Genomic DNA, 40,647 nt, shown 5'->3' on the forward strand with positions numbered 1-40,647 from the left:
CCAACTCCGCATTGCAGACACCACCCACACAACCAATGGGTCCGCACCCAGGGTGTGCAAAACTCGGCAACACCACCACCCGCCCCACACACCGACCAGCACAAACACACCCCAACCGGACGACTTTTGCAAGCAAAGGCTTGAGAACGGATGCTCGGCGCCGGTGAGCTGTCCGTCCCTCCTGATAGCCCGTGGATGAGCTTCGGGTGCGTATAGTCCCGGAAGAGTGAACGGATAGGAAGGCGGACCTCAATGGCCAGGATGGTTGAGGCATTCAAGCGCGAGCCAGGCACCCGCGATGCGGCCGCCCGGGCGGTAGGCCTGGTCAAGACCTACGGTAGGGGCGGTACCGAGGTCAGGGCCCTGGACGGCATCAGCGTGGAATTCGGGCGCAATGAGTTCACCGCAATTATGGGGCCGTCCGGGTCGGGGAAGTCCACGCTCATGCACGTGATGGCAGGCCTGGACTCCGCAACGAGCGGCGAGACGTACATCGGGGAGACGGACTTATCCCAGCTCAACGACAAGGAGCTTACGGCTCTAAGGCGCGACCGCCTCGGGTTCATCTTCCAGTCCTTCAACCTGGTTCCTACTCTCACCGCCGCTGAGAACATCACGCTGCCCACGAGCATCGCAGGCGGCAAGGTTGACCAGGCGTGGTTCGATGAGGTTACAGCGCGCCTAGGCCTGGCGAAGCGCCTGGACCACCGCCCGGCGGAGTTGTCCGGCGGCCAGCAGCAGCGCGTCGCCTGCGCCCGCGCGTTGGTGAGCCGCCCTGAGCTGATTTTCGGCGACGAACCTACCGGCAACCTGGACTCCAACGCCTCCCGCGAAGTGCTCGACATTCTCCGCACGGCCGTGGATAAGGATGGGCAGACGGTGGTCATCGTCACGCATGACGCCCGCGCCGCGTCCTATGCCGACAGGGTGGTGTTCCTTCGCGACGGCAACATTGTCGACGAGATGCGCGACCCGGACATGGATTCCATCCTCCGCGTCATGGCCGGCATGGAGGACTAGATGGCGAACACGCTGACGAAGGTCTCGCTGCGCAACGTCGTGGCGCACAAGCTGCGCCTCGCGCTGACGGTGCTGGCGGTCGTGCTGGGCACGGCGTTCCTGTCGGGTGCGCTCATGTTCACGAACATGCTGTCCGCCACGTTCGATTCTGCGGTGGACACCGCGCTCGAGGACGTGGATGCGGTGGTGCGCCCGACCGAGGGCAGCATCGACATGGAGACGTTCGACGCCATCAGGGACACCGAGGGCGTCGATGGGGTGAATGTGTTCGTGGATGTGCCTGTGGTCGTCGCTAGGCAGGATGAAGTTGCGATTCAGACGCAGCTCGGCACCTCGCGCCTTATGCCCTTCTACAGCGAGGGCGAAGCAGTGGGGCGGGCGCCTTCGCTTATCGACGGCTCCGCTCCCACCGCCGCCGGCGACATCGCCGTCAACGCGAACGGCGCGCAGAAGTACGGCATCGAGATGGGCGAGAAGCTCATCGTGGTGGACAAGGACGGGCGCAACGAGTTCACCGTCACGGGGTTGTACGAGGACCCGCTGGCGCAGGAGACGTCGCTGGTGCTGCGGGTGGGGGAGCAGGCCTACCTTGACCTCTACCGGGACGGCGAGTCGGTGCCGGCGGTGACGGTGGATGGGGGACCGGGGGTCGTCGATAGGCTGAAGAGCGATTTTCCTGACTTGGAGGTGCGCGCGGGCGCGGATTTGGCTGAGGAGCTGTCCCAGCAGATCCGCGAGGGTTTGAGTTTTGTCAGCTACTTCCTGGTCGCGTTCGGTCTGGTGGGGCTTTTGGTGGGGACGTTCCTCATCGCGAACACGTTCTCCATGATCGTGGCGCAGCGCACCCGCGAGTTTGCCTTGCTCCGCGCGTTGGGGGCGTCGCGCGGGCAGATCACGCGTTCGGTGGCGTTCGAGTCGGCGCTGGTCGGTGTGATCGGTTCCGCGCTCGGCGTCGCCGGCGGCGTGGGGCTGGTGGCGCTGATCCGGGTGGCGATGGCGCGCTACGGCATGCCGCTGCCGGATGCGGGCACCGGGCTTTCTACGCGCGCGGTGGTGGTGCCGCTGGTGGTGGGCACGCTGGTGACGGTGCTGTCGGCGCTCGCGCCGGCGCGCAAAGCGGGGCAGGTCAAGCCGGTGGAGGCGATGCGCTCCAGCGAGGCCGCCACGCCGCAGCCGCTGCGTTGGCGCACGATCGCGGGCCTGGTCCTGGTAGCCGCGGGCGTGGCGACAGCGGTGTACGCGATGGGCTGGGACGACGGGGCCACCGGCCGCCGCGCAGCCCTGGTGGGCGTGGCGGCGCTGGCCGCGATCACCGGCCTGTTCCTGGCCGGCCCGGCGCTGAGCTTGCCGGTGGTGCCACCGCTGGGCCGGGTGATCGGGCTGCCGTTCGGGGCGGTGGGCACACTCGCGTCCACGAACACGCGCCGCAACCCGCGACGCACCGCCACCACGGCTTTTGCGCTGATGCTGGGTATCGCGCTGGTGACGGTGATTGGCATGCTGGGCGCGTCGATGAAGCGCTCGGTGGATGACGTCGCCACCAGCGAGGTGTCCGCGGACTTCGTGCTGTCCGGACCGCAGAACGGCGTCTTCCCGCTGCCGGAGGACCTGCCGGAGCGCCTGGGTGCGGCGGACGGTACCGGTGAGACGGCCGCTTACACCCAAGCGCCGATCACGGTGGACGGGCAGTTCGGCTACCAGCTCGGCGGCTTTGGTGTGACGGATGTGCTGCAGGGCGACCCGGCGGACCTGATTGTCCTGGACATGGTGGAGGGCAGCTCCAGCTTGGACGGCAACACCGTCATCGCACCGGCGTCGCTGGCGCAGGAGCACGGCTGGCACGTCGGCGACACGTTGACGGTTGCTGGCCCCACCGGCGAGTCGGTCGAGGCCACACTGGGCGGGCTGTTTGAAACGTCGAATATCTTGCAGTCCTTCGTGGTCTCCGACGAGGCGGCCGCGGCCACGGGTGCGCGCGGCACGGGCCGGATCCTCATGATCGGCGTCAACAACGACGGCACCGTCGGCGAGGACCAGCTGCGCGCCAACCTCGAGGAGCTGGTGCGCCACGACATCGTGGTGCAGGTCCGCTCCACGCAGGACATGGCGGGCGAGGTCTCCGCCATGATCGACCAGATGCTGTTCATCTTGTACGCGCTGTTGTCGCTGGCGGTGGTGATCGCGGTGCTGGGCATCGTGAACACGCTGACACTGTCGGTGATTGAGCGCCGCCAGGAGATCGGCATGCTGCGCGCGGTGGGCACGCAGCGCCGCCAGATTCGGACGATGATCACGCTGGAGTCGGTGCAGATGACGGTCTACGGCGCCATCCTCGGTGTGCTGCTGGGGCTCGGTTTGGGGTGGGCGTTCCTCACCGTCCTCGAGGCAAAAGGCTTGACGACGATCGTGGTTCCGTGGCCGCTCATCCTCACCGTCCTCGCAGGGTCGTTCCTGGTCGGCCTGCTGGCCGCGGTGTGGCCGGCGGGCAGGGCCGCCAAGACGCCGCCGCTGGACGCCATCGCGGAGTAGGGGCTCTACCCGAAGCCGTACACGCCGACCGCGGAGGCCGCGATGGCGGCGAGGGCGGTGCCCACCCCGTACTTCACGGCGAGGACGAATTCGCCGCTTTCGACCATCTCGCCGAGTTGGCGCGCGAGCATGGACAGGGTGGACAACGCCCCGGCGAAGCCGACGCCGATGCCGACGCGCCACACGCCCGGCGCCGCCGCCGCGAACCCGATCACTGCAGCGGCCGAGACATTCGCCGCAAACGTGGACGCAAGCGGGCTGTGAATTTGGCGCATGAGCAGCCAGCGGGCAAACCCGCCTAGCATTCCGCCGACGAACACGACCGCAACTCCGATGAGCAGAGGCAGCAGGTCAGGCATGCCGGTGCCTCCGGGTGGCGTCGCCAGCCATCCAGGCCAGGGTGGCGGTGGTGAGGCTGAGCACGATGATGAACCCGGCCCACACCGGCGAATCCGACACCGCGGTCAGGGACACCGCGGACAGGGTGGAAAACCCGCCGAGGAAGCCCACGCCCCAGAATGGGCCGGGTTGGAACAGGCCCATGGCGAAGCAGGCGACGAGGTTCACCGCAGAGATCACGGTCAGTGCGAGCGCTTCGGGCGTGGTGGGGTTGACCCAGATCAGCACGATGTAGCGCGCGACAGCTCCAAGCCCCGCGCCCAGCGCCACGGAAAGGCCGGTTGTTAGGTCATCGAACTGCACATTTGTCCACCTTAGCGCCCTATCCGGCGAAGGCGCGAAGGCCCCAGCGCATGCCGAACCAGGCGGCGACGATGCCCAGCACCGCGGTGCGCAGCGCGTAGCGCAGGGCCTGGCGGTGCTGCCCGGCGGTGATTAGGTCGCCGAGCTCGCGGGCGAAGGTGGACCAGGTGGACAGCGCGCCGGCGAAGCCTGCGCCGAGCGCGATCTGCCACGCCACCGGGTGGGTCGCGGCGAAGCCGGCGACGGTGCAGGCCACCGTGTTGGCGGCGAAGGTCGCGGCGCGGGCGTTGCTGATCAGCTTCGTCAGCGCGAACCGGGACATGCCGCCGAGGACGCCGCCGGCGAACACCACCGCGAGTGTGAGTGCCAATCCGAGCCAGCTAGCCATGGCGGCGCTCCCGGAGGGTGTGGCCGAAAAGGTAGGCAACTATAGACGTCGCAAAGCTGAGTGCGACGATGCCCAGCGCGACGATCGCATCCGACTGCATCGCCGCCACCGAAATCGCGGAGAAGGTGGTGAAGCCGCCGAGGAAGCCTGCGCCCCACAGCGGGCCCGGCTTGAACAGCCCCATGGCGAAGCAGCCGGCGATGTTGACGGCAAAGGTCAGCGCGAGCGCCGCCGTGGACCCGGGTGCGGCGGCAAGGAGCACACCATGCCTGACTACGGCCCCAAGGCCCGCCCCGAGCCCGACCGTCAGCGCTGTCCGGAAAGTGTCCACGGCTGGGAGTCTATCGCCAGTCCATCTGCTGGCGTTCCACGAACTCCGCGACCTCCTCCGGGGTCTTCTTCAAGTGCGGATCCCAGGCGAGGTACTCGCGGGTCTCGCGCACCACGATGCCGGACAGCAACAGCAGGCCGATCAGGTTCGGGATGGCCATCAGCCCGTTGGACAGGTCGGAGAACGTCCACGCCAGCTCCAGCGACGCCACCGCGCCCACAAAGGACAGGGCGGTGAAGAACATGCGGTAGGGGATGGACGCCCAGTCGCCGAACAGCGCCACGATGGCGCGCTCGCCGTAGTAGGACCAGCCCAGGATGGTGGAAAAGGCGAAGAAGATCAGGGCGACGGAGACAATCAGGCTGCCCCACTCGCCGGGCAGGGCCGTCTCGAAGGCGGTGGCGGTCATGATGGCGGCCTGGTCGCGGCCCATGTCCCAGGTGCCGGCGGTGACGATGACCAAGCCGGTGATGGTGACAACGAGGATGGTGTCGATGAACGTCTGGGTCATGGACACCAGCGCCTGGCGCGCCGGGTGCTGCGTCTTCGCGGCCGCGGCGGCGATCGCGGCGGAGCCCATGCCGGACTCGTTGGAGAAGATGCCGCGGGCCACACCGAACTGGATGGCCAGCATGATGCCGGAGCCGACGAAGCCGCCGGTGGCCGCGGTGCCGGTGAACGCGTCGGTGAAGATGGTGGCAATCGCCGCCGGCACCCGGTCCGCCATGAGCACCAGCGCGGTGATGCCGCCGCCGACGTAAATGACAATCATCAGCGGAACGAACGCCGCGGTGATCTTGCCGATGCCCTCGATGCCGCCGAGCACGGCCGCGCCGACGGCGAAGAAGATGATCACGCCGGCGACATTCGCGCTAATGCCGAAGGCGTCGTGCATGCCCGCCGCGATGGAGTTGCCCTGGGCGAGGTTGCCGATGCCGAAGGAGGCGAAGATGGTGAACAGGGTGAACGCCGCGGCGAGGAACTTGCCGAAGCCGCCGCCGACACCGGTTTTCAGGTACTCGTGCGGTCCACCCTGCTGCTTGCCTTTATTGTCGGTGGTGCGGAAGCGCACGCCCAGGTAGGCCTCGGAGTACTTCGACGCCATGCCGACGATGCCGGTGAGCCAGATCCAGAACAGCGCGCCGGGCCCGCCGATGGAAATCGCGGTGGCGACGCCGACGATGTTGCCGGTTCCCACCGTGGCGGCCAGGGCGGTGGTCAGCGCCTGGTAGTTGGAGATGTCGCCCGCGCCTTCCTCGGCCTTGTCCACGAACGCGTGGCGGGTGGCGCGGCCGAGGGTGCGGAACTGGATGCCGCGCAGGCGGATGGTCAGGAACAGGCCGGTGCCCAGCAGCAGGGGGATGAGCAGGAACGGTCCCCAGACGAAGGTGGAGATTGCACTGAGGATGTCGTTCAAGGTGTCAGCCATGCCGAGTAGTAAAACATACAGTGTGATGAATAATATATAGGTGGCAGGAAATACATTCACGGGCGATGATGGTGGGAAGGACTCTGCCTGAGACACAAGGAGCATTCCCATGGCACACGAACGCGCCGGACAGCCCGCCCGCGAGGACGACCTCATCGACATCGCCGAGGTGGTCACCGCCTACTACACCCGCGACATTGATCCGGACAACCCGGACCAGCAGGTCGCCTTCGGCACCTCCGGCCACCGCGGATCCTCCCTGGACAACGCGTTCAACGAGGCGCACATCCTGGCCACCACGCAGGCGATCGTGGACTACCGCCGCAGCGAGGGCATCGACGGGCCGGTCTACATCGGCCGCGATACCCACGCCCTGTCCGAGCCAGCGATGGTCTCCGCGCTCGAGGTGCTCATCGCCAACGAGGTGCAAGTGCTTGTCGACGCCTCTGGCCGCTACACGCCCACTCCGGCCGTCTCCCACGCCATCCTGACCCACCAAGGGGGCAAGGCCGACGGCATCGTGGTCACCCCGTCGCACAACCCGCCGCGCGACGGCGGCTTCAAATACAACCCGCCCACCGGCGGGCCCGCCCCGGCGGAAGCCACGGACTGGATTGCCAAGCGCGCCAACGAGTACATCGCCGCAGGCCTCGACGGTGTGAAGCGCACCCCCGTCAGCGGCGTGCTGGACCAGCGCGCCGGGAAGTTCGACTACCTCGACCACTACGTTGCCGACCTGGGCAACGTGGTGGACATGGACGCGATCAAGGCGTCCGGCCTGCACATCGGCGCTGACCCGATGGGCGGGGCGAGCGTGGATTACTGGGGTGCGATCGGTCAGCGCTACGGGCTGAACCTCGAGGTGGTCAACCCGCACGTGGACGCCACCTGGCGGTTCATGACCTTGGACACCGACGGCAAGATCCGCATGGACTGCTCCAGCCCGAATTCCATGGCCTCGCTGGTGCACAACCGCGACAAGCTCGACCTGGCCACCGGCAACGACGCGGACGCGGACCGCCACGGCATCGTCACCCCCGACGCGGGCTTGATGAACCCGAACCACTACCTGGCCGTGGCCATCGAGTACCTGTTTTCCCACCGCGACGGCTGGGACGCGGGCACCGCGGTGGGCAAAACCCTGGTCTCGTCCTCCATGATCGACCGCGTCGTCGCATCGCTGGGCCGCGAGCTGGTGGAGGTGCCCGTCGGCTTCAAATGGTTCGTGCCGGGGCTCATCGACGGCACCATCGGTTTCGGCGGCGAAGAATCCGCCGGTGCGTCGTTCTTGCGCAAGGACGGCACCGTCTGGTCCACCGACAAGGACGGGCTGATCATGGACCTGCTCGCCGCCGAGATCACCGCCGTGACCGGCAAGACCCCGTCTGCGCGCTACGCGGAGCTCGAGGCCGAGTACGGCGCCCCGGCCTATGCGCGCATCGACGCCCCGGCCGGCCGCGAGGAGAAAGCGAAGCTCAAGGCGCTGTCGGCTGACCAGGTTTCGGCGGATGCGTTGGCGGGCGAAGCTATCGTCGCAAAGCTGACTGAAGCCCCCGGCAACGGTGCCGCAATCGGCGGGCTGAAGGTGACCACCGAAAACGCGTGGTTCGCCGCGCGCCCGTCCGGCACCGAGGACAAGTACAAGATCTACGCCGAATCCTTCAAGGGCGAAGCACACTTGAAGCGGGTGCAGGAGGAAGCGCAGGCGCTGGTTACTCAAGTTTTGGGCGGCTAGTGGAGTAACGTACGACCTGTGAGCATAACGACAACCCCCGCGCCCGAGCGCAACACGAAAGCGCTGGTGCTGGACGTACTGTCCGCACTCGCGCGCTTTTTCATGGCGTACGTGTGGCTGGACGCCGGCATCGCGAAACTCGGCGTCCCCCTCGACGTGACCAAGACCATCGAGGCCTACGAGATCTTCACCCCCGACTGGTCCTACCTGCTGGCGCACATCATCGGCCCGCTCGAAGTGGCCGGCGGCCTGCTTCTGCTCCTGGGCATCAAGCTGCGCTGGTCTGGCAAGGTGTCCATCATCGTGCTGACGCTGTTCATCATCGGCCTCCTGTCCGCCTGGCAGCGCGGGCTGGTCATCGACTGCGGCTGCTTTGACCCCTCCCAGGCGGGCGAAGGCGAGAGCAACCTGCTTGTCACCGTGGCGCGAGACTTGGGCTACATCGCTATTACCGGGTTTATGATGTGGCGCCCGTTTAAGAAGTTCGCTATCTACCCCTAAACTTGAGCGGGTAGACAGTACCCGTCATGCCTCACGGCACGCACAACAGGAGATAACTGTGACCACACGCAAAGTGGAAAACCCGAACAAGAAGGGCAACGCCGCCTTCATCTGGGCAGTCCTCGCCGTACTCGCCATTGCCCTCGTGGTGATCGGCCTGATTGTCTTCAACGGCCGCGAAAACCGCAGCGCCGCGATCCAGGAAGAGATGATCGACCTCGAAGGCGTCAACGTTGCCTGGGACGGGGAAGAAAACACCATCCACCTCACCGGCGACAACCCTGACGCGAAGACCGCCGAGTTGTTCGAGGACTTCTCCTGCACCCACTGTGCGGACCTGCACATCGCCACCGACGAGGCGATGCTGGAGAAGCTCAAGGCTGGCGAGATTAACGTCGAGCTGCGCCCGATGACCGCCCTGGATCAAGGCCAGGAAGGCCACTCCACCCAGGCGCTGGCCGCCGAGCTGGCGCTGATCGCCAACGGCGACCTGGCCCAGGCCTTCACCATCCGCGACTACCTGTTCCAGAACCAGCAGTCCGCGTACAACAAGTACGACAACGACGGTTTCGCCGACCTGGCCAAGGACTACGAGGCTTCCGACGCCGCCATCCAGGACATCCGCGACGGCAAGTACATCGAGACTGCCAAGCGTATGGGTGCGGAGAACATGAAGTACCAGGAGGACGAGACTGAAGACGCATGGACCCCGCGCGTCCTCGTCGACGGGAAGGACATCGAGAAGCTCGTGAATATCGATGAGCTCCGAGAGATCACGGGTAACCCGAACCTCGATGAGAAAAAGGACTCCGCCCGTAACTACTGGCCGGAGGTTCTGGCCAGCCTGTAAGCGCCTTCTGGACAAGCGTTTCCGCCGCCTCACTCCGGGTTCGGGGTGGGGCGGTTTCGCTTTCCCGCTGGGGATTTGGAGGCCCGCGCGACCGGTTGTATATTTACGTGAGTTATCCAAGGGGCTATGGCGCAGTTGGTAGCGCACCACACTGGCAGTGTGGGGGTCACGGGTTCGAATCCCGTTAGCTCCACTCCACAACTACATATTCCAGCGGCGGCACAGCTGCCGCACGGGGCTATGGCGCAGTTGGTAGCGCACCACACTGGCAGTGTGGGGGTCACGGGTTCGAATCCCGTTAGCTCCACCAATTGAAAACTGCCCGGCTATTCGGCCGGGCAGTTTTTTCGTTTTTGGTGGGCTCCATGCACTACTGGGCGGACTGGCGCATGCCTTCGAAGTAGGCGTTGCCGTCCGTGTCGTCCGACGTGTCGAGCTTGTGGCTGAGCTGGTGCCGGCGATGGCGTCGGAGGAGCTGCCGCAGGCGAGGGCGGTTGGGAGTTTCCTGTGCATGGCCAGGAGCGTAGCGCAATCATTGTGGTTGCGAGCTACTCTGAGCTGCATGTTTGCGTCTCCAATTGGGCCGTTGCGTTTCGTCGCGGGCGGCGCTGGCCTCGCCCGCGTGTGCTTCGCGGGTGAGCCACTGCTTGACGACGAACCTTCGGACCATCCCCTCGCCGCCCAAGAACTCACCGAATACTTCGCTGGTACGCGCCGGAAGTTCACCGTGCCGCTAGACCTGAAAGGCGTGACTGACTTTCGCGCGTCGGTGCTGCGAGAGCTGGAAAAGATCCCATTCGGCGAGACCACCACGTATGCAGAGCTCGCCCGCGCAGTGGGCAACCCCAAGGCGGTGCGCGCCGTGGGTAGCGCCTGCGCGACTAACCCGCTGCCGCTGTTCATCCCGTGCCACCGGGTACTGCGCAGCGACGGCCAACTTGGCGGTTACCGTGGCGGGGTAGAGGCCAAACGTTTCCTACTGCGAATGGAGGACATCGATGTCTGACACGTTTGTGAAGCACGGCAGTGCGCCGGGAGCGGCCGCCGCGGAGGCCGCGTACCTGCGCTGGCTGCGCGAGGGCTCCGTCGCGGTGGTGGAGGTGCTCGACCTGGACGAGGACGCGAACACGCTCACCATCGAGAAAGTGGATCCGGTCCGCCCGACCGTGGATGCCGCCCGGCAGGCCGGCCGGGAGCTCGCCGCCATCCACGCCATGGGTGCGGCCGCATTCGGCGCGCCCGCGGACGGGTGGGACGGCCCCAACTTCATCGGCACCCGCCAGCAGGCGTGCGAGCCAACCGGACGCTGGGCCACGTTCTACGTGCAGCAGCGGGTGCTGCCATTCGCCGAGAAGGCGCTGAGGGCGGGGAATCTCGGGGGCGGCGGCATGGACGTCGTCAAGCAAGCATGCGATGCGCTACTTGAAGAGGACGAGGACGCCCCGCTGGCGCGCATCCACGGCGACCTGTGGGCGGGCAACCTGCTGTTTGGGTCGGGCGGGCCGCGGTTCATCGACCCGGCGGCGCACGGCGGGCACCCGCTGACCGACATCGCGATGCTCGAGCTGTTCGGCGCGCCGCACTTCAGCGCGATCGTGGACGGGTATGTGGACGCCGGCGGTGAGCTAGGCCGCGACTGGCAGCGGCGCATCGCGGTCCACCAGCTGCACCCGCTGGCGGTGCACGCGTGGACGCACGGGCCGTCCTACGGCTCCGCGCTCGTGCGCACGGCGGAAGAGACCTTGCGCGCGGTGGGCTAGCGCCACCAGGAGTCGTTCGGGCCCGGCGGCAGGTGGCGCTTGTGCTGGCCGATGCGCCACAGGTGCTCGAGGCGCTCCGCGGCCTCTGCGGGGATCTGCTTGCCCTCCAGGTAGTCGTCGATGTGGGCGTAGGTAATGCCGAGCGCGGCCTCGTCGGGAAGCGCGGGGCGTTCCTCCTCCAAGTCCGCGGTGGGCACCTTCTCCCACAGGCGGGGATCCGCGCCCAGGCGGTCCAGCAGCGCCGCGCCCTGGCGCTTATTCAGCCCGGCCAGCGGCACCAGGTCCGCGGCGCCGTCGCCGTGTTTAGTGAAAAACCCGGTGACGTTCTCCGCCGCGTGGTCCGTGCCCACCACCAGCAGGCCGCGCTCGCCGGCGATGGCGTACTGGGCGATCATGCGCATGCGTGCCTTGACGTTGCCCTTGTTGAAGTCGCCGAGACTGTCCGTTTTCAGCGAGTCCGTCACAGCACCCGCCATGGCGGTGGTGGCTGGTTCAATGTCCACGGTGACTGTTTCGTCGGGCTGGATAAACTGCAGCGCCAGCTGCGCGTCGTCCTCGTCGGCCTGCACGCCGTGGGGCAGCCGCACCGCCACAAACGCCGCTTCCTCGCCGTCCGCGCGGCGCTTCTCCACCGCCATCTGTGCCAGGCGGCCGGCGAGCGTGGAGTCCTGCCCGCCGGAAATGCCCAGCACGTAGCCCTTCGCGCCGGTGGCGTCCAGGTAGTCCACCAGGAACTGCACGCGCCGGGTGATCTCTTGGTCCGGGTCGATGGTCGGTGCCACGCCGAGGGCGGTGATGATGTCTGACTGCATGGCGCTCATGGTAGGAGGTTTTGATTCAGCGCGTCCGATGTGTAACATTTACCCCCGTGTTGCGACCCGGCATCCCGCCGGTGATCGCTAATTGCAGGTAATCCGAGCAGAAAGGAGCGCCCGATGAAGGTCCGCAAGTCGCTTCGGTCGCTGAAGAACAAGCCGGGCGCTCAGGTTGTGCGCCGCCACGGCAAGGTTTTTGTGATCAACAAGAAGGATCCTCGCTTCAAGGCTCGCCAGGGCTAAGCGGCAATCCTCTGCCCCGTCACCGTGTGGTGGCGGGGCTTTTTGCTGTAATTTTCCGCCGAATTACACGCTTGGGAGCAGATGGCTGCCCACGTTTTAACTACATGTAGGTGATTTGCCGGCTTTATCCTGGGAATACCACCCGTGTAACTACTACATGTAGTAGCAGTTGCCGAACTTTCCCCCAAGGTATAGTGTCTCTTGGTGTTGCCCCGGGGGAGCCGGGGAAGCGAGAAAAAGCGTCGAAACCCTGTCGAATCCCGGTCGAAGACCCGCACAGAAAGAGCCTGAGAAACTATGTCGATCACCGTTTACAGCAAGCCGGCCTGCATGCAGTGCAAGGCAACCGAGAAGGCCCTGACCAAGGCCGGCCTTGAGTTCACCACGGTTGACATCTCCATGGACGAGGAAGCCCGCGACTACGTCATGGCCCTCGGCTACGTGCAGGCCCCGGTCGTCGAGGCGAACGGTGAGCACTGGTCCGGCTTCCGCCCGGACCGCATCAAGGGCCTCGCCGCGGCTGCGTAACGTCGGCGGTCCCCGCACCCCTCGCGCACCGCGCCCCCTCACTCCGCGGATCCAGCTAGTAAGACCCCGCTAACGGCCCAAATATGGCAGATAGCTGGGCCCTAGTAGCTGGATTTGGCGAAAAGGGGACGGGGAACGGGCGGAGTGAGGGGAGGGGCGCCACACGCCGCGCACGCCACACAACAGAAAACTCAACACGAAGAAAGGCGGCTGCCATGCTGGTGGTCTACTTCTCTTCCGCGACGGAGAACACGAAGCGGTTTGTGGAGAAGCTCGGCCTCCCGTCCCGGCGCATCCCGTTGCGCAGGAACGACCCGGAACTGAACGTCGACGAGCCGTACGTGCTCATCTGCCCCACATACGGTGGCGGGGTGAGCGTCAGCGGCGGTAACTCGCGCCCGGTGCCTGGGCAGGTGATCCGCTTTCTCAACAACGAAAACAACCGGAATCTGATCCGAGGTGTGATCGCCGCCGGCAACTCCAACTTCGGCGCAGACTACTGCCTTGCCGGGAAGGTCATCGCCGACAAGTGTAAGGTCCCGTACTTGTACCGGTTCGAGCTCATGGGCTCGGCCGAGGACGTTGCGCACGTTCGCCGCCAACTGGTCCAGAACGCTGGAAGGTTGGGGCTGCGTGGGGGACCGGAGGTCGTCGATAGGCAGGATGCTCCGGACGAATCCGAGCGCCTAGCAAAGCTGCGCGCAAAATACGCCGGTAAATACTCAAGAACACGATGAAGGACGAGAAGTGAGTACCCAGACTGTCGGTAAGAATGTCCCGGAGCCGGTCAACGAAAGCGACCAGCTGGATTACCACGCGCTGAATGCGCTTTTGAACCTCTACGACGAAAACGGCCAGATCCAGTTTGACAAGGACCGCGAGGCCGCCAACCAGTTCTTCCTCCAGCACGTCAACCAGAACACCGTCTACTTCCACGACCTGGAAGAAAAGATCGACTACCTGGTCACCAACAAGTACTACGAGCCGGACACCATTGAGAAGTACGACTGGACCTTTATCAAGGACACGTTCAAGCGCGCGTACTCCTACAAGTTCCGCTTCAAGTCCTTCCTGGGCGCGTACAAGTACTACACGTCCTACACACTGAAGACTTTCGACGGGCGCCGCTACCTCGAGCGCTTCGAGGACCGCGTCGCCATGACTGCGCTCTTCCTCGCCGACGGCAACGAGGATCTCGCATTCGCGCTTGTGGACGAGATCATGACCGGCCGTTTCCAGCCAGCAACCCCGACGTTCTTGAACGCCGGCAAGGCGCAGCGCGGCGAGCTGGTGTCGTGCTTCCTGCTGCGCATCGAGGACAACATGGAGTCCATCGGGCGCGCGATCAACTCCTCACTGCAGCTGTCCAAGCGCGGCGGCGGCGTCGCGCTGCTGTTGAGCAACATCCGCGAATCCGGCGCGCCGATCAAGCACATCGAGAACCAGTCCTCCGGCGTCATCCCCGTGATGAAGCTTTTGGAAGACGCCTTCTCCTACGCCAACCAGCTCGGCGCACGCCAGGGCGCCGGCGCGGTGTACCTCAACGCCCACCACCCGGACATCATGCGCTTCTTGGACACCAAGCGCGAGAACGCGGACGAGAAGATCCGCATCAAGACCCTCTCGCTCGGTGTGGTCATCCCGGACATCACCTTCGAGCTGGCCAAGCGCAACGACGACATGTACCTGTTCTCCCCGTACGACGTCGAGCGCGTCTACGGCGTGCCGTTCGCGGACATCTCCGTGACCGAGAAGTACGAGGAGATGGTGGAAGACCCGCGCATCCGCAAGTCCAAGATCTCCGCGCGCTCGTTCTTCCAGACCATCGCCGAGATCCAGTTCGAGTCCGGCTACCCGTACATCATGTTCGAGGACACGGCTAACCGCGCGAACCCGGTGAAGACCGGCCGCATCAACATGTCCAACCTGTGCTCGGAGATCCTGCAGGTCAACTCCCCGTCCGTGCTGAACGAGGACCTGACCTACGCCGAGACCGGCCACGACATCTCCTGCAACCTGGGCTCGCTGAACATCGCGATGGCAATGGACTCCGACGACTTTGCCAAGACGGTGGAGTCCGCGATCCGCGCGCTGACCGCCGTCGCGGACAAGACCTCCATCGACTCCGTTCCGCCGGTGCGCGACGGCAACGACGCCTCCCACGCCATTGGCCTGGGCCAGATGAACCTGCACGGCTACCTCGGCCGCGAGCACATCGAGTACGGCTCCGAGGAAGGCCTGGACTTCACCAACGCCTACTTCGCTGCCGTGATGTACCAGTGCCTGCGCGCCTCCCACAAGATCGCAGTGGAGAAGGGCACTGCGTTCGCGGACTTTAACAAGTCCGAGTACGCCACCGGCGAGTTCTTCGACCGCTACGACCCGGCCGACTTCCAGCCCACAACCGACAAGGTCAAGGAGCTGTTCGCCAACTCCAACATCGCCGTGCCGACGGCCGAGGAGTGGGCGCAGCTGAAGGAAGACATCGCCCGCGACGGCATCTACAACCGCTACCTGCAGGCGGTGCCGCCGACCGGCTCGATTTCCTACATCAACAACTCCACGTCCTCGATCCACCCGATCGCCTCCAAGATTGAGATCCGCAAGGAAGGCAAGATCGGCCGCGTCTACTACCCGGCGCCGCACATGGACAACGAGAACATTGAGTACTTCAAGGACGCCTACGAGATCGGCTACGAGAAGATCATCGACACCTACGCGGTGGCCACGAAGTACGTCGACCAAGGCCTGTCTCTGACCTTGTTCTTCAAGGACACGGTGACCACTCGCGACATTAACCGCGCACAAATCTACGCGTGGAAGAAGGGTGTCAAGACCCTGTACTACATCCGTCTGCGTCAGATGGCGCTGGAGGGCACCGAGATCGAGGGCTGCGTCTCCTGCATGCTGTAGTGGAGCGCGCGCTTCGCGACGAGAAACCGCTGATCTGCTAGTTGCGTCTGAGGGCGCACTAGCAGGTCAGCGGTCTTCTTTTGCGCCTGCCCAGGTGATGTTGGAAATCAGTGCCAATACTGCGCGAATCTGCTAGTTCCGTTTTTGGGGAACTAGCAGATCAGCACTATGGCGGGCGCGGGCAAGGGGAGGGCCCGCCGGGGAGAGCTACATCTCCATGAAATCGTTGACGCCGCGAAGTAGACGTCGAGAAGCATCTTCTGCAGCATCCGCATCGCCGGAAGCAATCGCCTGCGCCAGGTCGATGTGAATCTGCATGGTGCCGACGTGGGGGTCATCCGGCATGATGCCGTAGAGGGCGCGGCCGGACATAATATCCATGATCGGCGAGGTCAGCGCCACAAACATCTCGTTGCCGGAGGCCTCCAACATGAGCGCGTGGAACTCCAGGTCCGCCTCCTGGAAGGCCTCGGAGTTGCCGCCTTCCTGGCCGGCTAGCTCCACAATCTGGTCGGCCAGCTCGCACAAGCGGCGCGCCTGCTCGCGCGATGCGTTGATGGCGGCGAGGCGGGCGGCGGTGGGCTCGATGGCGTCGCGAAGCTCACGCAGCGACGCGAGCTGCGCCGGGCGCTGCTCCTCACTGCGCAGGCGCCACGAAATGATCGAGTGGTCGAACACGTTCCACTCGCTTTGCGGCAGCACTTTCAAACCCACGCGGCGCGACGAGGAAACGAGCCCCAGCTGTTCCAGCGCGCGCATCGCCTCGCGGGCGACAGTGCGGGAGATGCCGAAGCGCTCCGACAAGTCGTGGAGCGTGAACGTGTGGCCCTCGGCCTGCTTGCCCGACACGATCTCTTCGCCGAGCGTGTCCAAGACTGATGAGAGCAGGGGTTGCGAGGACCGATGACCGCTTGTAGCCACGGAGCGACCTCCTTTAAGGGATGATGTTTGCAGCAATATGCGAGTAGTTTATGTCATGCCCCCGCCACGTTTGGACATTGCGTGCGCGCAGTTCGCAGGCGGGGAGCGGGACGTGGCGCGGGTGAATTGACTCCGAAGTAGGATGGTCGGCATGACTGACGATTACGCGCGTTACCTCGAGTCCCACGAGAAGCCGGTGAAGGCTATTAACTGGAATAGCGTCCCGGACGACAAGGACCTTGAAGTGTGGGATCGCCTGACCGGCAATTTCTGGCTCCCGGAGAAAATCCCGGTGTCCAACGACATCCCGAGCTGGAACACCCTCAACGATGAGGAAAAGCAAGCCACTATGCGCGTGTTCACCGGCTTGACGCTGCTGGACACCATCCAGGGCACCGTCGGTGCGGTTTCACTGCTGCCGGACGCGAACTCGCTGCACGAGGAGGCGGTGCTGACCAACATCGCGTTTATGGAGTCGGTGCACGCGAAGTCGTACTCCAACATCTTTATGACGCTTGCGGACACGCCCGCGATTAACGACGCGTTCCGCTGGTCCGAGGAAAACGAGTACCTCCAGCGCAAGGCGAAAATTATCCTGAGCTACTACGAGGGCGACGATCCGCTCAAGCGCAAGATCGCCTCCGTGATGCTCGAGTCTTTCCTGTTCTACTCCGGTTTCTACCTGCCGCTGAACTGGTCGGTGCACTCCAAGCTGACGAACACCGCCGACATTATCCGCCTTATTATCCGCGACGAGGCGGTGCACGGCTACTACATCGGCTACAAGTACCAGGTGGCGCTGCGGAACGAATCCGAAGAGCGCAAGGAGGAGCTGAAGGACTACGCCTTCGAGCTGCTCTACGACCTCTACGAGAACGAGAACCAGTACACCGAGGACATCTATGACGCGCTTGGCTGGACTGAGGATGTGAAGCGCTTCTTGCGCTACAACGCCAACAAGGCGCTGAACAACCTCGGCTACGAGGGCCTGTTCCCGGTGGATGAGACGAAGGTCTCGCCGGCCATCCTCGCGTCGCTGTCGCCGAACGCGGACGAGAACCACGACTTCTTCTCCGGATCCGGTTCCTCCTACGTCATCGGCCGCGCGGAGGATACTCAGGACGAGGACTGGGACTTCTAGGCAGAAGCTTTACGACGCACCTTCGGTGGCCCCGGTTCGCACCCGCGAGCCGGGGGTTTTTCTTGCCTGCTGTGCAGTACTCATGCGCCTCACCAGTAACAGCCCGGGATGGTTGGGCCAGGCGCTGACCCCGCTCGGGGGCAGCATTGCCGGAGGCTGGAAAATCAATGTGCAGAACGTTATGCTGATCCGGTATCACTCGTGGCATCTGTGCCTTGTTCGGCGTGAGCTGGGCGGGGTGCAGGAGCCGTAGTCAGGAGGATCAGATGACCGCTGTGGCACCGCGGCTGGATAATTACGTCCCGCCGACACGCCCCGAGCCGACGGGCAACGCTCGTAAGGGCTCGAAAATTTACAAGCAACTCACCACCACTGACCACAAAGAACTGGGCATCATGTACATCATCATGTCCTTCGTCTGGTTCTTCGTGGCCGGCCTGATGGCGCTGCTTATCCGCGCTGAGCTGTTCAGCCCCGGCCTGCAGTTCCTGTCCAACGAGCAGTTCAACCAGCTGTTTACCATGCACGGCACCGTGATGCTGCTGGCGTTCGGTACCCCGATCGTCTGGGGCTTCGCCAACTACGTGCTGCCGCTGCAGATCGGCGCTCCGGACGTGGCCTTCCCCCGTCTGAACGCGTTCGGCTTCTGGGTGACCAGCATCGGCGTCATCGCCATGCTCGCCGGCTTCCTCACCCCGGGCGGCGCAGCCGACTTCGGTTGGACCATGTACATGCCCCTGGCTGACGCTGTGCACACCCCGTCCGTCTCCGCCAACCTCTGGGTTGTCGGCGTGGGCGCTACCGGTGTGGGCACCATCGCCTCCGCGGTGAACATGCTCACCACTGTGCTGACCATGCGTGCGCCGGGCATGACCATGTTCCGTCTGCCGGCGTTCACCTGGACCATCTTTGTCACCTCCATCATCGCCCTGATGATCTTCCCGCTGCTGACCGCTGCGGCGATGGGTGTGCTCTACGACCGTCTGATCGGCGGCCACATCTACGACACCGCCAACGGCGGAACGATCCTGTGGCAGCACCTGTTCTGGTTCTTCGGCCACCCCGAGGTGTACGTCCTGGCGCTGCCGTTCTTCGGCGTGATCTCCGAGATCATCCCGGTGTTCTCCCGTAAGCCGGTCTTCGGCTACATCGGCCTGATCTTCGCAACCCTGGCAATCGCCGGCCTGTCCATGGCTGTGTGGGCGCACCACATGTTCGCCACCGGTGCAGTCCTGCTGCCGTTCTTCTCGTTCATGACCTTCCTCATCTCCGTCCCGACCGGTGTGAAGTTCTTCAACTGGCTGGGCACGATGTGGAACGGCCACCTCACGTTCGAGACCCCGATGCTGTGGGCCGTCGGCTTCCTGTTCACCTTCCTGTTCGGTGGTCTGACCGGCATCATGCTGGCGTCCCCGCCGCTGGACTTCCAGCTGCACGACTCCTACTTCGTGGTTGCGCACTTCCACTACACCCTGTTCGGCACCGTGGTGTTCGCTTCTACCGCAGGCGTGTACTTCTGGTTCCCGAAGATGACCGGCCGCATGCTGGATGAGAAGCTGGGCAAGATCCACTTCTGGTTCACCGTTGTCGGCTTCAACATGACCTTCTTGGTCCAGCACTGGCTGGGCAACATGGGCATGCCGCGCCGCTACGCCGACTACCTGGACACCGACGGCTTCACGCTGCTGAACCAGGTTTCCACGGTTGGCGCGTTCATCCTGGGCATTGGCTTCCTGCCGTTCATCTGGAACGTGTTCAAGTCTTGGCGCTACGGCGAGATCGTCACCGTCGACGATCCGTGGGGTTACGGCAACTCCCTCGAGTGGGCAACCACCTGCCCGCCGCCGCGCCACAACTTCACCGCGCTGCCGCGTATCCGCTCCGAGCGCCCGGCGTTCGAGCTGCACTACCCGCACATGGTGGAGACCCTGCGCCGCGAGGCTCACACCGGTCACCGCGATTCCAAGTAGTCGCTGGCCACCGGCCTCCTGAACGAACCCCCGCTTCGGCGGGGGTTTTCGTCGTTTCAGGCCCACGACAATGAGGAGTACCCTGACCCGGATGACTGAGCAGATGATCGCCGCCGCCCACCAGCTCCTCCGGGACCGCGTGTCGGGCGACTACAAGGCCCGCACAGAGGACCCCGAGGACCCGAAGACCGTCCAGGCGATGCAGCTGGCCATCAACCTGCCCAAGCAGGACCCTCCGAGCCGCAACCAGGTGCTCGCAGACGCCGCCCGCGCCGCCGTGGCCGTGTGCCTGGACCCGCGGGCGGGCACCGACGGGTTTTGGCGCGACGCGCTGGACGCGTGGTACTCGCACCGCATCCGCAAGGTGGCCCGCCGAGCCCGCAACAAGGCATGGGACGACGTGCAGGCGTTGCCCGGCGTCACCGTCGGCAGCGTGCGGGCGTTCGTTCCCTCGGCGGTTTCTGAGGTTCCGCACGCGATATCCAAGCTGCAGATCAAGGGCACGGAGATTGAGTCCGGGGAGGAGCTGCCGCTCGACGCAGAAGCGCCGCTGATCGCCCTCAACGCGTCGCTGCACATGTCTGCGGGCAAGGCCGCCGCGCAGGCCGGGCACGCGTCGATGCTGCTCGCGGCCGCGCGGGATGCCGCCTGGGCGCAGCGGTGGGCGGAGGCGGGCTTCCCGCTTGGCGTGCGCGAGCTGCCCCGCGAGGAGTTCGCCGAGCTTGCCACGCGCCCCGAGGCGGTGGCGGTGCGCGACGCCGGGTTCACTGAGGTCGCTCCCGGCTCCACCACAGCGATCGCTATTGCTTAGCGACGAGCCTCCGCAGCGCCCCGCGCACCGTTTCCGCGTCCGTGGTGTCCCAGAACGCGGGCAGGCTGCGCCGGATGAACGACCCGTAGCGCTTCGTCACCAGCCGGTTGTCTAGCACGGCGACGACCCCGCGGTCGTCGACAGACCGCAAAAGCCTGCCCGCACCCTGCGCCATGAGCAGGGAGGCGTGCGTGGCGGAGACCTCCATAAACCCGGAGCGGCCCGCCGCGTCGGCTGCGTTGGAGCGTGCCTGCAGGAGGGGATCGTCGGGGCGGGGGAAGGGGATGCGGTCGATGATTACCAGCGAGCAGGCGCTGCCCGGCACGTCCACGCCCTGCCAGAGGGTAAGTGTGCCGAACAGGCAGGAGTTCTCGTTTTTGGCAAACGTGTCCACCAGAGTGCCGGTGGAGTCCTCGCCTTGGAGCAGGATGTCGAAGGGCAGGCGCGCCCGCATGGCTTCGGCGGCCTGCTCGGCGGCGCGGCGCGAGGAGAACAGGCCGAGCGTGCGCCCGCCCGCGGCGGTGATCAGCTCCGCAATCTCGTCCAGTGTCTCCGCGGACAGACCGTCGCGGCCCGGGGTGGGCAGGTGGCGGGCGGTGTAGAGGATGCCGGACTTGCGCGGGTCGAACGGCGTGCCAGCGTCCAGCGAGTCCCAGGTGCCCTGCGGCAGGCCCCAGGCAGCGGCCATGGCGTTGAAATTGCCGCCCACAGTCAAGGTGGCGGAGGTGAGCACGACCGTCTTTTCGCCGAAGAGCCGCTCATGCAGCAGGCCCGCCACGGACAGGGGCGCGACCGAGACGGAATCGCCGTAGCGCTCGGAGCGGGTCAGCCACACCACATCCGAGTGCTTGGCGGGATCAGGCTCGTCGAAGACCTCGAGGATGCGCACCACCGCGTCGTGCAGGTCCTCCAGGTGGTTGCGCAGGTTGGCGCGTTCGGCGAACTTCTCCGGGTCGTTTTCGGACTCGCCGGGCGGGGCGTCGGAGATGGCGGTGCGGGTCTTCCACAGCGCGTCGCGAAGTGCCGCGAAGGCGCCGCGGGCAGGCTCCGAGATGACTTCCCAGCGCCCCGGGGCCTCCAGGTCGATCGCGGCGGTGAAGTCGTCGATGACGCCTTCGAGTGTGTCGCGCTCCGCGCCGAGCTTGCCGGCGCGGCGGGCGGCCATCGCTAGGGCGCGCGCGGAAATCTCATTGGTGGCCACGGAGGTGATGCGGCCGTCGAGCTCGTGGGCCTCGTCGATGATCACGGCGTCGTGCTCGGGCAGCACAGCCACCTCCGCAAGCGCGTCGATAGCCAAAAGCGCGTGGTTGGTCACCACGATGTCCACGTCCTTGGTGCGCTCGCGGGCGAGCTCCGCGAAGCACTCCTCGCCGTGCGGGCAGCGGGTCGCGCCGAGGCACTCGTTGGAGGTCACTGAGACCTGCCGCCACGCCATGTCCGGCACGCCGGGGACCAGATCGTCGCGGTCGCCCGTCTCAGTCTCCTGCGCCCACTCGGCGACGCGCTTGACGTGCTTGCCCAGCCAGGACAGGTCCTCTTCCTCGATGAGGGACTCCGCAGGTGCGCTATCAAGCATTAATTTGTGCTTGCACAGGTAGTTGTTGCGGCCCTTCTGGATGGCAAAGGTGGGGCGCTCGGGCAGCAGCGGCTCGAGCGCGTCTGCCAGCCGGGGCAAATCCCTATCCACAAGCTGCCGCTGCAGCGCGATTGTCGCCGTCGACACCACCACCGTGGTGCCGTGCGCCTGGGCGTGGCGGATCGCGGGGACGAGGTAGGCCAGCGACTTGCCGGTGCCAGTGCCCGCCTGCACGGCCAGGTGGCGCTCGGCATCGAGGGCTTTGGTCACCGCCTCAGCCATCTTTACCTGGCCGGGCCGGCGCGAGCCGCCGAGGGACTCGACCGCGGCGGCGAGCAGGTCGGTGGTGGACTGGGTAAGTGGTTCGTCTGCAGCCACGGCCTACTCGGTGGGCTCCGGGAAGCCGACGAACTTCGTCGGGATGGCCACCTCGCCGCGCGACAACGCCAAACCCTCCCACGGCAGCGTCTTGCGGGCGGCCGCGTGCAGCTCGCGGATCTCCTCGATGCCGGGTTGGCCGTCCACGATCTCGCCATCGCGGATCAGCGGCACCGTCATCTCGCGGTACTCCAGGTTCGGCTTTCGTGGCACGTCCACGCCCAGCGGGTGGACCACCTCGCCGACGGCAACGCCGGAGGAACGGTAAGCGCGCAGGGCGGATTTGCCGCCGCCGTAGGTGGCCTTGCCGGAGGAGCGCTTCGCCACCGGGTGGCCGTCCACCTCCACCAGCTTGTACACCAGGCCTGCGGTGGGGGCACCGGAGCCGGTGACCACGGAGGTGCCCACGCCGAAGCCGTCCACCGGGTCGCCGCGCAGCCCGGCGATGGCGAACTCGTCCAAGTCGGAGGAGACGATGATGCGGGTGTTAAAGGCGCCCGCTTCGTCCAGCTGCTTGCGCACACGCCTGGAGACGATGCCCAGGTCGCCGGAGTCGATGCGCACCGCGCCGAGATCGGTGCCTGCGACCTCGAGCGCGTTTTCCACGCCCTTGGTGATGTCGTAGGTGTCCACCAGCAGCGTGGTGTCCACGCCGAGCGAGTCGATCTGGCCCTTGAACGCGGCCTTCTCGTCCGGGTTGCCGTCCTCGTCCACGTGCAGCAGCGTCCAGGAGTGGGCAGAGGTGCCGGAGGCGGGGATGCCGTAGCGCAGGGAGGCCTCCATGTTGGAGGTGGCGTTGAAGCCCGCGATGTACGTCGCACGCGCTGCCGAGACGGCGGCCTGCTCGTTGGTGCGCCGCGAGCCCATTTCAATGATCGGGCGGCCGTCTGCGGCCGAGACCATGCGGGAAGCCGCCGAGGCGATGGCGGAATCCGAGTTGAGGATGGACAGAATGACCGTCTCTAGGATCACGCACTCCGCAAAGGTGCCGCGCACCGTCATAATCGGCGAGTACGGGAAGTACAGGTCGCCCTCGCGGTAGCCGTCGATGTGCCCGGAGAATTGGAAGTTCTCCAGGTACTCCCGGGCTGCGGAGGAGAGGAAGTCGGCGTTGTCCAGCTGGTCCTGCGTGAAACGGAATTTGGTGATCGCGTCGAGCACCCGCTCAGTGCCTGCGACTACGCCGTAGCGGCGCTCGTTGGGCATGCGGCGGCCGAAGACCTCGAAGATGCAGTCGCGTTGCGCAGTGCCGTCCTTGATGGCGGCGTCGAGCATGGTCAGCTCGTACATGTCCGTGAAAAACGCGGTGGAGCCCTGCGTGCCGGTGGAGTGCGTGGGAGTGTCGTTCATGGTGAGCCAGCGTACCCTGCTGGTACGAGAAGGTAAGGTGGTGCACATGTTTTCCTCAGCCGATTTTCCTGCGGCCAGCCGCGCGGAGCGCATGGGTTCGCCGCTGGCAACCCCGGAGTTGGACGAGGCCATCGACGTGGACGTGGCCACGAGCGAGAACCTGCCGTGGCTGTGCATCGTGTGGGACGACCCGGTCAACCTGATGAGCTACGTCACCTACGTGTTCCAGACCGTGCTGGGCTATGACCGCAAGCGCGCCCAAGAGCTGATGATGCAGGTCCACACCGAGGGAAAGGCCGTGGTCTCCTCGGGCGAGAAGGACAAGGTGGAAACCGACGTGAAGAAGCTGCACACCGCGGGGCTTTGGGCCACGATGCAGCAGGCAGGGTAGGGGAGAATCGATGCAGCCGTGGCGTAAGAAGAAGGGCCTGATGCGCTCGACGCCGAAGTACACCACCGTCTTCGACCCGATGGAGCGCGAGGTCATCGGCGACCTCACCGCCACCGTGTCCGAGGCGTTGATCGCGCGTGCCCAGTCCGCGCCGAAGGATGAGTTCGCGGAGATGCTGGGCGTCGCCACCGGGCATACCGAAGCGCCCGAGGACCCGCGCCTGGCGCGCCTGTTGCCCGATTTCGAGCGCGAGGGCGACGAGGAGTTCGACGGCGACAACGGCCTGCTTCGCAGCCTGCACGAAAACGACATCATCAAGGCCAAGCTGATCAATCTGCAGGTGGTCAACACCGCGCTCGGCCCTACTGGCGGCGTCGAGGTGACCATCGAAGAGGACGAGGCGCACCAGTTCATCGCCGCGCTCAACGACATGCGCCTCTACGCCTCCGCGGACGACTCGGGCAGCGAGGCCGCGCGCGAGGACCGCCAGCGTCTCATCGACTGGCTCGCGTACTGCCAGGACTCGCTGCTCGAGGCGCTGATGGGCTAGCGGTTTCGCCCGCAGCTTGTCGACGACCTCCGGCCCGCCGCCAACCGTCTCGTGCCTCCGAGGATCCGGCCTCCTCACCACACGGCTCCCAGATACCCCTAGATTTCGGCCTCCGCCCCGCAGACCCTGAGGAAGGGCTCCAGAGTATGCCCGGTTTTAGGCCATACTCTGGAGCTCTTCCTCAGGGTTTGGTGGAAACAGAGTTCCAGCGGCCACCGCCCAGCCACTGCCCAACCACCGCCCGGCCCGGATCTGGCGAACCCGCTAGACTCCAACCACGATGAGCGAACACAACCACACCCCCGAGGGCTGGGGCTACGGCCAGACCGGGCAGCCGGGCTACGGCAAACCGTTCCAGCGACCGTTCTCGCACCCGGAACGGCAGCAGCCGGCGTTCAGCGAGCCCGCGCAGCCGTACAACCCGTACGCGACCCCGCAACAGCAGGGGCAATACGGCCAACCGGGCCAGTACAGCCAAACCCCCAGAACCCAGCGAGCGTCGAAGCGAAAGGCGCAGCGCCAAACCGGCATGAAGTTCGCCGGCGGCTTCCTCGCCACCATCTGGGTCGTGTTCATCTTGGAGCTGGTGTTCCCGTGGCTGCAGGCGTTTGGCATCCACCCGCTGGACGTGTCCTCCCTGCCGTTCATTTTCACCTCGCCGCTGCTCCACGCGAATCTGGAGCACATCATCTCCAACTCGATCCCCGGCGCAATCTTCGCGTTCCTGGTGGGCTACTCCGGCAAGCGCGTGTTCTGGGAGGTCACCACGTTCGTGGTGATCATCGGGGGCTTAGGCACCTGGCTGCTCGGCGGTGTAGGCACGAACCACATCGGCGCCTCCGGGCTGGTGTACGGCTGGCTGGCGTATCTGATCATCCGCGGCTTTTTCAACCGCTCCATCAGCCAGATCATCACCGGCCTTATCCTCGGCTTCTTCTACTCCGGCTTGATCTTCGGGCTGCTGCCGGGCACCGAGGGCGTGAGCTGGCAGGCGCACCTGTTCGGCGCGATCGGCGGCCTGGTCGCCGGCATGGTGATCACCTCCGACGACCCGCCAGAGCTGGTGGCAAAGCGCGAGGCCAAAGCGCGTTCATTGCAGAATCCTGGCCAGCGATAGGATTGCCGGCGTGAACACTTTCGCCGGCAACCCAAATTCAGCACCTATCGGGCTCTTCGATTCCGGAGTGGGCGGCCTGACCGTCGCCCGCGCGGTGATGGACCAGCTGCCGGGCGAATCCCTGATCTACATCGGCGACACCGCCCACGGCCCCTACGGCCCACAGCCGATCGCGGACGTGCGCGCGCACTCGCAGCGCATCGCCGATGAGCTGGTGGAACGCGGCTGCAAGATGCTGGTCATCGCGTGCAACACCGCCACCGCTGCGTTCTTGCACGACGCCCGCGAGCGCTACGACATCCCCGTCATCGAGGTGATCCAGCCCGCCGTGCGCCGCGCGATCGCCACCACGCGCAACAAGAAGATCGGCGTGATCGGCACCGAAGGCACGGTGAAATCGGGCGCGTACCAGGACCTGTTTTCCATCCACCCGGGCCTTGAAATCACCGCCCAGGCCTGCCCGGAGTTCGTGCCATTCGTGGAGCAGGGCAAGACCTCCGGCAGGGAAGTCCTCGAGGTGGCTCGGCGCTATTTGGCGCCGTTGCGCGAAGCTGGCGTCGATACGCTTGTGCTCGGTTGCACCCACTACCCGCTTTTGTCGGGTGTGATCCAGCTGGCCATCGGCGATGAGGTCGCGCTTGTCTCGTCTGCCGAGGAAACCTCGAAGGATGTGCTGCGGGTGCTTACTGAGAGCGACATGCTTAACGACGGCACTGCCGCCCCCACCCACATCTTCGAATCCACCGGCGACCCCGACACTTTCGACGCGCTTGCCCGGCGCTTCCTGGCGCCTCCGGTGCACGCCGTAGGCCGCGATTTAGGGATTCACTAGGAAAATGTGTCGCATTCATGGCAGAGTGTGTCCATGCAGTTGACCATCCTCGGGTGCTCCGGGAGCCTGGCCGCGCCCGGTAACCCAGCTTCCTCCTACGTCATCTCCGTGCCTGGTGAAACGGATGTGGTGATGGACTTCGGTCCGGGAGCGCTCGCCGCCATGCAGGAGCGGTTCGACCCGTCTGCGGCGCATGTCATCTTCAGTCATCTTCACGCCGACCATTGCTCGGACTTCCCGTCGCTGCTGGTGTGGCGCCGTTACCACCCCTCGGCCCCGGCGGAGCAGCGCCACCGGCTGATTGGCCCCTCGTACGCGCCGGAGCACCTGGGCCGCATGAGCGCGGACGCGCCGGGGGAGCAGGACGACTTTACCGACACCTTCGAGTTCACCACTTGGCGGGCCGGACAGCCGGAACAGCTCAGCGGGCTGACCATCACCCCGTTCGACGTCATCCACCCGGCGCAAGAGTCGCACGCGCTGCGCATCGAGGACGCTGCCGGCAAGGTCATCACGTTCTCCGGCGACTCCGGTTTCACGCCGACGCTTATCGACGCCGCCCGGGGCGCCGACTTCTTCCTCTGCGAAGCCGCCTGGGGTGCGACCTCCGAGGGGAAGGCGGAGGGTATGCACTTATCCGGCAAGGAGGCCGGGCGCATTGCCCGCGAGGCCGGGGTCAAGACTCTTGTGCTGGTGCATATCCAGCCGTGGACCGATCCGGAGGAGGTCCTCGTGGCCGCCCGCACCGAGTTCGACGGGGAGATCATCCTGGGCGAAGCTGGCGCCACCTTCGAGCCCTAGGCGTCTGCGTTACGCTTGGGCGCATGACTGATTTTTCGCGCCTGGACGGCCGCGCCTTCGACCAACTGCGCCCCGTGCGCATCACCCGCGGCTTCACCTCCAACCCGGCGGGCAGTGTGCTCGTGGAATTCGGCAACACCCGCGTCATGTGCACTGCCTCGGTGGAGGAGGGCGTGCCGCGCTTTAAAAAGGACACCGGCGAGGGCTGGCTCACCGCCGAGTACGCCATGCTCCCGTCCGCCACCCATGACCGTATGCCGCGTGAGTCCATGAAGGGCAAGGTTAAGGGCCGCACCCACGAGATCTCGCGTCTGGTGGGCCGCTCGCTGCGCGCCGCGGTGGATCTGAGCCAGCTCGGGGAGAACACCATCCAGTTGGACTGCGACGTGCTGCAGGCCGACGGCGGCACCCGCACCGCCTCCATCACCGGCGCGTACGTTGCACTCGCGGACGCCATTGCGGTGCTCAAGGAGCGCGGCGTAGTCCCGGGCGAGCCGCTGCTCAAGCCGATTGCCGCCGTCTCTGCCGGCATCATCGACGGCCACGTGTGCCTGGACCTGCCCTACGAGGAAGACTCCCGCGCCGAGGTCGACCTCAACGTGGTGATGCAGGAGGGCGGCAACTTCGTGGAGATCCAGGGCACCGGCGAGCACGGCCTGTTCGGCCGCGAGCAGCTCGGCGAGATGCTGGACGTCGCGGCCAAGGGCTGCGAGGAGCTCATCGCGGCGCAGAAGGCGGCGCTGGGATGGTAAAGGTTCTCGTCGCGTCCAGGAATCAAGGCAAGGTGCGTGAGCTCGAGCAGGTGCTGCGCGAGCTCAGCATCGAGGGGGTGGAGCTTGTTTCGCTTCACGACGCTCCGTCGTACCCCGACCCCGTCGAAGACGGCCTCTCCTTCGTGGACAACGCGCTGTTGAAAGCCCGCGCCGGGGCGAAGGCCACGGGTCTGCCCTGTGTGGCCGACGACTCCGGCCTGACCGTCGAGGCGCTCAACGGCATGCCCGGCATCTTGTCCGCCCGATGGTCCGGCAACCACGGCGACGACCAGGCCAACAACGACCTGCTGCTGGCCCAGATGGCGGACATCAACGAGCGGGCCGCCGCGTTCGTGTCCTGCTGCGCCCTGGCCACCCCGGACGGGCAGGAGTTCACTGCAGAGGGGCGCTGGGGAGGCGAGCTGCTGCGCGAACCCAGCGGCGAGAACGGCTTTGGTTACGACCCGCTGTTCCAGCCTGCCGACGCCGACGGCCGTTCCTCCGCCGAGCTTTCTGCCGAGGAGAAGAACGCGCGCTCTCACCGCGGCAAGGCGCTCCGCGCGCTGGCTCCGCACATCGCGGCGCTGAAGTGACGCTATTCGTTACAGTGGGCTTATGAAGAAAACGATTGCACTTGTAGGAACTGTTCTCGCCTCCGGCGCGCTGTTGACTGGTTGCGGCCAGTCGGGCGACTTTGACGGTGAGTGGACTGGAGACATCACCGCTACCCAGGACGGCGCAGGTGGCGGCCGCGCCACCGTGACCATCGACGGCAAGGACTGCGACTGGCAGATGACCGAAACCGACGGTGAGACCAACGAGGCGAACTGCCTGCGCGACGACAAGGAGTTCAAGCTCGAGGATCCGCTGACCCACCAGGATCTCAAGTACGACGCAGAGCGCAACGGCGACACTTTGACCCTGAGCCCGCAGAACGACCCGGCTGAGAAGGTCGGCGTGATGGTGCTGACCAAGACCGGCGAAAAGTAGCGCGCTACAAAGAAGAAAAACCCCGGCAGGACTGCGAACTGTCCCGCCGGGGTTTCTTTATGCGTTTAGGAAAGCTGGAACTTCTCCTTGACTTCATCGCGGCGCTTCGCTTCGACAAAGAAGGACATGAACGGCACCACGCCGGATAGGGCAGTGGCGATCCAGGTGCCTGCGGACCAGCGGGCCTTCGAGCCGAGGTTCAGCGATGCCATCAAAAACGCCACGAACGCAAAACCGTGCACGCGGGCCACCCAGGACAGGTAATCGACGTTCATGTCGAAGCCGTACTGCATGATCATGCGCGCGACCAGCAGGAGCAGCAGCACACCGGTGATCCACGCGGTGACGGTGAAAAACTGCAGGGCCTGCTTCACACGGCGTTGGCGCTCCGGGTGGATCTTCACCGGCTGAGCGGGCTGGGTCTGCGGAGTGGGCTGCGTCATGCTGATTCACCTTTACCTTCAGAGTTCGTCCTACGGCGGGGAGCCACAAGCTCGTTGTATTCCTCCACGTCCAGCTCTGGGCGCGACGGCAGGAAGTCCTCGTCGATCTCCGTGGGTTCCTTCACCTCGCCGTACTTGGCAAGGTCGGCCTCGTAGAGATCATCCATGGTCAGGCCTGCGTTCTCGGCCTCAATCTTCTCGTTTTCCATGCGCATACCTGCGCGGTACGCGTAGACGAAAAACGCGGCGAAGCACGGCCACTGCAGGGCGTAGCCCAGGTTTTGGAACGTGCCCGAACCCGACTGGTAGCGCTCCCACTGCCAGTTCGCGAGCAGCAGGCAGGTCACGGCTGCTGCGATCAGCAGCACGATGTGCCACCAGCGCACGCGGACGCGTTCGCGTTGAGGCGCCGCTTCGGTGCCCTCAACTGCCTTGTTCTCTTCGCTCACAGCTGGTCAGTCTACCCGGCAACTAGAAAAGACCAAACGAAAGTTTGATGCAGCCCGGCGTTTATCGCTCAGTGCCTTGCGCCGTGTAACATCCAACGACGACGCGCCCGTGGCGGAATTGGCAGACGCGCTGGATTTAGGTTCCAGTGCCTTATGGCGTGAGAGTTCAAGTCTCTCCGGGCGCACCAATCTTTCGGGGGTGGGGCTTGGCGGCTCTAAATATCCCAGTCGCGCAGGATGCGGCCAACGTGGCCGGTGGCCTTGACGTTGTACTGGGCTTGATCGACGGTGCCCTTGCCGGCATCGTCCACGCTCACCAGGAAGGTTGAGCGAATCACGCCTTGGACAACCTTGCCGTAGTTCTTTTTCTCACCGAAAGCGCCGTAGGCCTCGAGCGTTTCCTTCGACGGGTCGGAGAGTAGCTCGACACCGAGGTCGTGGTCGGCACGGAACTTGGCCAGCTTGTCTTCAGCGTCGGGGCTAATGCCCAGCACGGTTACCGATGCGTCGCGGAACTGCTCCATGTTGTCGGTGAAGTCGCAGGCCTCGGTGGTGCAGCCAGGCGTGTTGGCCTTGGGGTAGAAGTAGACGATGACGCGCTGACCAGCAAAGTCGGCGAGCGAGACGTCGTCGCCCCGGTCGTTTTTAAGGGTGAAAGCGGGGGCGGTGTCGCCCTTTTCCAATCTAATCGGCTCAGTCATGCCTCCCCGTTTTACACTACTGTGGAGACGAAAAGACGTGAGTCTGTAAAAGTCAACGTAGACGTAGGAGTTTCCCAAAGTGGCACGAGACATTCACGACATCGAGCGCGACCTCGAGCGCACCCGCAACCAGCTCGCCAGCACCCTGGACGAGCTCGCGGACCGTACCAACCCGAAGACCCTGGCGGGGAGCGCAAAGTCCGAGGCCGCTAACTGGCTCCAGGATGAGACTGTGCAGAAGGTCATCGGCGGGATCGTCGTCGGTGTTGCGGCCCTGGTCGGCATCAAGGTGTACAACGGCCGCAAGCGCAAGGGCGAGCTCAAGGAGCTGCAGAAGCTGCTCGCGAACCGTTAGAGGCAACAGGCCTCGCCGCTGTTACCGCCCAGCTGTCTCCCGCAGCTGGGCGGTTTTGAATATACTCATCTTGACTGAAAGGGCATACCAATGGCGAATGACGGCACGAACACCACCCGCGATCCGGAACTCGAGGAGATGCGTCCCAGCAAGAAACCGCTGTGGATCGCGGTAGCGCTCATCGCGGCGCTGGCGCTGGTGCTCACGTTCGCGGGGCCGTCGATACGCGCCGCGTTCGCACCTGAGACCACCACCTCCGCGGACAAAGGGGCGGGCTACAACGACGTGGATGTCCACTTCCTCGGCATGATGGTGCCGCACCACCAGCAGGCGATCGAAATGTCGGACGTGCTGCTGGCCTCAGATGTCGACGACGCCGAGGTCCGCGATCTTGCGCAGCGCATCAAGGACGGCCAAGAACGTGAGAACGACCAGATGCGCGCCTGGGCTGACGAGTGGGGCATCCAGAAAGACATGGAGTTTCACTCCACCCACATCGCCAACGGGATGTTCCATCCCGAGCAGCTCGGCGAGTTCGAATCAAAAACCGGCGACGAGCTGCGCACCGCCTTCTTGGAAATGATGCACTTCCACCACGTCCACGTCATCGAGATGACGCAAGGCGAGATCGACCGGGGCGCCTACGTCCCGCTGCGTGAAATGGCGCAGGAAATGGTCGACGTGCAGACCGCCGAGATGGGGGAGATGGAAGACCTGCTCGGCTACACGCCGAACTAGCGCTAGACCAGTTCAGCGCCGGCGTCGATCATCTCCTGGAGGGCGTCGGCGCCGCGCTTGTCGTCGACAGGCGAGCACATGGCCCGCAGCACGTTGACCTTAAAACCTTCCTTGCGCGCGTCAAGGACCGTGGCGCGCACGCAATGGTCGGTGGCGATGCCGCAGATATCCAGGTGCGTGACTTCCTGCGACCGCAGCCAGTCCGCCAAAAGCTCGCCGTTGTCGTTGATGCCCTCGAAGCCGGAGTACGCGGCGCTGTGGTGGCCCTTCTTGAAGAACTGGTCGATCAGTTCAGTCTTCACTGGCCCACGGATCTGCGCGCCGTACGCATCGGCCAGGCAGTGCGGCGGCCACGTGTCGACGTAGTCCGGTGTCTCCGAGAAGTGCGCGCCCGGGTCGATGTGCCAGTCCTGGGTGGCCACGACGCAGTCGTACTCGTGGGTGCGGCTGTCCGCAGTGGAGATCAGTTCGGCGATTTTGGACGCCACTTCGTCGCCGCGCGCGGTGGCGAGCGCGCCGCCGGGGCAGAAGTCGTTCTGCACGTCCACGATCACTAATGCTGTCTTCATGCGATTCAGCCTACTCTCAGGAGAAGGGAAATGGGCGCCATGGGCAGATTCGCGCTTCGTTACGACGCGGGGCGTGGCCTGCGAAAATATACTTACAGGTGTGAAGGACACGACGCGTCTCATCGTCCCGGACCTCGCGCGCGGCATGGCGCTGCTGGGCATCGCGATGGCCAACACGCTCCAAAGCTGGATCGTCAACGCCTACTCCGCGGCGGACGCTCCGGGCTGGTCCGTCGGCGGCATTAACCCCGACAGCACCCTCGACGCCTGGGCGGCGGTGTTCACTACCATGTTCGTGCGCGTGCGCGGGCTGGCGATGTTTTCCACCCTGCTCGGCATCGGCTTCGGCATGGTCGCCGCCAGCCTGGCCCGCAAAGGCTACAGCCCCGCCGAGTCGCGCCGGGTGCTGCTGCGCCGCTACGCGTGGCTCGGCGCCTTCGGCCTGGCGCACATGTTCCTCATCTTCTACAACGAGATCATGTTCGCCTACGGGCTGGTTGGGGTGGGGCTGGCGGTGGTGTACCGGATGGCGTCGAAAAGCTTGCTGCGCATCGCCTACGTCATACTCGGCTGCTTCTCGGCGTTTTGCGCCTCGGGCGCGCTCGGCACGTACTACGGCTACTACGACCCGCATAGCACCCGCAGCCAGCTCAGCACCGAGCTGACCACCTTCAGCGCGTACTTCAGCGCCAACGCGCACTCCGCAGTCGGCTACGTGGCGGGGATCTGGTTCATTGCCATCGAGCTGTTCGCACTCGCGCTCATCGGGCTGGTGTGGGCGCGGGAGCGAGTGCTTTTCGACGTCTCCACGCACCAGCGCACCCTCACCACCTGGACAGTCATCGCCGCGGCAGTCGTGCTGTGTATCGGCGTGCCCTGGGGGCTGTCCATCAACGGGGTGCTGCCCGCCGAGTACGAGCCGGTGTTCTACATGCTCAACCAGGGCTTCGGCTTCCTCACCGGGCCCGGCATCATCGCGGGCCTTGCGCTGGTGACCGAACGGCTACACAACCGCGTGCCGGTGTGGGCGAGCGCGTTCGTGGCGCTGGGGCGGCGCTCCATGTCCGGCTACATCGCGCAGTCCTTCATCTTCCTGGTGCTGGTGATCCCGGCCGGGCTGGGGCTGTGGCAGGACGCGGGGTTGGTGGGCAAGCTGCTCGCCGGCACCGTGGTGTGGTTGATGACGCTCGCGCTCGCCGCGGCGTTGGACGCGGTGGGCAAGCAGGGGCCGTTCGAGTGGCTGCACCGCCGCCTGTCCTACGGGCCCGCCGGACGGATAGAACAAAACGAGGCCAGCAGGTAGAATTCCTGCTGGCCTCGCCGCACATTGTGCGCCATCAGGGAATCGAACCCCGAACCCACTGATTAAGAGTCAGTTGCTCTGCCAATTGAGCTAATGGCGCGTATTTTGTTTTTCTCTGTTGCTCTCGGCAACGAAAAGAAACTGTAGCACCCACTCCGCTCAGCGTGAAATCGGCTGGTCAGGGGCGAGAAATTGTCGATAGGCAATGTGCGTAAACACACGTGTGAGAATAGTGGACTTTGGCTGGTGAGGGGATAGAGTATGGGGGATTCGTAATTGACAGTGATTTGAGGGGTAAGCCGTGGTCCGTCGAGTGGTTCGCGCCTGTGCGCTTCTAGCTGCAGCGGCGACGCTGACGTCGTGCACCATCGGGGACACCGGCAAGCTGGAGCCGGCCGCGCACACCTCCGACGCCTCCCTGGTGGAAAAGACCACCGAAAAGGCCTCGCCGCGCCCGCCCAAGGTCAACGTGGCAAACGGGGAGACCGGGGTTGCCCCGCTGGACCCGATTACGGTGACCGCCGCTGCCGGCCTGTCGTCTGTGACCATGACCAACGAGGCCGGCAAGGAAGTCGAGGGTGAGTTCGACGATGACAAGTCCGAGTGGTCCGTTGCCGAACCGCTCGGGTACGGCCGCACCTACACTGTGGAAGCGCGGGACAAGGAAGGCCAGAAGGTGGTCTCCTCGTTCACCACGTTGACCCCGGACGCGACGGTGAATTCGTACATCGGCCCGCTGGACGGGGCGACCGTCGGCGTGGGGCAAGCCGTGACCATCCGCTTCGACAGCCCCGTCCAGGACACCAAGGCGATGGAGGAGCACATTGACGTGGAGACCTCCAATGACACCGACGGCGCGTTTTTCTGGCTGGATCCGTACGAGGTGCGCTGGCGCCCCAAGGACTACTGGGAGCCCGGCACCGACGTCAGCGTGAAGGTGGACATCTACGGCGAGAAGCTGGGTAAGGGCCTCTACGGCGGCGGGGACAACGAGACCAACTTCACCATCGGCGACAAGGTGGAAGCCGTGGTGGACAACGCCGACAAGATGATGCGCGTCTACTCGGGCGACGAGCTGGTCAAGGAGTTCCCGATCTCGCTGGGAACCGACGGCAAGTACGACACCCCGAACGGTGTGTATGTGGTCGGCGACGAGCACGAGAAGCTGACCATGGATTCGCGCACCTTCGGCCTGGCGTTGGACGCCGGCGGCTACGTCACGCCAGTGGACTACGCCACGCAGCTGTCCTACTCCGGTATCTACCTGCACTCCGCCCCGTGGGCGCTCGGCGCGATGGGCAGCTACAACCAGTCCCACGGCTGCATCAACGCCTCCTACGACAATGCGCAGTGGTTCCAGAATTTTGTGAAGCGCGGCGACCCGGTGGTGGTGAAGAACACCGCCGGCGGCACGCTCACGCCTTACGACGGCCTGGGGTACTGGAACCTCGATTGGGAGCAGCGTTCCGGCGGTTCCGGCGAACCGCTGTACGAGTAGGGGAGTGCTGTTTTAGCAATGTGGCAAATATTTGCCACATTGCTAAAACGGGATACCCGCAGCTGCAAACCCGGGGGCAACTGGGGGATAAACGACGAAGGCCTGACCCGCGACTTTTCGCAGGACAGGCCTTCAACTTTGGGGTGGCTGACGGGACTCGAACCCGCGACACCCAGGATCACAACCTGGTGCTCTACCAGCTGAACTACAGCCACCATCGCTGTTTTTGCAGCGAGATCTACCTTAGCCCCTCACCGTGTTTTCACAAAAACGGCTGGTAGGCATCGGTTGCGCCTGCGGCTGCGTCCTTGGCCGCCTCCGTGTCGGGCCCAGGGGCGGGCACGAACACGCTGCGTCGGTAGTAATCCAGCTCGCGGATGGACTCCACGATGTCCGCCAGCGCGCGGTGTGCCATGCCCTTTGCCGGCTGGTTGAAGTACGCCTTGGGGAACCAGCGGCGGGAGAGCTCCTTGACCGTGGAGACGTCGATCATGCGGTAGTGCAGCGCGGCGTCGAGGCGCGGCATCTGCGCCTTGATGAACGTGCGGTCGGTGGCGATCGAGTTGCCGGCGAGCGGCGCGGGGTGCGCAGGATCGCAATGCTTCTCGACGAGCCCGAGCACCGCGTCCTCCGCCTCCTCAAGACTGATCTGAGAGGCCTTAATGTCATCGAGCAGCCCGTTGTCGGAGTGCATCTGGGTGACAAAGTCGTCCATCTCGGTGAGCTCTGCGTCGGTGGCGTGCACGACCAGGTCCACGCCCTCGTCGATAATGTTCAGCTCCGCATCCGTGACCAGGGCGGCGACCTCCACGATGACGTGGCGGGAAGGGTCCAGGCCCGTCATCTCCAGGTCCACCCAGACAATGCGGTTGTCCTTCGCTGCGATGTCCATCTATTCCTCTCCCATCTGTGCGTAGAACTTGCCCATGATCGGCGGGAGCCACCCGCGCGGGGCGTAGTTGGAGACCACGTCCATGGCCTTCGAAAGTGGGCCGGGCACGATGCGGCGGCGGTTCTTGCGCATCGCGGCAATGGTGTCGGCGGCGCAGGACTCGTAGGTGGTCCACAGGAAATCCGGCACGACCTTGTCCACGATGGACTGCTCGTCCTCCGGGATGTACGCCTCGCGCACCGGGCCCGGCGCGAGCAGGGTCACGTGCACGCCCGAGTCCTTGAGCTCGTAGTGCAGCGCCTCGGTGAACTGGTTCACGCCGGCCTTGGTGAACACGTAGGTGGCGTTGTTCGGGATCGGCAGGTTGCCTGCAGCGGAGCCGACGTTGCACAGCGCACCCTCGCCGCGCGGCACCATCTGGTCCAGCACCGCCTTGGTGATGCGGAACACCGCCGTGGCGTTCAGGTTGAACTGGTTCGTCTCGTACTCCCAGTCCTGGGCCATGAACGGCCCGAAGCTGGCGATGCCCGCCGAGTTCACGCAGATAGAAACCGTGCGGTTTTCAATGTGTGTGACTAGGGCGTCCACGTCGCGGGCCTTGGACAGGTCTGCCGCGAATATTTCGACGTCGATGCCGTGGGCGAGCGAGAGCTCGTCGCCAAGCTTTTGTAGGACTTCTTGGCGCCTTGCGACGAGGATGAGGTTGTGGCCCTCAGCGGCGAGCTGGCGCGCGATGGCCTCGCCGATGCCTTGGCTCGCGCCGGTGATCAGCGCGAACGCGCCGGGTGCTGGTGCGGGAAAACTCATGGGGACGAATCTACCCGCCCGCGATCTCGCGCAGCGCGGCCGTGTGGTTTTCGAAGGCCTGCGCGCCCGTTGCGGTGAGCGTGACCCACACCGTGTCCTTCGCTCTGCTGGAGCCGTACTCGCGGAAGCGCGTGACGTAGCCGTGCTCCTCCAGCCGGTCCAGCTGCTTCGACAGCGCCGAATCCGACAGGTCAGTTTTCTCTCTCAGCGAGCTGAAGCGCATCTCGTGCCGGGATGTTTGCTTCTCGACGGCTCCCGCGTGGTACAGCGCAGCACAAATCTTCAGCCGCGCCAGGGGGTGAATGACAGGGTCGATGGCGGGGGCGTTCATCGGTTTTTCTCCCCGTAGATCATGACGGCCGTGAACACGACGGCGACGACCACGCCGGCGATGATTCCGCCGACCATGCTGCCCTCTGGGACGAACCAGATCAGCGGCATCATGAACGCGGGGGCGAGAGCGGCGGCCCAGTTCGTCTTGGGGTCTTCCTGGATCGGCTGCTTCATGCTCGGGCGCACGTTGCGGTTGTTGTCCCAGATCGCGAGCGCGATGCAGGCGACGACGATGAGCACGAACAGCACCCACCAGTACTTCCAGCCGATGATCGTGCCGGCGATCGTGACACCGAAACTGGTGCCGAGGATGGCGTATGCCCACGGTGGGGTGTGTTTACGTTGGGTTTCGTGCTCTATGCCGTCGATCTGCTCGAGGGCGGCGCGGGCCTCTTCGCGGGAGATCTGCGTTTGCGGTGGGTTGGGCTGCGGTGCGTTGCTTTCCATGTTTGCAAGTGTGTCACTTTCCGACGCGGAAAGCAAGAGTTTTCGGGGGGGGGACATATGCGCGTTTGGTGGCGTCAGTGAAAACCTGAACTGGCAACGGCAATGGTTGGGGGTGGCGTGGGAAACCTTTGGTCGTCGATAGGCAAGAGCCCCCTGAATTCAGGTTGGTGCGCTTAACCCGAACTCGATGGGCAACTAGTGGGGTGGCGGCATGAAAAAGGGCGGCCGAAGCCGCCCGAATTCAGGTTTTGACTGACGCGCTAGATTTCGTGCATCTCCTGGTCCTTGGTCTCGTGCGCGGTGAGGATGGCCACCAACGAGATCGCGGTGACGACCACCAGGTAGTAGCCCACCGCCTTCGGGCCGTACTGGGCGTTCAGTGCCGTGGCGATGAACGGGGCGATCGCAGCGCCCAGGATGGAGGAGACGTTGTAGGCGATGCCCGAGCCGGTGTAGCGCACGTTGGAGGGGAACAGCTCCGGCAGGATCGCGGACATCGGGCCGAAGATGAAGCCCATCAGGATCATGCCGATGAACAAGAAGATGCCCAGGGAAACCATGGTGAACGTCTCCGGGTTGAGCAGCCACTTGAAGCTCAGCCCGTAGACGATGATCGCCACGGAGGTCAGGCCCAGCGTCGGGCGGCGACCGTACGTGTCCGCCAAGTGCGCCGAGACCGGGATGCCCAGGATGAAGCCGAAGATGCACACCAGCTGCAGCTTCAAAAACGTCGGGTAGGCGATGCCCAGGCCCACGCCCTCTTCGGCGGAGCCGATGCCGTAGGACAAAAACCAGGTGGTCACGATGTAGAACAGCGTGTAGCAGCCGACCATGATGAACGTGCCCTGGATCAGCGGCTTCCAGGCGGTCTTGAACACCTCGGCCAGCGGGGAGGCGGCCTTCTGGTCGGACTGTTCCACCTGCTGGAACACCGGGGTCTCCTCAACCTGCAGGCGCACCCACAGGCCGATGATGACCATCACGATGGACAGCAGGAACGGCACGCGCCAGCCCCACGCCATGAATGCGCCCTCGAAGTCGCCGGACGTGTGGCCCAGCACCGTCACCAGGATCAGGAACAGGCCGTTGGCTAGCAGGAATCCGAATGGCGCGCCGAGTTGGGGCCACATGCCGGCCCACGCGCGGCGTCCCTTAGCAGCTGTTTCTGTGGACAGCAGGGCCGCACCGGACCACTCGCCGCCGAGTCCCAGGCCCTGGCAGAAGCGCATCAGGGCCAGCAATGCCGGCGCCCAGATGCCGGCCTGGGCGTAGGTGGGCAAAAGGCCGATGACGAAGGTGGCGATGCCCATGGTCAGCAGGGCGCCCACCAGGGTGGCCTTGCGGCCGATTTTGTCGCCGAAGTGGCCGAACAGCACCGAGCCGAGCGGGCGGGCGATAAACGCCAGGCCGAACGTGGCAAATGAGGACAAAAGGGCCACCGTGCTGGACTCTGACTTGGGGAAGAACAGGTACGGGAAGACGGCCACGGCTGCGGTGGCGTAGGCGTAGAAGTCGTAAAACTCGATCGTCGTGCCGATGGTGGACGCGAGCTTGACGCGGCGGCGCTCCTGCGGGGTGGTCTCCCTAATCGCTGCGGCGGGTGCCGACGGTTGGGGAGTGGGGTGGTGTTCGACGCTGGTGGTCATCGCCCGTCCTTTCGTTCCACTGTGTGGGAACTAAATATCAGTGTGCGGACGAATGTGCCACATTGTGGGACGACTGTTCCAAAACGGTGCGGCGCTCTGGGTGGGTTGTGCACGAATCGGCAATTCCGCCAATTTTCGGTTTGCAAAACCCCAGGTCAGGATTTGGCGCGGACGATTCGTACAAAAAACCGGCCGCCGCTACAAACGCGGGGCCGGTCGTCAACGGGTGGGCCTAGTCGCGGCCGTCCGCTTCAAAGTCGTTGTCCTCGCCGGTCTCCTGCACGGAGGCGTCAGCGTCCGGGTCGGACAGGTTCTCAATGCTGTCTTCGTTGACCGGGGAGTTTTTCGGGGCAGCCATGGTTAAGGGCCTCCTTGGGGTAGGGGAAATCTGCCCCACCGACTGTATGCATAAACCCTCACATCACGCCGAAAACCCCTCTGGCCAGTAAAAGACAAGATTCTCTGGTGGGTGGGTGGTTCTATCGATTGAACTTGGCTTTCAGTTCGTCGATTTCGAGGCCGCTAGCGGGGATCTCATCAGCGGAAAAACATTTACGAAAGCTGCCTAGATGATTCGGGTAGACATCCTTGCCGGAACCGGCCGCACGGATCTTGCTGTAGGGGCTGCAGACTGGAGCGAGACGGTTGCCGAAGTACTTCACTGCCCATTGGAACTCTTCGAAATCGGGATCGTATTTAAAGCTGGCAATGCGTCCGAGAATCGCGCAGATCCAGTCAGCGCACTGCACTGTTTGGTACAGGTGGCTTTCCACCTCCAGCGGAGGTTCGAGGAGCTTGTCGGCATCCTGATGGGAAAACATGAATGCTGCGCAAGCCGCGAAGATTTCCATCCGCTCCTTGGGGCCTTGCTTGTCCAGGATTAGAAGGTGCCGTTCGTGTTTGGGAAGTGACCAGTTGACGCGCTGGATGAGTTGTTTCATCGCGTGGTCGTATCTCGAGGATTCGTTTTCGCCGGTCATCTCATTTGAACCGCGCGGCTTCTCTTGCCTGTAGAAAACAATCTTGGCGTCGAGGTCCTCGAGTTTGCGGAGGAGGCGGTTGATCATCCAGCGCACCTCCTTATACCGCTGTACGTTTTGGGTGGTGAGAAGTGTTGCGCGGTCGTATCTAGTAACACCGTG

General features: G+C 64.8%; 46 protein-coding genes and 5 tRNA genes. 29 read left to right on the top strand and 22 right to left on the bottom strand.

What is annotated here, in order from left to right; genetic code table 11:
• Positions 1–252: 252 nt before the first annotated feature.
• Positions 253–1,020, top strand: coding sequence for an ABC transporter ATP-binding protein (locus tag HMPREF2791_RS10430; protein WP_083327990.1), 768 nt, complete (start codon positions 253–255; stop codon positions 1,018–1,020).
• Entirely contained in the window at positions 1,021–3,549 is a 2,529-nt protein-coding gene (locus HMPREF2791_RS10435) for an ABC transporter permease (protein ID WP_070845254.1), read from the top strand.
• 5 nt (positions 3,550–3,554) lie between these two features.
• On the opposite strand, the gene HMPREF2791_RS10440 is transcribed toward HMPREF2791_RS10435, so the two are convergent.
• From HMPREF2791_RS10440 to HMPREF2791_RS10460, 5 genes are read right to left on the bottom strand one after another with little or no spacing between them, the layout of a single operon-like run.
• Complete coding sequence (locus tag HMPREF2791_RS10440; protein ID WP_083327991.1) at positions 3,555–3,908, bottom strand: FluC/FEX family fluoride channel; 354 nt, start codon at positions 3,906–3,908, stop codon at positions 3,555–3,557.
• Complete coding sequence (locus HMPREF2791_RS10445; RefSeq protein ID WP_246825507.1) at positions 3,901–4,251, bottom strand: CrcB family protein; 351 nt, start codon at positions 4,249–4,251, stop codon at positions 3,901–3,903. The genes HMPREF2791_RS10440 and HMPREF2791_RS10445 overlap by 8 nt, the downstream gene beginning before the upstream one ends.
• 19 nt (positions 4,252–4,270) lie before the next feature.
• A complete protein-coding gene (locus tag HMPREF2791_RS10450; protein ID WP_246825508.1) occupies positions 4,271–4,639 on the bottom strand; it encodes a FluC/FEX family fluoride channel in 369 nt (122 codons plus the stop codon).
• Entirely contained in the window at positions 4,632–4,970 is a 339-nt protein-coding gene (locus tag HMPREF2791_RS10455; RefSeq protein WP_070845255.1) for a CrcB family protein, read from the bottom strand. Before HMPREF2791_RS10455 ends, HMPREF2791_RS10450 begins: the two co-directional genes overlap by 8 nt.
• A 10-nt stretch (positions 4,971–4,980) precedes the next feature.
• A complete protein-coding gene (locus tag HMPREF2791_RS10460) occupies positions 4,981–6,399 on the bottom strand; it encodes an alanine/glycine:cation symporter family protein (RefSeq protein ID WP_070845256.1) in 1,419 nt (472 codons plus the stop codon).
• A 109-nt stretch (positions 6,400–6,508) separates the two neighbouring features.
• On the opposite strand from HMPREF2791_RS10460, the gene pgm reads away from it, so the two are divergent.
• The 7 genes from pgm (at position 6,509) to HMPREF2791_RS10495 (ending at position 11,245) form a co-directional block, all read left to right on the top strand.
• On the top strand, positions 6,509–8,134 hold the full coding sequence (gene pgm, locus HMPREF2791_RS10465) for a phosphoglucomutase (alpha-D-glucose-1,6-bisphosphate-dependent) (protein ID WP_070845257.1): 1,626 nt from the start codon (positions 6,509–6,511) through the stop codon (positions 8,132–8,134).
• 18 nt (positions 8,135–8,152) lie between these two features.
• Positions 8,153–8,635, top strand: coding sequence for a MauE/DoxX family redox-associated membrane protein (locus tag HMPREF2791_RS10470; protein WP_246825509.1), 483 nt, complete (start codon positions 8,153–8,155; stop codon positions 8,633–8,635).
• A gap of 58 nt (positions 8,636–8,693) precedes the next feature.
• Positions 8,694–9,485, top strand: a complete 792-nt coding sequence (locus HMPREF2791_RS10475) for a thioredoxin domain-containing protein (protein WP_070845258.1) — start codon at positions 8,694–8,696, stop codon at positions 9,483–9,485.
• A gap of 120 nt (positions 9,486–9,605) precedes the next feature.
• A tRNA-Ala gene (locus tag HMPREF2791_RS10480) sits at positions 9,606–9,678 on the top strand.
• A gap of 41 nt (positions 9,679–9,719) precedes the next feature.
• Positions 9,720–9,795 (top strand) — tRNA-Ala (locus tag HMPREF2791_RS10485).
• Between the two features lie 252 nt (positions 9,796–10,047).
• Entirely contained in the window at positions 10,048–10,491 is a 444-nt protein-coding gene (locus HMPREF2791_RS10490) for a methylated-DNA--[protein]-cysteine S-methyltransferase (protein WP_070845341.1), read from the top strand.
• Positions 10,484–11,245, top strand: a complete 762-nt coding sequence (locus HMPREF2791_RS10495) for a fructosamine kinase family protein (RefSeq protein WP_070845259.1) — start codon at positions 10,484–10,486, stop codon at positions 11,243–11,245. Before HMPREF2791_RS10490 ends, HMPREF2791_RS10495 begins: the two co-directional genes overlap by 8 nt.
• Here the strand turns inward: HMPREF2791_RS10495 and nadE are convergent.
• Positions 11,242–12,057, bottom strand: a complete 816-nt coding sequence (gene nadE / locus HMPREF2791_RS10500; protein WP_371336017.1) for an ammonia-dependent NAD(+) synthetase — start codon at positions 12,055–12,057, stop codon at positions 11,242–11,244. The genes HMPREF2791_RS10495 and nadE overlap by 4 nt on opposite strands.
• 123 nt (positions 12,058–12,180) lie before the next feature.
• Here nadE and ykgO point away from each other — a divergent pair, with 123 nt between their 5' ends.
• The 4 genes from ykgO to nrdE all read left to right on the top strand — a co-directional run bounded on the left by ykgO (position 12,181) and on the right by nrdE (position 15,744).
• Positions 12,181–12,303, top strand: a complete 123-nt coding sequence (gene ykgO / locus HMPREF2791_RS10505) for a type B 50S ribosomal protein L36 (protein ID WP_012732041.1) — start codon at positions 12,181–12,183, stop codon at positions 12,301–12,303.
• A gap of 297 nt (positions 12,304–12,600) precedes the next feature.
• Positions 12,601–12,831 (top strand): glutaredoxin-like protein NrdH, encoded by a 231-nt coding sequence (nrdH, locus tag HMPREF2791_RS10510; RefSeq protein ID WP_070475768.1) that lies wholly within the window; start codon positions 12,601–12,603, stop codon positions 12,829–12,831.
• Between the two features lie 215 nt (positions 12,832–13,046).
• Positions 13,047–13,568 carry a class Ib ribonucleoside-diphosphate reductase assembly flavoprotein NrdI gene (nrdI, locus tag HMPREF2791_RS10515; RefSeq protein ID WP_083290318.1) on the top strand — a complete coding sequence of 174 codons (522 nt, stop codon included), beginning with the start codon at positions 13,047–13,049 and terminating at the stop codon, positions 13,566–13,568.
• 10 nt (positions 13,569–13,578) lie between these two features.
• Complete coding sequence (gene nrdE / locus HMPREF2791_RS10520) at positions 13,579–15,744, top strand: class 1b ribonucleoside-diphosphate reductase subunit alpha (protein WP_070845260.1); 2,166 nt, start codon at positions 13,579–13,581, stop codon at positions 15,742–15,744.
• Positions 15,745–15,951: 207 nt separating this feature from the next.
• Here the strand turns inward: nrdE and HMPREF2791_RS10525 are convergent, their stop codons facing one another.
• Positions 15,952–16,665 carry a FadR/GntR family transcriptional regulator gene (locus HMPREF2791_RS10525; RefSeq protein ID WP_070845261.1) on the bottom strand — a complete coding sequence of 238 codons (714 nt, stop codon included), beginning with the start codon at positions 16,663–16,665 and terminating at the stop codon, positions 15,952–15,954.
• Between the two features lie 151 nt (positions 16,666–16,816).
• On the opposite strand from HMPREF2791_RS10525, the gene nrdF reads away from it, so the two are divergent.
• The 3 genes from nrdF to HMPREF2791_RS10540 all read left to right on the top strand — a co-directional run bounded on the left by nrdF (position 16,817) and on the right by HMPREF2791_RS10540 (position 20,587).
• Positions 16,817–17,806, top strand: coding sequence for a class 1b ribonucleoside-diphosphate reductase subunit beta (gene nrdF / locus HMPREF2791_RS10530; protein WP_070475834.1), 990 nt, complete (start codon positions 16,817–16,819; stop codon positions 17,804–17,806).
• Positions 17,807–18,072: 266 nt separating this feature from the next.
• Positions 18,073–19,776 carry an aa3-type cytochrome oxidase subunit I gene (gene ctaD, locus HMPREF2791_RS10535; RefSeq protein WP_070475775.1) on the top strand — a complete coding sequence of 568 codons (1,704 nt, stop codon included), beginning with the start codon at positions 18,073–18,075 and terminating at the stop codon, positions 19,774–19,776.
• Positions 19,777–19,867: 91 nt separating this feature from the next.
• A complete protein-coding gene (locus HMPREF2791_RS10540) occupies positions 19,868–20,587 on the top strand; it encodes a peptidyl-tRNA hydrolase (RefSeq protein WP_070845262.1) in 720 nt (239 codons plus the stop codon).
• Here the strand turns inward: HMPREF2791_RS10540 and HMPREF2791_RS10545 are convergent.
• Positions 20,577–22,541 carry an ATP-dependent DNA helicase gene (locus tag HMPREF2791_RS10545; protein ID WP_070845263.1) on the bottom strand — a complete coding sequence of 655 codons (1,965 nt, stop codon included), beginning with the start codon at positions 22,539–22,541 and terminating at the stop codon, positions 20,577–20,579. The genes HMPREF2791_RS10540 and HMPREF2791_RS10545 overlap by 11 nt on opposite strands.
• A gap of 3 nt (positions 22,542–22,544) precedes the next feature.
• The gene (locus tag HMPREF2791_RS10550; protein WP_070845264.1) at positions 22,545–23,891 is read right to left on the bottom strand and encodes a nicotinate phosphoribosyltransferase; all 1,347 of its coding nucleotides are present in this window, start codon (positions 23,889–23,891) and stop codon (positions 22,545–22,547) included.
• A gap of 91 nt (positions 23,892–23,982) precedes the next feature.
• On the opposite strand from HMPREF2791_RS10550, the gene clpS reads away from it, so the two are divergent.
• The 8 genes from clpS to HMPREF2791_RS10590 all read left to right on the top strand — a co-directional run bounded on the left by clpS (position 23,983) and on the right by HMPREF2791_RS10590 (position 29,324).
• On the top strand, positions 23,983–24,282 hold the full coding sequence (gene clpS / locus HMPREF2791_RS10555) for an ATP-dependent Clp protease adapter ClpS (RefSeq protein ID WP_070475837.1): 300 nt from the start codon (positions 23,983–23,985) through the stop codon (positions 24,280–24,282).
• 10 nt (positions 24,283–24,292) lie between these two features.
• Entirely contained in the window at positions 24,293–24,832 is a 540-nt protein-coding gene (locus tag HMPREF2791_RS10560; protein ID WP_070475787.1) for a DUF2017 domain-containing protein, read from the top strand.
• 529 nt (positions 24,833–25,361) lie between these two features.
• Positions 25,362–25,949, top strand: a complete 588-nt coding sequence (locus HMPREF2791_RS10565) for a rhomboid family intramembrane serine protease (RefSeq protein WP_070475840.1) — start codon at positions 25,362–25,364, stop codon at positions 25,947–25,949.
• Between the two features lie 10 nt (positions 25,950–25,959).
• Complete coding sequence (gene murI, locus HMPREF2791_RS10570) at positions 25,960–26,781, top strand: glutamate racemase (protein WP_083327992.1); 822 nt, start codon at positions 25,960–25,962, stop codon at positions 26,779–26,781.
• A gap of 33 nt (positions 26,782–26,814) precedes the next feature.
• Positions 26,815–27,582, top strand: coding sequence for an MBL fold metallo-hydrolase (locus tag HMPREF2791_RS10575; protein WP_070475793.1), 768 nt, complete (start codon positions 26,815–26,817; stop codon positions 27,580–27,582).
• Positions 27,583–27,605: 23 nt separating this feature from the next.
• Positions 27,606–28,334 (top strand): ribonuclease PH, encoded by a 729-nt coding sequence (gene rph / locus HMPREF2791_RS10580; RefSeq protein WP_070845266.1) that lies wholly within the window; start codon positions 27,606–27,608, stop codon positions 28,332–28,334.
• Positions 28,328–28,927: an RdgB/HAM1 family non-canonical purine NTP pyrophosphatase gene (rdgB, locus tag HMPREF2791_RS10585; protein ID WP_070845267.1), complete on the top strand. Its 600-nt coding sequence runs from the start codon at positions 28,328–28,330 to the stop codon at positions 28,925–28,927. The genes rph and rdgB overlap by 7 nt, the downstream gene beginning before the upstream one ends.
• 22 nt (positions 28,928–28,949) lie before the next feature.
• Positions 28,950–29,324 carry a hypothetical protein gene (locus HMPREF2791_RS10590; RefSeq protein WP_070475799.1) on the top strand — a complete coding sequence of 125 codons (375 nt, stop codon included), beginning with the start codon at positions 28,950–28,952 and terminating at the stop codon, positions 29,322–29,324.
• Between the two features lie 65 nt (positions 29,325–29,389).
• Here the strand turns inward: HMPREF2791_RS10590 and HMPREF2791_RS10595 are convergent, their stop codons facing one another.
• Complete coding sequence (locus HMPREF2791_RS10595) at positions 29,390–29,767, bottom strand: DUF3817 domain-containing protein (protein WP_070475802.1); 378 nt, start codon at positions 29,765–29,767, stop codon at positions 29,390–29,392.
• On the bottom strand, positions 29,764–30,216 hold the full coding sequence (locus tag HMPREF2791_RS10600) for a hypothetical protein (RefSeq protein WP_070475804.1): 453 nt from the start codon (positions 30,214–30,216) through the stop codon (positions 29,764–29,766). The genes HMPREF2791_RS10595 and HMPREF2791_RS10600 overlap by 4 nt, the downstream gene beginning before the upstream one ends.
• 103 nt (positions 30,217–30,319) lie before the next feature.
• Between HMPREF2791_RS10600 and HMPREF2791_RS10605 the strand changes: the two genes are divergently transcribed.
• Positions 30,320–30,404: transfer RNA gene (locus HMPREF2791_RS10605), tRNA-Leu, on the top strand.
• Positions 30,405–30,431: 27 nt separating this feature from the next.
• On the opposite strand, the gene bcp is transcribed toward HMPREF2791_RS10605, so the two are convergent.
• Entirely contained in the window at positions 30,432–30,917 is a 486-nt protein-coding gene (gene bcp, locus HMPREF2791_RS10610; protein WP_070475807.1) for a thioredoxin-dependent thiol peroxidase, read from the bottom strand.
• Between the two features lie 79 nt (positions 30,918–30,996).
• On the opposite strand from bcp, the gene HMPREF2791_RS10615 reads away from it, so the two are divergent.
• Together HMPREF2791_RS10615 and HMPREF2791_RS10620 are read left to right on the top strand one after the other, a co-directional pair.
• Entirely contained in the window at positions 30,997–31,272 is a 276-nt protein-coding gene (locus HMPREF2791_RS10615) for a DUF3618 domain-containing protein (RefSeq protein WP_070475811.1), read from the top strand.
• Positions 31,273–31,362: 90 nt separating this feature from the next.
• The gene (locus tag HMPREF2791_RS10620; RefSeq protein WP_246825510.1) at positions 31,363–32,010 is read left to right on the top strand and encodes a DUF305 domain-containing protein; all 648 of its coding nucleotides are present in this window, start codon (positions 31,363–31,365) and stop codon (positions 32,008–32,010) included.
• A gap of 2 nt (positions 32,011–32,012) precedes the next feature.
• On the opposite strand, the gene HMPREF2791_RS10625 is transcribed toward HMPREF2791_RS10620, so the two are convergent.
• Positions 32,013–32,579: an isochorismatase family protein gene (locus tag HMPREF2791_RS10625; protein WP_070845268.1), complete on the bottom strand. Its 567-nt coding sequence runs from the start codon at positions 32,577–32,579 to the stop codon at positions 32,013–32,015.
• Positions 32,580–32,679: 100 nt separating this feature from the next.
• Between HMPREF2791_RS10625 and HMPREF2791_RS10630 the strand changes: the two genes are divergently transcribed.
• Entirely contained in the window at positions 32,680–33,882 is a 1,203-nt protein-coding gene (locus HMPREF2791_RS10630; RefSeq protein ID WP_246825511.1) for a DUF418 domain-containing protein, read from the top strand.
• A 27-nt stretch (positions 33,883–33,909) separates the two neighbouring features.
• Here HMPREF2791_RS10630 and HMPREF2791_RS10635 read toward each other — a convergent pair.
• Positions 33,910–33,982 (bottom strand) — tRNA-Lys (locus tag HMPREF2791_RS10635).
• Positions 33,983–34,183: 201 nt separating this feature from the next.
• Here HMPREF2791_RS10635 and HMPREF2791_RS10640 point away from each other — a divergent pair.
• The gene (locus HMPREF2791_RS10640) at positions 34,184–35,380 is read left to right on the top strand and encodes a L,D-transpeptidase (RefSeq protein WP_070845269.1); all 1,197 of its coding nucleotides are present in this window, start codon (positions 34,184–34,186) and stop codon (positions 35,378–35,380) included.
• 139 nt (positions 35,381–35,519) lie between these two features.
• Here the strand turns inward: HMPREF2791_RS10640 and HMPREF2791_RS10645 are convergent.
• From HMPREF2791_RS10645 to HMPREF2791_RS10675, 8 genes are all read right to left on the bottom strand, one after another.
• Positions 35,520–35,595: transfer RNA gene (locus HMPREF2791_RS10645), tRNA-His, on the bottom strand.
• A gap of 47 nt (positions 35,596–35,642) precedes the next feature.
• Positions 35,643–36,272: an oligoribonuclease gene (orn, locus tag HMPREF2791_RS11925; RefSeq protein WP_070475823.1), complete on the bottom strand. Its 630-nt coding sequence runs from the start codon at positions 36,270–36,272 to the stop codon at positions 35,643–35,645.
• Positions 36,273–37,079 carry a mycolate reductase gene (cmrA, locus tag HMPREF2791_RS11930; protein WP_070475826.1) on the bottom strand — a complete coding sequence of 269 codons (807 nt, stop codon included), beginning with the start codon at positions 37,077–37,079 and terminating at the stop codon, positions 36,273–36,275.
• A gap of 10 nt (positions 37,080–37,089) precedes the next feature.
• Complete coding sequence (locus tag HMPREF2791_RS10660) at positions 37,090–37,410, bottom strand: transcriptional regulator (RefSeq protein ID WP_070475829.1); 321 nt, start codon at positions 37,408–37,410, stop codon at positions 37,090–37,092.
• On the bottom strand, positions 37,407–37,859 hold the full coding sequence (locus tag HMPREF2791_RS10665; protein ID WP_070845270.1) for a hypothetical protein: 453 nt from the start codon (positions 37,857–37,859) through the stop codon (positions 37,407–37,409). The genes HMPREF2791_RS10660 and HMPREF2791_RS10665 overlap by 4 nt, the downstream gene beginning before the upstream one ends.
• Positions 37,860–38,119: 260 nt before the next feature.
• A complete protein-coding gene (locus tag HMPREF2791_RS10670) occupies positions 38,120–39,505 on the bottom strand; it encodes an MFS transporter (RefSeq protein ID WP_083327994.1) in 1,386 nt (461 codons plus the stop codon).
• Positions 39,506–39,737: 232 nt separating this feature from the next.
• A complete protein-coding gene (locus tag HMPREF2791_RS12330) occupies positions 39,738–39,863 on the bottom strand; it encodes a hypothetical protein (protein WP_256365536.1) in 126 nt (41 codons plus the stop codon).
• 121 nt (positions 39,864–39,984) lie between these two features.
• The coding region (locus tag HMPREF2791_RS10675; RefSeq protein WP_141764988.1) for a DUF3800 domain-containing protein at positions 39,985–40,647 on the bottom strand (663 nt) is incomplete at its 5' end.

It is taken from the genome of Corynebacterium sp. HMSC034A01 (assembly GCF_001838175.1).
Classification (GTDB): Bacteria; Actinomycetota; Actinomycetes; order Mycobacteriales; family Mycobacteriaceae; genus Corynebacterium.

What these genes read in the sequence shown, in the direction of transcription:
- HMPREF2791_RS10430 (WP_083327990.1), top strand. Translation starts at nt 253, where the DNA reads ATGGCCAGGATGGTTGAGGCATTCAAGCGCGAGCCAGGCACCCGCGAT.
- HMPREF2791_RS10435 (WP_070845254.1), top strand. Translation starts at nt 1,021, where the DNA reads ATGGCGAACACGCTGACGAAGGTCTCGCTGCGCAACGTCGTGGCGCAC.
- HMPREF2791_RS10440 (WP_083327991.1), bottom strand. Translation starts at nt 3,908, where the DNA reads ATGCCTGACCTGCTGCCTCTGCTCATCGGAGTTGCGGTCGTGTTCGTC.
- HMPREF2791_RS10450 (WP_246825508.1), bottom strand. Translation starts at nt 4,639, where the DNA reads ATGGCTAGCTGGCTCGGATTGGCACTCACACTCGCGGTGGTGTTCGCC.
- HMPREF2791_RS10460 (WP_070845256.1), bottom strand. Translation starts at nt 6,399, where the DNA reads ATGGCTGACACCTTGAACGACATCCTCAGTGCAATCTCCACCTTCGTC.
- pgm (WP_070845257.1), top strand. Translation starts at nt 6,509, where the DNA reads ATGGCACACGAACGCGCCGGACAGCCCGCCCGCGAGGACGACCTCATC.
- HMPREF2791_RS10490 (WP_070845341.1), top strand. Translation starts at nt 10,048, where the DNA reads ATGTTTGCGTCTCCAATTGGGCCGTTGCGTTTCGTCGCGGGCGGCGCT.
- HMPREF2791_RS10495 (WP_070845259.1), top strand. Translation starts at nt 10,484, where the DNA reads ATGTCTGACACGTTTGTGAAGCACGGCAGTGCGCCGGGAGCGGCCGCC.
- nadE (WP_371336017.1), bottom strand. Translation starts at nt 12,057, where the DNA reads ATGCAGTCAGACATCATCACCGCCCTCGGCGTGGCACCGACCATCGAC.
- ykgO (WP_012732041.1), top strand. Translation starts at nt 12,181, where the DNA reads ATGAAGGTCCGCAAGTCGCTTCGGTCGCTGAAGAACAAGCCGGGCGCT.
- nrdH (WP_070475768.1), top strand. Translation starts at nt 12,601, where the DNA reads ATGTCGATCACCGTTTACAGCAAGCCGGCCTGCATGCAGTGCAAGGCA.
- nrdI (WP_083290318.1), top strand. Translation starts at nt 13,047, where the DNA reads ATGCTGGTGGTCTACTTCTCTTCCGCGACGGAGAACACGAAGCGGTTT.
- nrdF (WP_070475834.1), top strand. Translation starts at nt 16,817, where the DNA reads ATGACTGACGATTACGCGCGTTACCTCGAGTCCCACGAGAAGCCGGTG.
- ctaD (WP_070475775.1), top strand. Translation starts at nt 18,073, where the DNA reads ATGACCGCTGTGGCACCGCGGCTGGATAATTACGTCCCGCCGACACGC.
- HMPREF2791_RS10540 (WP_070845262.1), top strand. Translation starts at nt 19,868, where the DNA reads ATGACTGAGCAGATGATCGCCGCCGCCCACCAGCTCCTCCGGGACCGC.
- HMPREF2791_RS10550 (WP_070845264.1), bottom strand. Translation starts at nt 23,891, where the DNA reads ATGAACGACACTCCCACGCACTCCACCGGCACGCAGGGCTCCACCGCG.
- clpS (WP_070475837.1), top strand. Translation starts at nt 23,983, where the DNA reads ATGGGTTCGCCGCTGGCAACCCCGGAGTTGGACGAGGCCATCGACGTG.
- HMPREF2791_RS10560 (WP_070475787.1), top strand. Translation starts at nt 24,293, where the DNA reads ATGCAGCCGTGGCGTAAGAAGAAGGGCCTGATGCGCTCGACGCCGAAG.
- HMPREF2791_RS10565 (WP_070475840.1), top strand. Translation starts at nt 25,362, where the DNA reads ATGAAGTTCGCCGGCGGCTTCCTCGCCACCATCTGGGTCGTGTTCATC.
- HMPREF2791_RS10575 (WP_070475793.1), top strand. Translation starts at nt 26,815, where the DNA reads ATGCAGTTGACCATCCTCGGGTGCTCCGGGAGCCTGGCCGCGCCCGGT.
- rph (WP_070845266.1), top strand. Translation starts at nt 27,606, where the DNA reads ATGACTGATTTTTCGCGCCTGGACGGCCGCGCCTTCGACCAACTGCGC.
- rdgB (WP_070845267.1), top strand. Translation starts at nt 28,328, where the DNA reads ATGGTAAAGGTTCTCGTCGCGTCCAGGAATCAAGGCAAGGTGCGTGAG.
- HMPREF2791_RS10590 (WP_070475799.1), top strand. Translation starts at nt 28,950, where the DNA reads ATGAAGAAAACGATTGCACTTGTAGGAACTGTTCTCGCCTCCGGCGCG.
- HMPREF2791_RS10595 (WP_070475802.1), bottom strand. Translation starts at nt 29,767, where the DNA reads ATGACGCAGCCCACTCCGCAGACCCAGCCCGCTCAGCCGGTGAAGATC.
- bcp (WP_070475807.1), bottom strand. Translation starts at nt 30,917, where the DNA reads ATGACTGAGCCGATTAGATTGGAAAAGGGCGACACCGCCCCCGCTTTC.
- HMPREF2791_RS10620 (WP_246825510.1), top strand. Translation starts at nt 31,363, where the DNA reads ATGGCGAATGACGGCACGAACACCACCCGCGATCCGGAACTCGAGGAG.
- HMPREF2791_RS10625 (WP_070845268.1), bottom strand. Translation starts at nt 32,579, where the DNA reads ATGAAGACAGCATTAGTGATCGTGGACGTGCAGAACGACTTCTGCCCC.
- orn (WP_070475823.1), bottom strand. Translation starts at nt 36,272, where the DNA reads ATGGACATCGCAGCGAAGGACAACCGCATTGTCTGGGTGGACCTGGAG.
- cmrA (WP_070475826.1), bottom strand. Translation starts at nt 37,079, where the DNA reads ATGAGTTTTCCCGCACCAGCACCCGGCGCGTTCGCGCTGATCACCGGC.
- HMPREF2791_RS10660 (WP_070475829.1), bottom strand. Translation starts at nt 37,410, where the DNA reads ATGAACGCCCCCGCCATCGACCCTGTCATTCACCCCCTGGCGCGGCTG.
- HMPREF2791_RS10665 (WP_070845270.1), bottom strand. Translation starts at nt 37,859, where the DNA reads ATGGAAAGCAACGCACCGCAGCCCAACCCACCGCAAACGCAGATCTCC.
- HMPREF2791_RS10670 (WP_083327994.1), bottom strand. Translation starts at nt 39,505, where the DNA reads ATGACCACCAGCGTCGAACACCACCCCACTCCCCAACCGTCGGCACCC.
- HMPREF2791_RS12330 (WP_256365536.1), bottom strand. Translation starts at nt 39,863, where the DNA reads ATGGCTGCCCCGAAAAACTCCCCGGTCAACGAAGACAGCATTGAGAAC.